This is a genomic window from Pseudomonas linyingensis (genome assembly GCF_900109175.1).
Classification (GTDB): domain Bacteria; phylum Pseudomonadota; class Gammaproteobacteria; order Pseudomonadales; family Pseudomonadaceae; genus Geopseudomonas; species Geopseudomonas linyingensis.
In genome coordinates, this window is the sequence record NZ_FNZE01000016.1 from 1 (window position 1) to 54,671 (window position 54,671).

The 54,671-nt window shown below is 67.7% G+C and carries 56 protein-coding genes; 26 read left to right on the plus strand and 30 right to left on the minus strand.

Annotated features, from left to right (window positions below; genetic code table 11):
- Positions 1-1,400, plus strand: a 1,400-nt coding sequence (locus BMZ19_RS22475; RefSeq protein WP_090312835.1) for a hypothetical protein, incomplete at its 5' end; no start/stop codon positions are given.
- A 171-nt stretch (positions 1,401-1,571) separates the two neighbouring features.
- Here the strand turns inward: BMZ19_RS22475 and BMZ19_RS17325 are convergent.
- Positions 1,572-2,489, minus strand: coding sequence for a DUF2780 domain-containing protein (locus BMZ19_RS17325; RefSeq protein ID WP_244517270.1), 918 nt, complete (start codon positions 2,487-2,489; stop codon positions 1,572-1,574).
- Between the two features lie 195 nt (positions 2,490-2,684).
- Between BMZ19_RS17325 and BMZ19_RS17330 the strand changes: the two genes are divergently transcribed.
- A complete protein-coding gene (locus BMZ19_RS17330) occupies positions 2,685-3,257 on the plus strand; it encodes a xanthine phosphoribosyltransferase (protein WP_090312836.1) in 573 nt (190 codons plus the stop codon).
- 64 nt (positions 3,258-3,321) lie between these two features.
- Here BMZ19_RS17330 and BMZ19_RS17335 read toward each other — a convergent pair whose 3' ends face one another.
- The 5 genes from BMZ19_RS17335 to dadA form a co-directional block, all read right to left on the minus strand.
- Positions 3,322-3,744 carry a c-type cytochrome gene (locus BMZ19_RS17335; protein WP_090312837.1) on the minus strand — a complete coding sequence of 141 codons (423 nt, stop codon included), beginning with the start codon at positions 3,742-3,744 and terminating at the stop codon, positions 3,322-3,324.
- 141 nt (positions 3,745-3,885) lie between these two features.
- Positions 3,886-4,434 carry a cupin domain-containing protein gene (locus BMZ19_RS17340; RefSeq protein ID WP_090312838.1) on the minus strand — a complete coding sequence of 183 codons (549 nt, stop codon included), beginning with the start codon at positions 4,432-4,434 and terminating at the stop codon, positions 3,886-3,888.
- Positions 4,435-4,549: 115 nt separating this feature from the next.
- Positions 4,550-5,638, minus strand: a complete 1,089-nt coding sequence (alr, locus tag BMZ19_RS17345) for an alanine racemase (RefSeq protein ID WP_090312839.1) — start codon at positions 5,636-5,638, stop codon at positions 4,550-4,552.
- A 61-nt stretch (positions 5,639-5,699) separates the two neighbouring features.
- Positions 5,700-6,050: a RidA family protein gene (locus BMZ19_RS17350; RefSeq protein ID WP_090312840.1), complete on the minus strand. Its 351-nt coding sequence runs from the start codon at positions 6,048-6,050 to the stop codon at positions 5,700-5,702.
- Positions 6,025-7,323 (minus strand): D-amino acid dehydrogenase, encoded by a 1,299-nt coding sequence (dadA, locus tag BMZ19_RS17355; RefSeq protein WP_090312841.1) that lies wholly within the window; start codon positions 7,321-7,323, stop codon positions 6,025-6,027. Before dadA ends, BMZ19_RS17350 begins: the two co-directional genes overlap by 26 nt.
- Before the next feature lie 154 nt (positions 7,324-7,477).
- Between dadA and BMZ19_RS17360 the strand changes: the two genes are divergently transcribed.
- Positions 7,478-7,966: an Lrp/AsnC ligand binding domain-containing protein gene (locus tag BMZ19_RS17360; RefSeq protein WP_090312842.1), complete on the plus strand. Its 489-nt coding sequence runs from the start codon at positions 7,478-7,480 to the stop codon at positions 7,964-7,966.
- A gap of 93 nt (positions 7,967-8,059) precedes the next feature.
- Here BMZ19_RS17360 and BMZ19_RS17365 read toward each other — a convergent pair whose 3' ends face one another.
- Positions 8,060-9,424, minus strand: coding sequence for an alanine/glycine:cation symporter family protein (locus BMZ19_RS17365; protein WP_090312843.1), 1,365 nt, complete (start codon positions 9,422-9,424; stop codon positions 8,060-8,062).
- Positions 9,425-9,756: 332 nt separating this feature from the next.
- Between BMZ19_RS17365 and BMZ19_RS17370 the strand changes: the two genes are divergently transcribed.
- Positions 9,757-11,052, plus strand: coding sequence for an NAD(P)/FAD-dependent oxidoreductase (locus tag BMZ19_RS17370; RefSeq protein ID WP_244517271.1), 1,296 nt, complete (start codon positions 9,757-9,759; stop codon positions 11,050-11,052).
- An 89-nt stretch (positions 11,053-11,141) separates the two neighbouring features.
- Here BMZ19_RS17370 and BMZ19_RS17375 read toward each other — a convergent pair whose 3' ends face one another.
- Positions 11,142-12,287 (minus strand): MFS transporter, encoded by a 1,146-nt coding sequence (locus BMZ19_RS17375; RefSeq protein WP_090312844.1) that lies wholly within the window; start codon positions 12,285-12,287, stop codon positions 11,142-11,144.
- Between the two features lie 75 nt (positions 12,288-12,362).
- The gene (locus BMZ19_RS17380) at positions 12,363-13,856 is read right to left on the minus strand and encodes an aldehyde dehydrogenase (RefSeq protein ID WP_090312845.1); all 1,494 of its coding nucleotides are present in this window, start codon (positions 13,854-13,856) and stop codon (positions 12,363-12,365) included.
- Between the two features lie 207 nt (positions 13,857-14,063).
- Here BMZ19_RS17380 and aptA point away from each other — a divergent pair, with 207 nt between their 5' ends.
- Entirely contained in the window at positions 14,064-15,407 is a 1,344-nt protein-coding gene (gene aptA / locus BMZ19_RS17385; RefSeq protein WP_090312846.1) for an omega-aminotransferase AptA, read from the plus strand.
- 155 nt (positions 15,408-15,562) lie between these two features.
- Here aptA and rpmG read toward each other — a convergent pair whose 3' ends face one another.
- The 3 genes from rpmG to radC form a co-directional block, all read right to left on the minus strand.
- Positions 15,563-15,718, minus strand: a complete 156-nt coding sequence (gene rpmG / locus BMZ19_RS17390; RefSeq protein WP_090312847.1) for a 50S ribosomal protein L33 — start codon at positions 15,716-15,718, stop codon at positions 15,563-15,565.
- An 11-nt stretch (positions 15,719-15,729) separates the two neighbouring features.
- Entirely contained in the window at positions 15,730-15,966 is a 237-nt protein-coding gene (rpmB, locus tag BMZ19_RS17395) for a 50S ribosomal protein L28 (protein ID WP_090312848.1), read from the minus strand.
- A gap of 219 nt (positions 15,967-16,185) precedes the next feature.
- Positions 16,186-16,860 (minus strand): RadC family protein, encoded by a 675-nt coding sequence (gene radC / locus BMZ19_RS17400; RefSeq protein WP_090312849.1) that lies wholly within the window; start codon positions 16,858-16,860, stop codon positions 16,186-16,188.
- 200 nt (positions 16,861-17,060) lie between these two features.
- Between radC and coaBC the strand changes: the two genes are divergently transcribed.
- From coaBC to argB, 4 genes are all read left to right on the plus strand, one after another.
- Entirely contained in the window at positions 17,061-18,269 is a 1,209-nt protein-coding gene (gene coaBC / locus BMZ19_RS17405) for a bifunctional phosphopantothenoylcysteine decarboxylase/phosphopantothenate--cysteine ligase CoaBC (RefSeq protein ID WP_090312850.1), read from the plus strand.
- 6 nt (positions 18,270-18,275) lie between these two features.
- Positions 18,276-18,731 (plus strand): dUTP diphosphatase, encoded by a 456-nt coding sequence (gene dut, locus BMZ19_RS17410; protein WP_090312851.1) that lies wholly within the window; start codon positions 18,276-18,278, stop codon positions 18,729-18,731.
- A 1,084-nt stretch (positions 18,732-19,815) separates the two neighbouring features.
- On the plus strand, positions 19,816-21,207 hold the full coding sequence (locus tag BMZ19_RS22540) for a phosphomannomutase/phosphoglucomutase (RefSeq protein ID WP_212633247.1): 1,392 nt from the start codon (positions 19,816-19,818) through the stop codon (positions 21,205-21,207).
- Positions 21,208-21,224: 17 nt separating this feature from the next.
- Positions 21,225-22,130, plus strand: coding sequence for an acetylglutamate kinase (gene argB / locus BMZ19_RS17420; protein WP_090312853.1), 906 nt, complete (start codon positions 21,225-21,227; stop codon positions 22,128-22,130).
- A gap of 34 nt (positions 22,131-22,164) precedes the next feature.
- On the opposite strand, the gene BMZ19_RS17425 is transcribed toward argB, so the two are convergent.
- The 3 genes from BMZ19_RS17425 to pyrE all read right to left on the minus strand — a co-directional run bounded on the left by BMZ19_RS17425 (position 22,165) and on the right by pyrE (position 25,389).
- Positions 22,165-22,749 (minus strand): DUF4124 domain-containing protein, encoded by a 585-nt coding sequence (locus BMZ19_RS17425; RefSeq protein ID WP_090312854.1) that lies wholly within the window; start codon positions 22,747-22,749, stop codon positions 22,165-22,167.
- Positions 22,750-23,074: 325 nt separating this feature from the next.
- The gene (locus tag BMZ19_RS17430; RefSeq protein ID WP_090312855.1) at positions 23,075-24,550 is read right to left on the minus strand and encodes a DUF3360 family protein; all 1,476 of its coding nucleotides are present in this window, start codon (positions 24,548-24,550) and stop codon (positions 23,075-23,077) included.
- Between the two features lie 197 nt (positions 24,551-24,747).
- Complete coding sequence (gene pyrE / locus BMZ19_RS17435; protein WP_090312856.1) at positions 24,748-25,389, minus strand: orotate phosphoribosyltransferase; 642 nt, start codon at positions 25,387-25,389, stop codon at positions 24,748-24,750.
- 70 nt (positions 25,390-25,459) lie between these two features.
- On the opposite strand from pyrE, the gene BMZ19_RS17440 reads away from it, so the two are divergent.
- Positions 25,460-26,239 carry an exodeoxyribonuclease III gene (locus tag BMZ19_RS17440; protein ID WP_090312857.1) on the plus strand — a complete coding sequence of 260 codons (780 nt, stop codon included), beginning with the start codon at positions 25,460-25,462 and terminating at the stop codon, positions 26,237-26,239.
- Between the two features lie 64 nt (positions 26,240-26,303).
- Here the strand turns inward: BMZ19_RS17440 and BMZ19_RS17445 are convergent, their stop codons facing one another.
- On the minus strand, positions 26,304-26,705 hold the full coding sequence (locus BMZ19_RS17445; RefSeq protein ID WP_090312858.1) for a DUF4870 domain-containing protein: 402 nt from the start codon (positions 26,703-26,705) through the stop codon (positions 26,304-26,306).
- A gap of 54 nt (positions 26,706-26,759) precedes the next feature.
- A complete protein-coding gene (rph, locus tag BMZ19_RS17450; protein ID WP_090312859.1) occupies positions 26,760-27,482 on the minus strand; it encodes a ribonuclease PH in 723 nt (240 codons plus the stop codon).
- Positions 27,483-27,646: 164 nt separating this feature from the next.
- Here rph and BMZ19_RS17455 point away from each other — a divergent pair, with 164 nt between their 5' ends.
- From BMZ19_RS17455 to BMZ19_RS17480, 6 genes are all read left to right on the plus strand, one after another.
- Positions 27,647-28,510 (plus strand): YicC/YloC family endoribonuclease, encoded by an 864-nt coding sequence (locus BMZ19_RS17455; protein ID WP_090312860.1) that lies wholly within the window; start codon positions 27,647-27,649, stop codon positions 28,508-28,510.
- A gap of 7 nt (positions 28,511-28,517) precedes the next feature.
- Positions 28,518-29,153 (plus strand): guanylate kinase, encoded by a 636-nt coding sequence (gene gmk / locus BMZ19_RS17460; protein WP_090312861.1) that lies wholly within the window; start codon positions 28,518-28,520, stop codon positions 29,151-29,153.
- Between the two features lie 103 nt (positions 29,154-29,256).
- Positions 29,257-29,520: a DNA-directed RNA polymerase subunit omega gene (gene rpoZ / locus BMZ19_RS17465; RefSeq protein ID WP_090312862.1), complete on the plus strand. Its 264-nt coding sequence runs from the start codon at positions 29,257-29,259 to the stop codon at positions 29,518-29,520.
- A 60-nt stretch (positions 29,521-29,580) separates the two neighbouring features.
- A complete protein-coding gene (spoT, locus tag BMZ19_RS17470) occupies positions 29,581-31,701 on the plus strand; it encodes a bifunctional GTP diphosphokinase/guanosine-3',5'-bis pyrophosphate 3'-pyrophosphohydrolase (protein WP_090312863.1) in 2,121 nt (706 codons plus the stop codon).
- A gap of 80 nt (positions 31,702-31,781) precedes the next feature.
- Complete coding sequence (locus BMZ19_RS17475) at positions 31,782-32,162, plus strand: RidA family protein (protein WP_090312864.1); 381 nt, start codon at positions 31,782-31,784, stop codon at positions 32,160-32,162.
- Positions 32,163-32,230: 68 nt separating this feature from the next.
- Positions 32,231-32,962, plus strand: coding sequence for a hypothetical protein (locus tag BMZ19_RS17480; protein WP_090312865.1), 732 nt, complete (start codon positions 32,231-32,233; stop codon positions 32,960-32,962).
- Between the two features lie 28 nt (positions 32,963-32,990).
- Here BMZ19_RS17480 and BMZ19_RS17485 read toward each other — a convergent pair whose 3' ends face one another.
- The gene (locus BMZ19_RS17485) at positions 32,991-33,854 is read right to left on the minus strand and encodes an SDR family oxidoreductase (RefSeq protein ID WP_170847800.1); all 864 of its coding nucleotides are present in this window, start codon (positions 33,852-33,854) and stop codon (positions 32,991-32,993) included.
- 192 nt (positions 33,855-34,046) lie between these two features.
- On the opposite strand from BMZ19_RS17485, the gene exbB reads away from it, so the two are divergent.
- The 5 genes from exbB (at position 34,047) to recG (ending at position 39,310) form a co-directional block, all read left to right on the plus strand.
- The gene (exbB, locus tag BMZ19_RS17490; protein ID WP_090312867.1) at positions 34,047-35,024 is read left to right on the plus strand and encodes a tonB-system energizer ExbB; all 978 of its coding nucleotides are present in this window, start codon (positions 34,047-34,049) and stop codon (positions 35,022-35,024) included.
- 3 nt (positions 35,025-35,027) lie between these two features.
- Entirely contained in the window at positions 35,028-35,453 is a 426-nt protein-coding gene (gene exbD, locus BMZ19_RS17495) for a TonB system transport protein ExbD (RefSeq protein WP_090312868.1), read from the plus strand.
- Positions 35,450-36,199, plus strand: a complete 750-nt coding sequence (locus BMZ19_RS17500) for an energy transducer TonB (RefSeq protein ID WP_090312869.1) — start codon at positions 35,450-35,452, stop codon at positions 36,197-36,199. The genes exbD and BMZ19_RS17500 overlap by 4 nt, the downstream gene beginning before the upstream one ends.
- Positions 36,200-36,287: 88 nt before the next feature.
- On the plus strand, positions 36,288-37,235 hold the full coding sequence (locus tag BMZ19_RS17505) for a hydrogen peroxide-inducible genes activator (protein WP_090312870.1): 948 nt from the start codon (positions 36,288-36,290) through the stop codon (positions 37,233-37,235).
- A complete protein-coding gene (gene recG / locus BMZ19_RS17510; RefSeq protein ID WP_090312871.1) occupies positions 37,232-39,310 on the plus strand; it encodes an ATP-dependent DNA helicase RecG in 2,079 nt (692 codons plus the stop codon). The genes BMZ19_RS17505 and recG overlap by 4 nt, the downstream gene beginning before the upstream one ends.
- A gap of 71 nt (positions 39,311-39,381) precedes the next feature.
- Here the strand turns inward: recG and BMZ19_RS17515 are convergent, their stop codons facing one another.
- From BMZ19_RS17515 to BMZ19_RS17530, 4 genes are all read right to left on the minus strand, one after another.
- A complete protein-coding gene (locus BMZ19_RS17515; protein ID WP_090312872.1) occupies positions 39,382-41,511 on the minus strand; it encodes a NosR/NirI family protein in 2,130 nt (709 codons plus the stop codon).
- A gap of 733 nt (positions 41,512-42,244) precedes the next feature.
- The gene (locus BMZ19_RS17520) at positions 42,245-43,306 is read right to left on the minus strand and encodes a flavin monoamine oxidase family protein (RefSeq protein WP_090312873.1); all 1,062 of its coding nucleotides are present in this window, start codon (positions 43,304-43,306) and stop codon (positions 42,245-42,247) included.
- A gap of 54 nt (positions 43,307-43,360) precedes the next feature.
- Positions 43,361-43,696: a carboxymuconolactone decarboxylase family protein gene (locus BMZ19_RS17525; RefSeq protein WP_090312874.1), complete on the minus strand. Its 336-nt coding sequence runs from the start codon at positions 43,694-43,696 to the stop codon at positions 43,361-43,363.
- A gap of 14 nt (positions 43,697-43,710) precedes the next feature.
- Positions 43,711-44,484: an SDR family NAD(P)-dependent oxidoreductase gene (locus BMZ19_RS17530; protein WP_090312875.1), complete on the minus strand. Its 774-nt coding sequence runs from the start codon at positions 44,482-44,484 to the stop codon at positions 43,711-43,713.
- A 177-nt stretch (positions 44,485-44,661) separates the two neighbouring features.
- Here BMZ19_RS17530 and gcvA point away from each other — a divergent pair, with 177 nt between their 5' ends.
- Positions 44,662-45,594 carry a transcriptional regulator GcvA gene (gcvA, locus tag BMZ19_RS17535; RefSeq protein ID WP_090312876.1) on the plus strand — a complete coding sequence of 311 codons (933 nt, stop codon included), beginning with the start codon at positions 44,662-44,664 and terminating at the stop codon, positions 45,592-45,594.
- Here the strand turns inward: gcvA and BMZ19_RS17540 are convergent.
- Together BMZ19_RS17540 and BMZ19_RS17545 are read right to left on the minus strand one after the other, a co-directional pair.
- Positions 45,583-46,191 (minus strand): cupin domain-containing protein, encoded by a 609-nt coding sequence (locus BMZ19_RS17540; protein ID WP_170847801.1) that lies wholly within the window; start codon positions 46,189-46,191, stop codon positions 45,583-45,585. The genes gcvA and BMZ19_RS17540 overlap by 12 nt on opposite strands.
- A 29-nt stretch (positions 46,192-46,220) precedes the next feature.
- A complete protein-coding gene (locus BMZ19_RS17545; protein WP_090312878.1) occupies positions 46,221-46,964 on the minus strand; it encodes an SDR family oxidoreductase in 744 nt (247 codons plus the stop codon).
- 323 nt (positions 46,965-47,287) lie between these two features.
- On the opposite strand from BMZ19_RS17545, the gene BMZ19_RS17550 reads away from it, so the two are divergent.
- Positions 47,288-48,268 (plus strand): DMT family transporter, encoded by a 981-nt coding sequence (locus BMZ19_RS17550; protein WP_090312935.1) that lies wholly within the window; start codon positions 47,288-47,290, stop codon positions 48,266-48,268.
- Between the two features lie 216 nt (positions 48,269-48,484).
- Here the strand turns inward: BMZ19_RS17550 and BMZ19_RS17555 are convergent, their stop codons facing one another.
- Both BMZ19_RS17555 and BMZ19_RS17560 read right to left on the minus strand, forming a co-directional pair.
- Entirely contained in the window at positions 48,485-48,865 is a 381-nt protein-coding gene (locus BMZ19_RS17555; protein WP_090312879.1) for a helicase, read from the minus strand.
- Positions 48,866-49,015: 150 nt separating this feature from the next.
- Positions 49,016-49,288 carry an HU family DNA-binding protein gene (locus BMZ19_RS17560; RefSeq protein WP_090312880.1) on the minus strand — a complete coding sequence of 91 codons (273 nt, stop codon included), beginning with the start codon at positions 49,286-49,288 and terminating at the stop codon, positions 49,016-49,018.
- A 276-nt stretch (positions 49,289-49,564) separates the two neighbouring features.
- Between BMZ19_RS17560 and BMZ19_RS17565 the strand changes: the two genes are divergently transcribed.
- Positions 49,565-50,134, plus strand: coding sequence for a chorismate--pyruvate lyase family protein (locus BMZ19_RS17565; RefSeq protein WP_090312881.1), 570 nt, complete (start codon positions 49,565-49,567; stop codon positions 50,132-50,134).
- Between the two features lie 13 nt (positions 50,135-50,147).
- On the opposite strand, the gene BMZ19_RS17570 is transcribed toward BMZ19_RS17565, so the two are convergent.
- Genes BMZ19_RS17570 through BMZ19_RS17585 form a run of 4 tightly spaced genes read right to left on the minus strand, consistent with a single transcriptional unit; the run spans position 50,148 to position 53,622 of the window.
- The gene (locus tag BMZ19_RS17570; protein WP_090312882.1) at positions 50,148-50,384 is read right to left on the minus strand and encodes a thioredoxin family protein; all 237 of its coding nucleotides are present in this window, start codon (positions 50,382-50,384) and stop codon (positions 50,148-50,150) included.
- Positions 50,385-50,401: 17 nt separating this feature from the next.
- Entirely contained in the window at positions 50,402-51,406 is a 1,005-nt protein-coding gene (locus BMZ19_RS17575; RefSeq protein WP_090312883.1) for a permease, read from the minus strand.
- 12 nt (positions 51,407-51,418) lie between these two features.
- Positions 51,419-52,498 (minus strand): ACR3 family arsenite efflux transporter, encoded by a 1,080-nt coding sequence (arsB, locus tag BMZ19_RS17580; protein WP_090312884.1) that lies wholly within the window; start codon positions 52,496-52,498, stop codon positions 51,419-51,421.
- A 56-nt stretch (positions 52,499-52,554) separates the two neighbouring features.
- A complete protein-coding gene (locus BMZ19_RS17585; protein WP_090312885.1) occupies positions 52,555-53,622 on the minus strand; it encodes an ArsO family NAD(P)H-dependent flavin-containing monooxygenase in 1,068 nt (355 codons plus the stop codon).
- A 250-nt stretch (positions 53,623-53,872) separates the two neighbouring features.
- Here BMZ19_RS17585 and BMZ19_RS17590 point away from each other — a divergent pair, with 250 nt between their 5' ends.
- Positions 53,873-54,286, plus strand: coding sequence for an arsenate reductase ArsC (locus tag BMZ19_RS17590; RefSeq protein ID WP_090312936.1), 414 nt, complete (start codon positions 53,873-53,875; stop codon positions 54,284-54,286).
- Positions 54,287-54,294: 8 nt separating this feature from the next.
- Positions 54,295-54,651 carry a metalloregulator ArsR/SmtB family transcription factor gene (locus BMZ19_RS17595; RefSeq protein WP_090312886.1) on the plus strand — a complete coding sequence of 119 codons (357 nt, stop codon included), beginning with the start codon at positions 54,295-54,297 and terminating at the stop codon, positions 54,649-54,651.
- Positions 54,652-54,671 lie beyond the last annotated feature (20 nt).

Here is a 54,671-nt window from a genome sequence, read left to right on the forward strand (position 1 = left end):
CCTTCGAGGACGATGGCCCGTCACTCGCCTTTGGCAACCTGGTCGGCACCGGTACGGACCTTGCGCAATACGGATTCTGGATGATGGATGCCGGCGCTGACGGGCCTGATGCCGACAATCTGCAGATCGCGCTGACCGGGTTCATGCTCGGCGGCGTCGCCCAGGCCGCCGGGAGCTTCTCGCTCACCGAGGGGGCCAACAACACATGGAGCGGCTCGCTGTCGGGCGACTTCAACAACGACGGGATGGTGGACGCCGATCCCCTGACCTTCACGCTGACCGCGCTGTCGGACGGCACCTACGCGCTCGACCTGGCGACGCCGGTGCAGTCGACGACGACGACCGACACCGCAGACGGCGGGCTGGGGGCCGGTGGCCCGGACCCGGTGCAGACGCTGTTCATTCCTGAGCCGCCGGCCACCCCCACGGAGACCGTCGTCTTCTTCTCGGCGAAGATCGATGCTTCGGCGGCCAGCATCGCCGCAGGGATTATCCAGGGGGCAACCGATCCGACGGAGGCAGACCTGGAACTCAACGACCAGGATCCGGACACACTGGCATCGTTCATCGACCCGCGCAGCATGAACGTCAGCACCTCGGGCATCGGGGTGGACAACAACAACCTGAACGGCTACGGCGCGAGCGGCAACCTCGCGGTGATCGATGATCCCGATGGTCCGGACAACACCGATGGTGGCCAGAACACACCGTCGGACGACAGCTTTGTCGTCAACCCGGGCACGTTGGTCGACAAGGTGCGCGTGTTCATCGACAACTCGGTGACCGGCTACGACTACACCGGAGGCGAGCGGCTGCAGTACCGGGTCTTCTATGAAAACGGTACCTGGTCGGACTATACGACGGTGGTCGGCGACCTCGGCAAGGGGGCGTTGCCGCAATTCTTCGAGATCGACGGCGCGGGTCAGAAGATCGACGCGGTGCAGCTCACGATGCTGTACGGCGAGATCAAGATTCCCAACATCCAGTTCGTCACCGTGACGGAGAGCCTCGCGAAGGACATCAGCCTGGACTTCACCGCGTCCTTGACCGATGCGGACGGCGATACGGTGTCGAGCAACTTCTCTGCCGATCTGTTCGCTAACGAGGAGGCCAGCGCGACCTACGACTACGAGCTGATCGGCACGACGCTCGTGTCAGAGGCCTTCGATGTCGATCTGGCGTCGATGCGGAACGACTACCTGATCAACGGCTTCGATGCGAGCCTAAACCTGCGCGACACGCTGGTGCTGATTGGCGACCCGAGCGTCCAAGCGAGCGACATCAACATCGACATCAGCGGCGCTAATAGCATCGTGACGGTTGCCGAGTCTGGTGGGCAAACAACCACCATTACCGTGGTCGGCGTCGACCTTCTGGCCAGCGACATTGTCATTGCCTGAGACAGCGCACGGGTGAACGGATGCGAGGGTGGCCTAGGAACCACCCTCGCATCGCTTCTGGTAGCTCCAGTATGAGATCCGCCCGATCGCATCCGCGGGAAGCGATCGGGCAGCACAAAGCCGGCAGAGGCCCGAGGACTCTGCCGGCTTTCTTGTGTCCGCGCGGCGGACTCAGCCGCCGACAGCCACCGGGGTGCCCGCAGGGGTAGCAGGGGCAACCGGTGCCAGCCCACCCGGCACACCCCAGATGCCACCCAGGCTCTGCAGCAGCGCGCCGGCCAGGCCCTGGCCGGCGAGGAACTGCAGGAGGATCGGCGCGAACTGGCCGACCAGGCTGGTATCCATGCCCAGTACCGAGAAGGCCTGGCCGACGCCCGCCAGGCTGTCGACTGGCGCGGTTCCCGGCTGCGGCGCCGGACTGGCGGTGCCGCCGAGCAGACCACTCAGCGCGCCCAGCCGACCGAGGACACCGCTGACGCCATTGCCCGCGCTGGCGGCGCTGCCAGCGTTGCCAGCCAGCAGCTCCAGCCCCGGGACGCTGCCAGCCAACTGGGCATACTGATCCGCCGCCAGCTGGCTCTGCGCCAGACCGAGCAGGGCGCCGACCCCGCCCATCGCCTGCTGCGGGGTCACCTGCAAGGCGCGCAGCTGGTCGATCAGGGCCAGGGTCTGCGGATTGACCAGGCCGCCAAGCGCTGCGGCGCCCGCCGGCAGCGCCGGGGCGAGCGGTGCTTGTGCCGCCGCGGCAGGCGCGACCGGAACGGTCTGGGCGGCGGCAGCGCCCTGGCTGGCCGGAGCCATCGGCGCGACCGGTGCGATCGGCTCCTGCGCGGTCGCCGCCGTGGCAGGCGCGGCCGGAGTCACTGGGAGAGCCGGAGCTGCCGGAACGCTCGGTGCTGGCGCAGCGGCCTCGCTGGCAGCAGGTACAGCCGGAGCCAGCGGAGCGGCCTGGGCGGCAGGCACGACCTGAATGGCCGGCGCCGCCGGGGCCGGGGTCGCCTCGACGGCATCCCCCGCGGTGACGGCGAAGGCCGGCAGGCTCGCCGCGAGCAGCAGGGCGGACAGGCTGATGGAGTGCAACGCTTGCATGGTCGAACCTCGAAGAAAGGGATGCGGCTAGCCTAAGACCACGCTGCGCGGATAAGTGCTGAATACGCGGGCGAGAATCCGGCGAACGGCAGCCGGGACGACGCTGCGCCACAGTGTCAGGACGATGCACGGCGCCGGGTCGCGCCCTACACTGAGCGGCGAACAACGCCCGAGCACAGCGGCCAGGGGAGCGCCATGGAACAACTGAAACAGCAGATCCGCGAGCACGGCGTCGTGCTCTCCGAGCAGGTGCTGAAGGTCGACGCCTTCCTCAACCACCAGATCGATCCCGTGCTGATGCAGCGGATCGGCGCCGAATTCGCTCGCCGCTTCCGCGACCAGGGCATCGACAAGGTGGTGACCATCGAGGTCTCGGGCATCGCCCCGGCGCTGATGACCGCGCTGGCGCTGGGCGTGCCGCTGGTGTTCGCGCGCAAGCAGCAGTCGCTGACGCTCACCGGCCCGCTGCTGAGCGCACAGGTGTACTCCTTCACCAAGCAGGTGCAGAGCACCATCGCCGTCGCCGCCAGCCACCTGAAGGCGGGCGAGCGGGTGCTGATCGTCGACGACTTCCTCGCCCACGGTCAGGCGGCGCGGGGGCTGGCGGATATCGTCGAGCAGGCCGGCGCGCGGGTCGTCGGCATCGGCATCGTCATCGAGAAGTCGTTCCAGCCCGGCCGCGGCGAGCTGGAGCGGCTCGGCTACCGGGTCGAATCGCTGGCGCGGGTCGCCTCGCTGGAGGGCGGCGAGGTGCGCTTCATCGACTGAGGCCGCGTCAGGCGGGCACAAAAAAGCCGCCTCGCAGGCGGCTTCTTCGCAAGACCGACGGAACTTACAGGCCGGACATCTTCTGGATCGCGCCTTTCAGCTCGTCGTCGGAGCAGTCGGCGCAGGTGCCTTTCGGCGGCATGGCGTTACGACCGGCGATGGCGCTCTTCAGCAGCGCATCCAGACCGCCACGCTCGCCAGCACGAGCTTTCCAGTCGGCGGCATCGCCAACCTTCGGCGCGCCCAGCACGCCGGAGCCGTGGCAGGCGTTGCAGTGCTTGGCAACGATGTCGTCGGCGCTGCGGGCACCGCCGCCGGCAGCGGCAGCTACGGCACCAACGCCCTTGCATTCCTGCCCGGCGATGCAGACCTGGCCCACCGGCTTCAGGCGTTCGGCGATGGCTTCATCGCTCGCGGCCTGGGCGCCAACCGCCCACAGGGCCAGTACGGCAGCCTGGGCTGCCAAGACTTTCTTGATCAGGTTCACCCTTACACCCTCTATGGCTAGTCACGCCCGGGCGATGGGCCGCGCGGGCGGCGGCAGTATAACGGCAAAGCCGAGCCGGCCGAAACAACCCCGATGGTCGCAGGGACTTGACACCTTGGGCGCAGAGCCGACAGCGATGGCTCAGAAGTTGGCCGGGGTGGTCGCACTGATCAGCCGGGCCGGCTGGTCGAAGGGATTGCGGAAGCGGTGCGGCTGGTCGCTGCGGAAGTAGTAGCTGTCGCCGCTGTCGAGGATGTACACATCGTCGCCAACGGTCAGCTCGAGGCGGCCCTCGACCACCACGCCGGCTTCCTCGCCCTCGTGGTTGAGCATGTCCATGCCGGTGTCGGAGCCGGGCGGATAGGTTTCGTCGAGGAACGACATGACCCGGTTGGGATGCATGCGGCCGACCAGCTTCATGGTCACCGCACCACTGCCGATGTCGATCAGTTCGTCCGACTTGTAGACCACCTGGGCCTGATTGCCCTCCTCCAGGTCCATGGAGAAGAACTCCACCAGCGAGATCGGAATGCCGCCCAGAACCTTCTTCAGCGAGCTGATCGAGGGGCTGACGCTGTTCTTCTCGATCATGGAAATGGTGCTGTTGGTCACTCCGGCGCGCTTGGCGAGCTCGCGCTGGGACAGGCCCTTGAGTTTGCGGATGGTATGCAGACGGGCTCCGACGTCCAAGGCTGGCGTCCTCCTCGATCATTCAGGCTAATGGCAAGATTGTTGCCCATAGCATGGCAATACCGTGCAGTATTTTCAACAAACCGGCCGAAATGAGCGAAGTTCGCCGCCGCTGTCAGCGCGTCTGGGTGTAGCTGCGCGGCACCCGCTTGAGGTTGCAGAACAGCTGGTAGGGGATGGTGTCGGCCGCGCTAGCCACCGCGCTGGCCGGGACCTGGGCGCCCCACAGCTCGACCCTGCTGCCGAGACCTGCCTGCGGCAGGTCGGTGAGATCGACGGTGAGCATGTCCATCGACACCCGGCCGATCAGGCGGGTCAGGCGGCCATCCACCGCTACCGGCGTGCCGCTCGTGGCGTGGCGCGGGTAGCCGTCGGCATAGCCCATGGCCACCACGCCGACGCGGGTGGGCCACTCGCTGACGAAGCGCGCCCCGTAGCCCACCGGCTCGCCGGCCGGCAGTTCGCGCACGCTGATGATCTTCGACTCCAGGGTCATCACCGGCCGCAGGCGCTCGGCCAGCGCCTGCGGCTGCGCGAACGGGCTCGCGCCGTAGAGCATGATGCCCGGGCGCACCCAGTCGGTGGAGTGCGGCGGTAGCAGCTGCGACCAGCCGAGCACGGCCGGCGAGTTGCACAGGCTGATCTCGGCCGCCAGGCCCTCGCGGGCGGCCATGAACAGCGCGAGCTGCTCAGCCGTGCGCGGGCAGTCCGGCTCGTCGGCGCGGGCGAAGTGGCTCATCAGCACCACCTTGGCGACCTGGGTGCAGGCCAGCAGGCGCTGGTGCGCCGCGCGGTAGTCGGCCGGGTGGAAGCCGACCCGGTGCATGCCGGAGTCGAGCTTGAGCCACACCTGCAGCGGTCGGGCCAGGCGCGCGTGCTCGATGGCCTCCAGCTGCCAGGCCGAGTGCACCACGCACCACAGCTCGTGCTCGGCGATCAGCGCCAGCTCGTCGGCCTCGAAGAAGCCTTCGAGCAGCAGGATCGGCGCACGGATGCCCGCGGCGCGCAGCTCCAGCGCTTCCTCGATGCAGGCTACCGCGAAGCCGTCGGCGAGTTCCGCCAGCGCCTGGGCGCAGCGCACCGCGCCGTGACCGTAGGCGTCGGCCTTGACCACGGCGAGGGCGCGGGCGCCGCTGACTTCGCGGGCCAGCCGGTAGTTGTGACGCAGGGCATCGAGGTCGATCAGGGCACGGGCGGGACGCATGGCAAGGGTTCTTCTGGCGGGTGGAAATCAGCCCGGCGCAACCAGCCGGGCAACACAGGTTTCAGGGCAGCGCAGCCACCACGGTCATCTCGACCCGGGCGCGCGGGTCGTACAGCCGGGCCTCCACGCAGGTGCGCGCTGGCGCGCAGCCGGCGGGCAGCCAGGCATCCCACACCGCGTTCATCGCCGCGTAGTCGGCCAGATCCTGCAGGTGGATGGTCACCGCGAGCAGGCGCGACTTGTCGCTGCCGGCCTCGGCGAGCAGGCGCTCGACGCTGGCCAGGGTCTCGCCGGTCTGCTGCGTGATGTCGCCGGCGTAGTCGTCGGCCAGCTGCCCCGCCAGGTAGACGGTGCCGTGGTGGATGACGATCTCGCTGTAGCGCGACTCAGTGTGCAGGCGCTGGATGGACATGCTGGGGGTTCTCCTTGGTGGTGGTGTAGCGGGAAATATCCAGGCCGCGCGGGCTGATCTGCGGGCGCCGCTGCGCCATCAGGTCGGCGAGCAGGCGACCGGAGCCGCAGGCCATGGTCCAGCCAAGGGTACCGTGTCCGGTGTTGAGGAACAGGTTGCGGTAGCGGGTGGCTCCGACGATCGGCGTGCCATCCGGGGTCGCCGGGCGCAGGCCGGTCCAGAACTCGGCGCGTGCCAGATCGCCACCGCGCGGGTACAGATCGGCGGTGATCATCTCCAGGGTCTCGCGCCGGCGCGGGTTGAGCGACAGGTCGAAGCCGGCGATCTCGGCCATGCCGCCGACACGGATGCGGTCGTCGAAGCGGGTGATGGCCACCTTGTAGGTCTCGTCGAGGATGGTCGAGGTCGGCGCCATGGCCGCGTCGACGATCGGTACGGTCAGCGAGTAGCCCTTCAGCGGGTAGACCGGCGCCTTGATGCCCAGCGGCTTGAGCAGCTGCGGCGAGTAGCTGCCGAGGGCCAGCACGAAGTGGTCGGCGCGCTCCAGCTGGCCGTCGACCCATACGCCGCTGACGCTCTCGCCGTCGCTCTCCAGACGCTCGATGGTGCGGCCGAAGCGGAACTCGACGCCCAGCTCGCGGGCCATCTCGGCCAGGCGGCTGGTGAACAGGAAACAGTCGCCGGTCTGGTCGTTGGGCAGGCGCAGGGCTCCGGCCAGCTTGTCGGCCACCGCCGCCAGCGCCGGTTCGACACGGGCAATGCCGGCGCGGTCGAGCACCTCGTAGGGCACCCCGGCCTGCTCGAGGACGGCGATGTCCTTGGCCGCGGCATCGACCTGGGCCTGGGTACGAAACAGCTGGGTGGTGCCGAGGCGGCGGCCTTCGTAGGCGATGCCGGTCTCGGCGCGCAGTTCGTCGAGGCAGTCGCGGCTGTACTCGGCCAGGCGCACCATGCGCTCCTTGTTCACCGCGTAGCGCGCGGCGGTGCAATTGCGCAGCATCTGCGCCATCCACAGGTACTGGTCGGGGCTGGCGGTGGGCTTGATTGCCAGCGGCGCATGGCGCTGCAACAGCCACTTCATCGCCTTCAGCGGGATGCCCGGGGCGGCCCACGGCGAGGCATAGCCGGGGGAGACCTGGCCGGCGTTGGCGTAGCTGGTTTCCAGGGCGACGCCGTCCTGGCGGTCGATCACCACCACCTCGAACCCGGCGCGGGCCAGATAGTACGCGCTGGCGGTGCCGACCACACCGCTGCCAAGGACCAGAACTCGCATGCTTGCCTCCCGCACCCGCCACCGCGAATGAGCTGTTGTTAAGGGCTTCGATGGGCGAAGTATAGGAACGCCACCGCAGAAATATTCCCTATTCTTCAGCTCATTTATGGCGATAATTCTCGGCGAAATCCCATTTCACGGAGTGGCATCCACCATGAACGAAGGCAAGAAGACCCGGCGCGACCTGGATCGCACCGACCGCGGCATCCTGCGCATCCTCCAGCAGGAGGGACGGATTTCCTTCACCGAACTGGGCGAGCGGGTCAACCTGTCGACCACCCCGTGCACCGAGCGGGTGCGCCGCCTGGAGCGCGACGGGGTGATCCTCGGCTACCACGCGCGGCTCAACCCGCAGATGCTGCGCGCCGGCCTCTTGGTGTTCGTCGAGCTGAGCCTGGACTACAAGTCCGGCGACACCTTCGAGGAGTTCCGCCGCGCGGTGCTCAAGCTGCCGCAGGTGCTGGAGTGCCACCTGGTGTCCGGCGAGTTCGACTACCTGATCAAGGCGCGCATCTCGGAGATGGCCTCCTACCGCAAGCTGCTCGGCGACATCCTGCTCAAGCTGCCGCACGTGCGCGAGTCGAAGAGCTACATCGTCATGGAGGAGGTCAAGGAGACCCTGGCGCTGCCGATTCCCGACTGAACGGCCGCGCCCGAAAACGACAATGCCCGCATCCGAAGATGCGGGCATTGCGTTGCGCCGGCGCCGAATGTGCCGCGGCGGGCCTTCAGGAGGTCAGGACTTGGCCACCGCGGCCGCCGGCTTGGCGAAGTACTCGCGGGTCAGGCGCACCACCACCGGGCTGAGCAGCACCAGGGCGATCAGGTTGGGGATCGCCATCAGGCCGTTGAGGGTATCGGACAGCAACCAAGCGAAGTCCAGCTGGGCCACCGCACCGAAGGGGATGGCCAGCACCCAGAGCACGCGGAACGGCAGGATCGCCCGCGTGCCGACCAGGTATTCCCAGCAGCGCTCGCCGTAGTAGCTCCAGCCGAGGATGGTGGTGTAGCAGAACACCACCAGGGCCAGCGCCAGTACGTACTGGCCGACGCCGGGCAGGGCGCTCTCGAAGGCGGCGCTGGACAGCGCCGCGCCGCTGGCGCCGCTGGTCCACGCGCCGGTGGTGAGAATCACCAGGGCGGTCATGCTGCACACCACGATGGTGTCGATGAAGGTGCCAAGCATGCCGATCAGCCCGGAGCGCACCGAACTGTGGGTGGTGCCGGCGGCCTGGGCGATGCCGGCGGTGCCGAGGCCCGCCTCGTTGGAGAAGATGCCGCGGGCCACGCCGAAGCGGATCGCCGCCATCACCGCCGCACCGGCGAAGCCGCCGGTGGCCGCCGCCGGATTGAAGGCGTGGTCGAAGATCAGCGCGAAGGCGCCGGGGATGGCCTCGAAGTTGAGCGCCAACACGGTCAGCGCGGCAACGATGTAGCCCACGCACATGGTCGGCACCAGGGCCTCGGCGACCTTGCCGATGCGCTTGACGCCGCCGAGGATCACCAGGCCGGTGACCACCATGGTGACCACGCCGGTGACCCAGTCCGGCACGCCGAAGGAGCCGTGCAGGGCGTCGGCCATGCTGTTGACCTGGACCATGTTGCCGATGCCGAAGCCGGCCAGGCCGCCGAACAGAGCGAAGGCGCCGCCCATCCACGCCCACTTCTTGCCCAGGCCGTTCTTGATCGCGTACATCGGCCCGCCGACGTGTTCGCCGCGCTCGTCCTTCTCGCGGTAGTGCACGGCGAGCACCACCTCGCTGTACTTGGTGGCCATGCCGACCAGCGCGGTGCACCACATCCAGAAGATTGCCCCGGGGCCGCCGAGGAAGATCGCGGTGGCGACGCCGGCGATATTGCCGGTGCCGACGGTGGCGGCCAGACAGGTCATCAGCGCCTGGAACGGGCTGATCTCGCCGGAGCCGTCGTCATCCTTCTTGCGTCCCTGCCAGAGCAGGCCGAAGGCAGTGACGATCCTGGCCAGCGGCATGAATTTCAGCCCCAGCATGAGGAACAGGCCGGTGCCGAGGATGAGGACCAGCATGGGCGGCCCCCAGACCAGGCCATTGAGACTATTCACCACGGTATTGAGGAATTCCATCAGGGGGTTCTCTTTGCTCTTGTCGATGGGGCAGGCAATGCCTGGCGTGCGCGGGCTCTGAAGCACGGGGCGTGCCAGCAGCCCCGCACACATTGTGCAGCGCAACAGCCACAGTGATTACTCAGGTCAGAGCGACGATCACCCTGAATTGGCATCACCACGAAGCCAGCCAGCAGACTTTTCCCCTGCAATCCTGAAGAATCGCGGCATAAAACTCCACGAAAAAACCTGCATTCCGCCCTGCAGCCCGCACCCAGCGCGGTGCCCGCCACTGCTTGGTCGCTGCCCTCCGCCGGCCTATGCTGATGGTTCAGCCACAGCCTGTTACCCAAATGCCCAGCCATAGCCCCGAGCACGCCCCATCCTGGTACGCCGCCAGCGTCAACCGCTACCTGGAGTTCCCCGCACTGGCGGGGGAGATCGTCGCCGACGTGTGCATCGTCGGCGGCGGCTACACCGGACTGAACTGCGCCATCGAGCTGGCCCGCCGCGGTTACGCGGTGGCGCTGCTGGAGGCGCGGCAGATCGGCTGGGGCGCCAGCGGACGCAACGGCGGCCAGCTGATCCGCGGCGTCGGCCACGAGGTCGAGCGCTTCCGCGGCGTGCTCGGCGACGACGGCGTGCGCCGGCTGAAACTGTACGGCCTGGAGGCGGTGGAGCTGGTGCGCCGGCGCGTCGAGGAGTTCGCCATCGACTGCGACCTGCGCTGGGGCTACTGCGACCTGGCCAACCGCCCCGAGCACCTGGACGGCTTTCGCCAGGCCCGCGACGAACTGCTGGAGCTGGGCTATCCGCACGGGCTGCGCCTGCTGCAGGCCGGCGAGATGCACCAGGTGGTCGGCTCCGAACGCTACTGCGGCGGGCTGATCGACATGGGCTCCGGCCACCTGCACCCGCTCAACCTCGCCCTGGGCGAGGCGGCGGCCGCGGCGAGCCTGGGCGTGCAGCTGTTCGAGCGTTCGGCGGCGACGCGCATCGACTACGGTGCACAGATCCGCGTGCATAGCGCGCGCGGACAGGTGCGCGCCGACCGGCTGATCCTCGCCTGCAACGCCTACCTCGACGGCCTGCAGCCGGCGCTGGCCGGCAAGGTACTGCCGGCCGGCAGCTACATCGTCGCCAGCGAACCGCTGGGCGAGGAGCGTGCGCGCCAGCTGATCCCGCAGGACATGGCGCTGTGCGACCAACGCGTGGCGCTCGACTACTACCGGCTGTCGCGTGATCGCCGCCTGCTGTTCGGCGGCGCCTGCCACTATTCCGGGCGCGATCCGGCGGACATCGCCGCCTACATGCGGCCGAAGATGCTGAAAGTCTTCCCGCAGCTGGCCGACGTGCGCATCGACTACGCCTGGGGCGGGATGATCGGCATCGGCGCCAACCGCCTGCCGCAGCTCGGCCGCCTGCCCGACCAGGCCAATGTCTGGTACGCCCAGGCCTATTCCGGCCACGGCCTCAACGCCAGCCACCTTGCCGCACAGCTGCTGGCCCAGGCCATCCACGGCGAGGACAGCAGCGGCTTCGAGCTGTTCGCCCGCGTGCCGCACCCGACCTTCCCCGGTGGCCCGCTGCTGCGCGCGCCGCTGCTGGCGCTGGGCATGCTCTGGGAGCGCATCCAGGAGCGCCTGTAGCTGGCTGCTGAAAACCGGTCTGCGTTGCCGGTACCTCGCAACAACGGCCTCGGCTGCCGCGCCGAGGTTCTGCAACAGACGGCCAGCGCCTACCCCGGATCGCCCGGCAGCTCGAACGCGCCGCGGCGCACGGCGAGGGCGAGGAACAGCGCCGCGCCGCCGGCCAGCAGCAGGGGCAGGCTATGGCCGCTCAGCCACTGGCTGGCGGCGCCGCTGGACAGCGGCCCGAGCAGACAGCCGAGCCCCCAGAGCATGGCGATATGGGCATTGACGCGTACCAGGGCGTCGTCGCGATAGCGGGTGCCGACCAGCACCAGAGCCAGGGTATACAGACCGCCGGCGCTGGCGCCGAGCAGCGGCAACAGCAGCCAGACCAGCGGCGAATGCAGCAGCAGCGGCACCAGCAGGCTGCTGGCCAGCAGCAGCAGGCCGCAGGCACGCAGCAGCGCGGCGCGTGGCAGGCGGTCGGCGAGCAGGCCGAGCGGCAGCTGCAGCAGGGCGTTGCCCAGCACCAGCGCGCCGAGCATGTGCAGCACGCGACCCTGCTCGATGCCCTCGCGCAGCAGGTAGACCGGCAGCAGGGTCAGCGCCAAGGCATCGAAGGCGGCGAACAGCACCACTGCCCAGGCGATCGCCGGCTGGCCACGGCAGAAGGCCAGCAGACCGCCGCCGAGCAGCGCCTGGCGCCCGACCGCCGGCGCGCCGTCACGGCCGAGCAGCAGCAGACTGCCGACCACCAGCAGCGCCGCGGCCAGCCACAGCGCCTGGTCGCCGGCGGTACCGATCACGCCGAGCAGCAGCGGCCCGCACAGCTGGCTGAGGGCGAAGGCGGTGCCGTACAGCGCCACCAGGCGGCCGCGCCAGGCATCGCTGGCCAGTTGGTTGATCCAGCTCTCGCCGAGCACGAACACCACGGTCAGGGAAATCCCCAGCACCAGGCGCAGCAACAGCCACAGGCCGTAGTCCGGCCACAGCGCCAGGCCGGCCAGCGAGGCGGCACTGAACAGCAGGCTCAGCTGCAGGCTGCGCGAGGTGCCGCAGCCGGCGGCGAAGGCATGGGTGAGACGCGCGCCGAGCAGCACGCCGAGCGCCGGCATGGCCGCCATCACACCGATGGCGAAGGTGCCGTAGCCCCAGCCATCCAGGCGCAGCGACACCAGCGGCAGGCTGAGCCCCAGGGCCAGGCCGACCAGCACGACCGCTCCGGTCACCGCACAGTAGTTTGCCCAGCGCACGTCCCCTCCCCGCTCACGACAAAACGGCCGGGCCTTCCCTTGGGAAAGCCCGGCCGTCAGGTGATCCGCCGCGGATTACAGCTTGATCCAGGTCGCCTTGAGTTCGGTGTACTTGTCGAAGGCGTGCAGCGACTTGTCGCGGCCGTTGCCCGACTGCTTGAAGCCGCCGAACGGCGCGGTCATGTCGCCGCCGTCGTACTGGTTGATCCACACGCTGCCGGCGCGCAGGGCCTTGGCGGTGAGGTGCGCCCTGGACAGGTTGGCGGTCCAGATCGCCGCCGCCAGGCCGTAGGGGGTGTCGTTGGCAATGCGCACCGCCTCTTCCGCCGAATCGAAGCTGATCACCGACAGCACCGGGCCGAAGATCTCCTCGCGGGCGATCTTCATCGCGTTGCTCACCCCGTCGAACACCGTCGGCGCGACGAACACTCCACCGGTTTCCGCCAGCACCCGGCCGCCGCCGCAGCGCAGCTGGGCGCCCTCGGCGTGACCGGCGGCGATGTAGCCGAGCACGGTGTTGAGCTGCTGCTCGTCGACCAGCGCGCCGACGTTGGTCGCCGGGTCCAGCGGATGGCCGGGCTGCCAGGCCTGCATCTCCTCGAGCAGCAGCTCGACGAACTGCTCCTTGATCGAGGCCTCGACCAGCAGGCGCGAGCCGGCGGTGCACACCTCTCCCTGGTTGAAGCAGATCGCCCCGGCCGCGGCGCGCGCCGCCGCGCGCAGGTCCGGCGCGTCGGCGAAGACGATGTTCGGGCTCTTGCCGCCAGCCTCCAGCCAGACGCGCTTCATGTTCGATTCGCCGGCGTAGATCATCAGCTGCTTGGCGGTGCGCGTGGAGCCGGTGAACACCAAGGTGTCGACGTCCATGTGCAGGGCCAGCGCCTTGCCCACCGTATGGCCGTAGCCCGGCAGCACGTTGAGCACGCCCGGCGGGATACCGGCCTCGACCGCCAGCCGGGCGATGCGGATGGCGGTCAGCGGCGACTTCTCCGACGGCTTGAGCACCACCGAGTTGCCGCTGGCCAGTGCCGGGCCGAGCTTCCAGCAGGCCATCAGCAGCGGGAAGTTCCACGGCACGATGGCGGCGACCACGCCGATCGGCTCGCGGGTCACCAGGCCCAGCTCGTTGTGCGGGGTCGGCGCCACCTCGTCGTACAGCTTGTCGATCGCCTCGCCGCACCAGCGCAGGCAGCGCGCCGCCGCCGGCACGTCCACCGCCAGGGCGTCGCCGATCGGCTTGCCCATGTCGAGGGTTTCCAGCAGGGCCAGCTCCTCGCGATGGGCATCGAGCAGACCGGCGAAGCGCAGCATCGTCGCCTTGCGCTTGGTCGGCGCCAGGCGCGACCACACCCCGGAGTCGAAGGTCGCCCGCGCATCGGCCACGGCGCGCTCGGCATCGGCGGCCCCACAGCTGGCGACCTGGGCCAGCACGCGGCCATCGATCGGACTCAGGCAGTCGAAGGTCGCTCCGTCGGCCGCCGGGGCGTAATCGCCATGCACGAAGGCGCGGCCTTCGATGGCCAGGATGCTGGCGCGGTGTTCCCATTCGACGCGGCTGGGGGTGCTCATGTCCTGTGCTCCGGATGCGGTGGTTTGATCCATGATGGCCGCAGCGGGAAAACTTGCGCAAGTCCGGGCGCAGCGGAGCCTGGGCAGGAAACCAAGCAGTGTCTTGCAGAATTTTTGACAGAACGGCCAATACGGCGCTATACCGTGCACTATATCGAACACGTCGCCCGCCGCGACATCCGCCAGCCCCGCCGCACAGGTCGCCCCATGAACCGCGAGAACACCCCACCGTCGCCCGTCGCCAGCGCCCGCAACCTGGACGACTACTGGATGCCCTTCACCGCCAACCGCCAGTTCAAGGCGCGCCCGCGCCTGGTGGAGAGCGCCGAGGGCCTGTACTACCGCAGCGTCGACGGTCGCCAGATCCTAGACGGCTGCTCCGGGCTGTGGTGCTGCAACGCCGGCCACGGCCGCCGCGAGATCAGCGAGGCGGTGGCGCGACAGATCCGCGAGCTGGACTACGCGCCGAGCTTCCAGATGGGCCATCCGCTGCCGTTCGAACTGGCCGAGCGCCTCGCCGCCATCGCGCCGCCGGGACTGAACAAGCTGTTCTTCACCAACTCCGGCTCGGAGTCGGCCGACACCGCGTTGAAGATCGCCCTCGCCTACCAGCGCGCCATCGGCCAGGGCACCCGTACCCGCCTGATCGGCCGCGAGCTAGGCTACCACGGCGTCGGCTTCGGCGGCCTCTCGGTGGGCGGCATGGGCGGCAACCGCAAGGCCTTCTCCGCCAACCTGCTGCCGGGCGTCGATCACCTGCCGCACACCCTGGATATCGCGCGCAACGCCTTCAGCCGCGGCCTGCCGGAGTTCGGCGTGGAGAAGGCCGACGAGCTGGAGCGTCTGGTCGCCCTGCACGGCGCGGAGAACATCGCCGCGGTGATCGTCGAGCCGATGAGCGGCTCGGCCGGGGTGGTGCTGCCGCCGCTCGGCTACCTGCAGCGCCTGCGCGAGATCACCCGCAAGCACGGCATCCTGCTGATCTTCGACGAGGTGATCACCGGCTTCGGGCGCATCGGCGAAGCCTTCGCCGCGCAGCGCTGGGGCGTCACCCCGGACATCCTGACCAGCGCCAAGGGCCTGACCAACGGCGCTGTGCCGATGGGCGCGGTGTTCGTCCACCAGGACATCTTCGAGGCGTTCATGCAGGGCCCGGACGGCATCGAGTTGTTCCACGGCTACACCTACTCCGGCCATCCGCTGGCCTGCGCCGCCGCCCTCGCCGCGCTGGACATCTACCAGGGCGAGGGCCTGTTCCAACGCGCCATCGAGCTGGAGGACTACTGGTGCGACGCGCTGCTCGGCCTGCGCGATCTGCCCCACGTGGTCGACATCCGCTGCGTCGGCCTGGTCGGCGCCGTGCAGCTCGCCCCCGACCCGGCCGGCGCCGGTCTGCGCGGCTACCGGGTGTTCGAGCAGTGCTTCCACGACGGCGCCATGCTGCGTTGCACCGGCGACACCCTGGCGCTGGCGCCGCCGCTGATCATCGACCGGCAGGAGATCGACCGTCTGCTGGAGATCTTCGCCGGGGCGGTGCGCAAGGTGGCCTGAGCCGCCGCCGCCCGTTCTATCGTCGTGCTGCGTGACCCTGCCTGTGCCCGTCCCCGGACGGGCTTTTTTTCGTCCGCGCACTGTGCCCGCCAGACATCGCGGGCAAGAAAAAACCCGCCACGAGGGGCGGGTTTTTTCTTCAAGGGCCGGATCAATTACTTGATCTTGGCTTCCTTGTAGATCACGTGCTTGCGAACGACCGGATCGTACTTCTTGATCTCGATCTTCTCAGGCTTGGTGCGCTTGTTCTTGTCGGTGGTGTAGAAGTGGCCGGTACCGGCGCTGGACACCAGACGGATCAGATCACGCATGATTGTGCTCCTTAGAATTTTTCGCCGCGGGTGCGCAGCTCAGCCAGCACGGCGTCGATGCCGCGCTTGTCGATGATACGCATGCCCTTGGCCGATACGCGCAGACGCACGAAACGCTTCTCGGACTCGACCCAGAAACGATGGTGCTGCAGGTTCGGCAGGAAGCGACGACGGGTTTTGTTGTTCGCGTGGGAAATTTTGTTCCCGGTAACCGGACCCTTACCGGTCACTTGACAGACTCTCGACATACCTCAGCCCTCTTAACCACATGCCCAACCCGGCATGGGTTGGCCGCTTGAATCGCTATGAATTTCACTTTCTATCGGGGTCTTACCGACCGTGCCATCGGGCTGAAAAGCCGGGCCCCAGAAAAGAGCGCAGTTTTATAGCAGAAAGGCGCCGCAGCCGCAAGACACACGCCACGGAGCCGACCACCGGCAGAGCAAGAACACAGACCGCGTAGTTTGTCAGATCCAGCCGTATTCGGCGAGCGACACCGGCTCGCCATCGCCGACCACGAAGTGATCGAGCACACGCACCTCGACCAGCGCCAGCGCCTCCTTGAGCTTCTGGGTCAGCTGGCGGTCGGCCTGGCTGGGCTCGGCCACCCCCGACGGATGGTTGTGGGTGAGGATCAGCGCCGCGGCATTGTGCGCCAGGGCGCGCTTGACCACCTGGCGCGGATAGACGCTGGCGCCGTCGATCGAGCCGTGGAACAGCACCTCGAAGGCCAGCACGCGGTGGCGGGTGTCGAGGAACAGGCAGGCGAACACCTCGTGGGGCTCGTGGCGCAGGCGCGCCTTGAGGTAGTCGCGCACCGCCTGCGGACTCTCCAGCGCCGAGTCGCGCTGCAGCTGCGCGGCCAGATGACGGCGGCCCATCTCCAGCACCGCCTGCAGCTGGGCGTACTTGGCCGGACCCAGGCCCAGATGGGCGCTGAAGCCCGCCAGTTCGGCTTCCAGCAGCTGGCGCAGGCCGCCGAACTCGGCCAGCAGATGGCGCGCCAGATCCACCGCGCTGCGCCCGGCCACGCCGGTGCGCAGGAAGATCGCCAGCAGCTCGGCGTCGCTCAGCGCCGCCGCCCCCTGGGCCAGCAGTTTTTCCCGCGGCCGCTCCTGCTCCGGCCAGTCGCGAATGCTCATGGTCAACCTCCCTGTCTCGCCATGGCGCGCCCCCATGGCACACCGTCGCCCATCATCCTCGCGGACCACGCGGCGCGCTGCCGCACGCCGGGCGCTGTGCTATCTTAGCCGCCCTGTTTTGCCACCCGGCGCCGTCCGTTGTGACCCTGTTCGCAGTGCCGGGCAATCCCTCCCCGTTCACAGAATAAAAAGGCAGGTTCATGCAACGGCTGCAGCGTAAACGCATCGTCCTCGGTGTCGGTGGCGGCATCGCCGCCTACAAGAGCGCCGAACTGGTCCGCCGCCTGCGCGACCAGGGCGCCGAGGTGCACGTGGTGATGACCCGCGCCGCCCGCGAGTTCATCACCCCGCTGACCCTGCAGGCGCTGTCCGGCAACCCGGTGCACCACGACCTGCTTGATCCGGCCGCCGAAGCGGCCATGGGACACATCGAACTGGCGCGCTGGGCCGATCTGGTGCTGATCGCCCCGGCCACCGCCGACCTGATGGCACGCCTGGCCCAGGGCATCGCCGACGACATGCTGACCACCCTGGTGCTGGCCACCGACGCCCCGGTGGCGCTGGCCCCGGCGATGAACCAGGCGATGTGGCGCGATCCGGCCACCCAGGCCAACGCCGAGCTGCTCGCTGCGCGCGGCCTGCACCTGTTCGGCCCCGGCGCCGGCAGCCAGGCCTGCGGCGACGTCGGCCCCGGACGCATGCTGGAAGCCGAGGAGCTGGCGCAGCGCGCCGCCGACTGCTTCGAGCGCGGCCTGCTCACCGGCTGCCGGGTGCTGATCACCGCCGGCCCCACCCAGGAAGCCATCGACCCGGTGCGCTACATCACCAACCACAGCTCGGGCAAGATGGGCTTCGCCCTCGCCGAGGCCGCCGCCGAGGCCGGCGCCGTGGTGACCCTGGTCAGCGGCCCGGTGCACCTGCCGACCCCGCAGCGGGTCACCCGCGTCGACGTGGTCAGCGCCCGCGACATGCTCGCCGCCTGCGAGGCAGCGATGCCCTGCGACCTGCTGATCGCCGCCGCGGCGGTGGCCGACTACCGCCCGGAAGTGATCGCCACGCAGAAAATGAAGAAGGACCCGACCAGCGACGACGGCCTGCAGTTGCGCATGGTGCGCAACCCGGACATCCTCGCCACCCTCGCCACGCGGGCCGACCGCCCGTTCAGCGTCGGCTTCGCCGCCGAGACCGAGAAACTGCTCGACTACGCCGCGCGCAAGCTGCAGGACAAGAACCTCGACCTGATCGTCGCCAACGACGTGGCCAACCCGCTGATCGGTTTCAACAGCGAAGAGAACGCGCTCACCGTCATCGATCGCCAGCTCACGCAGAATAGTTTCGCCCAGACCAGCAAGGGCAAGATCGCCCGCCAACTCATCGCCTTCATCGCCGAACGCTACCACCGGAACTGACCCTCGATGCACACACTGCAAGCCAGGATTCTCGATCCGCGCCTGGGCCGCGACTTCCCGCTGCCCGACTACGCCACCCCCGGCTCCGCCGGCCTCGACCTGCGCGCCATGCTGCAGGAGGAGCTGGTCCTCGAGCCGGGGCAGACCGTACTGATCCCCACCGGCCTGGCCATCCACGTCGCCGACCCCGGCCTGGCCGCGCTGATCCTGCCGCGCTCGGGCCTGGGCCACAAACACGGCATCGTCCTCGGCAACCTGGTCGGCCTGATCGACTCCGACTACCAGGGCGAGCTGATGGTGTCGTGCTGGAACCGCGGCCAGAACGCCTTCACCCTCGCCGTCGGCGAGCGCCTCGCCCAGCTGGTGCTGGTGCCGGTGGTGCAGGCACGCTTCGAGCTGGTCGAGCAGTTCGACGACAGCCAGCGCGGTGCCGGCGGCTTCGGCCACACCGGCCAGCACTGAACCGGCAACCCCCTCCTTTCGTCTCGAGTTCCGCATGAAGTCGATCTCCTCCCTGCGCACCCGCCTGCTGCCCGTTGCCGTCGGCAGTCTGCTTGGCCTGCTGGCCGGTGGCGGCCTGCTGCTGCACGCCGGGCAGCAGGTCGCGAGCGAGAACCAGCGGCAACTGATCGACGCCTGGGCCTCCGACCAGCTCGCGGCGCTGCAGCTGGGACTGCAGCGCCTGGCCCGCGACACGCAGAACGCAGCCCGCGATCCCGAGCTGCTCGCCGCCCTCGTCGGCGATGCCGAGCAACGCGCCCAGGCCGCCGCAAACCTGCTCCAGCACCGCCGCGAGCTGGTCGACGTGCAGCTGCATGTCCGCGGCGGCGCGCAGCTCGACGAAACCCGTGCCGCGCCGCTGAACTTCGCCGCCCTCGACCTGCTGCGGCGTGCCGAGCAGGGCGCGCCGCCACCGGTCGAGGCCTACCGCATCGGCTCGCGCTGGCTGCTGTACAGCGCCATCGCCATTCCCGCCGCCGACGGCAGCGTGCGAGGCACCCTGCTGCTGGTCGGCGAGCTACACACCCTGCTCGACGAGCTGTCAGCGCTGCCGCTGGCGGCCGGCGAGTGGCAGCTGCTCCAGCAGTTCCCCGGCAGCCCGGCGCAGGTGCTGCTGCAGCGCGGCAGCGGCGACGGCCCCCTGCAGCACTGGCCCAGCGCTCATCCGCACTGGCAGCTCGGCCTGCGCCCCGGCACCGCCGGGCAACCGGCAACCCTCGCCCTCTGGCAGGGCCTGCTGGCCGGCCTGCTGGTGCTCGGCGGCAGCCTCGGCGGCGCCGCCCTGCAGCAGCGTCGGCGCCGTGAAAGCGAAGACGAGGCCACCGCGCAGCAGCGCCGGCCGCGCGCCGGCATGCCGGCACCGGCCGAAAGCGCGCCACGCCAGCGCATCGATCTGGCGGGCGAACCGCCCGCCCCGGCGGAGGTCTCACCCTCTGCCGCCACCGACAACCCCGCCGCCAGCAGCGACCCGCTGATGGCGGACGTATTCGACCTGCTCGACAATAACTTGAGCCTAACGCCCCCCAGCATGGAGCACCCTGCCTCGATGAACAGCACCAACGCCCCGCACCTGCCGGCCGGGATCTTCCGCGCCTACGACATCCGCGGTGTGGTCGGCGACAGCCTGACCGCCGACACCGCCTACTGGATCGGCCGCGCCATCGGCTCGGAAAGCCTCGCCTGCGGCGAGCCCGGGGTGGTGGTCGGCCGCGACGGCCGCCTGTCCGGCCCGGAACTGGCCAGCGCGCTGATCCGCGGCCTGCAGGACTGCGGCTGCAACGTCACCGACGTCGGCATGGTGCCGACCCCGGTGCTGTACTTCGCCACCCACGTGCTCGGCGCACGCAGCGGGGTGATGGTCACCGGCAGTCACAATCCGCCGGACTACAACGGTTTCAAGATCGTCATCGCCGGCGACACCCTGGCCAACGAACGCATCCAGGCCCTCTACCAGCGCCTAGAGAACAACGATCTGGCCAGCGGCAACGGCAGCCTGGTGCAGACCGAGGTGCTCGGCCAGTACCACCAGCGCATCGTCGACGATGTGGTGCTGGCCCGCCCGCTCAAGGTGGTGGTCGACTGCGGCAACGGCGTCGCCGGGGTCAACGCCCCGCAGCTGATCGAAGCGCTCGGCTGCGAGGTGATCCCGCTGTTCTGCGACGTCGACGGCACCTTCCCCAACCATCACCCGGACCCGGGCAAGCCGGAGAACCTCAAGGACCTGATCGCCAAGGTCGCCGAAACCGGCGCCGATCTGGGCCTGGCCTTCGACGGCGACGGCGACCGCGTCGGCGTGGTGACCAACGCCGGCGAGATGATCTATCCCGACCGCCTGCTGATGCTGTTCGCCCGCGACGTGCTGAGCCGCAACCCCGGCGCTGACGTGATCTTCGACGTCAAGTGCACCCGCGGCCTGGCCGGGCTGATCAGCGGCTACGGCGGGCGCCCGCTGATGTGGAAGACCGGCCACTCGCTGATCAAGGCCAAGATGAAGGAAACCGGCGCCCTGCTGGCCGGCGAGATGAGCGGGCACATCTTCTTCAAGGAGCGCTGGTACGGCTTCGACGACGGCATCTACAGCGCCGTGCGCCTGCTGGAGATCCTCAGCCTGGAGAGCCGCAGCGCCGCCGAGGTGTTCGCCGACTTCCCGGTCGCCCTGTCGACCCCGGAAATCAACATCACGGTCGGCGACGAACGCAAGTTCGCCCTGATCGAAGCCCTGCAGCACGATGCGCAGTGGGGCGCCGCCAACCTGTTCACCCTCGACGGCGTTCGCGTCGACTACCCCAACGGCTGGGGCCTGGTGCGCGCCTCCAACACCACGCCGGTGCTGGTGCTGCGCTTCGAGGCCGACTGCGCCGAAGAACTCTCGCGAATCCAGCAGGTCTTCCACGCCCAGATCAAGGCCGTGGCCCCTGACCTGGAACTGCCTTTCTGATCTCACTGGAGCCCAGCATGCCTCTCAATCGTGAAGCTGCCGAACAGGTAGCCAAGGTCCTCTCCGAAGCCCTGCCCTACATCCGCCGCTTCAGCGGCAAGACCCTGGTGGTCAAGTACGGCGGCAACGCCATGGAAAGCGACGAGCTGAAGACCAGCTTCGCCCGCGATATCGTGCTGATGAAGGCGGTCGGCATCAACCCGGTGGTGGTGCACGGCGGCGGCCCGCAGATCGGCGACCTGCTCAAGCGCCTGAGCATCGAGAGCCACTTCGTCGACGGCATGCGCGTCACCGACGCGCAGACCATGGACGTGGTGGAGATGGTCCTCGGCGGCCAGGTCAACAAGGACATCGTCAACCTGATCAACCAGCACGGCGGCAGCGCCATCGGCCTGACCGGCAAGGACGCCGGACTGATCCGCGCCAAGAAGCTCAAGGTGACCCGCCAGACCCCGGAAATGACCCAGCCGGAGATCATCGACATCGGCCACGTCGGCGAAGTGGTCGGCGTCAACGTCGAGCTGATCAACATGCTGGTGGCCGGCGACTTCATCCCGGTGATCGCACCGATCGGCGTCGGCGAGGACGGCGAGTCCTACAACATCAACGCCGACCTGGTGGCCGGCAAGGTGGCCGAGGCGCTCAAGTGCGAGAAGCTGATGCTGCTGACCAACACCGCCGGCCTGCTCGACAAGCAGGGCAACGTGCTGACCGGACTGTCCACCGAGCAGGTCGACGGCCTGATCGCCGACGGCACCATCTACGGCGGCATGCTGCCGAAGATCCGCTGCGCCCTCGAGGCGGTACAGGGCGGGGTCAACAGCGCGCACATCATCGACGGCCGCGTGCCGAATGCCGTGCTGCTGGAAATCTTCACCGACAGCGGTGTCGGCACGCTGATCACCAACGCGCAGGCGCGCTGAGGGGATCAGCGGCGCGGCGGGCCGGGAGGCTGGCTCAGCCCTCCCGGCCGGCCAGCTCGACCAGGCGTGCGCGATCGCGGGCGAACTCCGCCTCGAGCGCCGTGCGCTGCGCCTGCAGACGCTGCAGGTCGGCCTCGAGGCGGCGCTGATCGCCTGCCATGCTCTCCAGTTGCTCCAGCAGCCCGGGCTGCACCGCCTGACCGGCACGCTGGCGCTCCGCCGCCTGGCGCTCCCGCGCGCGCATCTGCCCCTGCACGCCCTGCAGGTTGGCCTGCGCCATCGCCAGCAGAGCATCTAGGTCGCGCAAGCGCTGCCGACGGGTCTGTTCGAGATCGGCGACGCTGGCATAGCGCTGGCGCAACTGCGCATCGGCTTCGGCCTGACGCTGCGCCTCGGCGCGCTGGCGCAACTCCTCGGCCGTCGGCGCCGGCGGCACCACACGCAGCACCCGCCCATCCGCGTCGAGCACCTCGTAGCCGCGACCGACGTATTCCGGGGGCACCCCCTGACTATCCAGCACCACGACACCGTGCTGGCTCACATAGCGATACAACTCGGCCTGCGCCGTCGACGCGCCCAGCAACGCCAACAGCAGCCAGACCTGTTTCCCAATCTGCATTGATCAGCTCCTTGTGCCACGGCCTTGTGCGGACAGCGCCCGGGTTCTGCCGGGCACAGCGCGGGCAAGGCCGCCAGCGGCGAGGCGGTGGAGTTTACGGGGTGTCGATCAGCCTGCCGAGCCACTTGTTAACACCAGTGGCCGAGCGCGGATATTTTCGGACAGGAGTTGGAGCCTGTTCACGCTCACCCGTTCCGCACCACCCTTCCGCGCGCGGCTCCCCACCAACCGGCCGCGGCACGCGCCGACCCGGCCGGCCATGCGGCGCCGGAAAAAGACAGGGGGGAGCCCGAAGCTCCCCCCTGTCTTTCCGCTCAGTCGCTCATCAGTGCAGCGCGCGGAACGACTCCAGCACTGCCGGAATGCCCGGGAACATGCCGATCGCCGCCATCACCCCGCAGAGCAGCAGAAACACCACGCCCGGAATGATCCAGCGATCGCGGTGGCTCAGGCCCTGGCCGCGCTCCTTGTCACCGATCAGGCCGAGGTTGTCCAGCAGCATGGTCAGCGACCAGCCGAACACCGGATTCACCAGCGCCGAGGAGAAGATCACGATGGCGGCCGACTGCGAGGTCTTGCCTTCGCGGGTCATCTGCATGCCGGCTTCGAGCAGCGGCAGGAACACGCCGACCAGCAGGGCCACGCTCAACACCGGTGGCCAGATCGCCAGGTCCATCGGGTAGCCCCACAGTGCGGCGATCACGCAGAGCAGGCCGGTGAGCATGGCGCCGGCCGGAATCGGCCGCTTGGCGATGGCCGCCGGCACCATGTAGGTGCCCCACGACGAGGTCAGGTTGCCGCCGCCCAGCGCGGTGCCGACCACCTGGCGCGCCGCGGCGATGCACATGGTGTCGTCGATGTTCATCAGGACCTTCTTGGCCCTGGACGGATAATTCAGCTCCTGGAAGATCCGGTGACCGAGAAAGTCCGGCGACCACATGGCCACCGCCAATACCGCGAAGGGCGCCACGGCAATGAAATGGTGCAACTCGGGCAGCCCCAGTTGCCAGCCGGTACTCTCGCCCCACCAATAGGCCGGATTCATATTGGGAACACCCGGCTCGGTGCTGAACTCGAACGGCGCGCCGAGGGCAAAGGCAATCAGCGCCGCCATGATCGAGCCCAGCGGAATCGCCAGCCAGCGCATGCGGACATGTTCGAGATAGGCATACATCACGATGGTGGCGAACACGATCACGAAGGCGATATAGCCCATGTCGAAGCCATCGGCCCAGGCAAACAGATTCTTGATCTGCGAAGTGACACCAATGAAGCCGAGATAGAGCAGCAGACCGCCACACACCCCGTCACCGGTCAGCCGCGCCAGCAGACTGCCGCCCTTGGAAATGCCCAGCACGAAGCCCAGCACGCCGACCATGATACCCAGCGCCATCGGATGGCCGCCGGAGGCGACGATCAGCGGAATCAACGGAATCAGCGGACCATGGGTGCCGGCCAGGTTGGCGGTCGGGTTGAGCACGCCGGAAAACAGCACCACGAACAGCAGGGCGGCAATCAGCATCTCGAAGCGGGCGTTTTCGATCACGAACTCGCTGGACAGCCCCAGCGGACCGGCAAAGGCCGCCACCACCGCAGCGACCATGACGATCTTGCCGATGGTCGCCGCCATCGCCGGAACCCAGTCTTCCAGTTCGAAGCGATAGTCGCGCAGCGGCAGGTTCACCGCCCAGCGCCGCGGCGCCATGATGGTCAGTTCGTGTTCGAGGTATTCTTCACGTGATGCGAATTGTTCTTTTGGCTTATGCAGATCACGGTAGCTGTTTTGATTATTGTCACTCATATAGTCAACTATTCAAAAAGTTGGGATTGAAGGCAAAGTCAGTCCATGGCCGACTTTGCCTGCGTAATCACTATTATTCTTATGAGTTGGGTGACCATGCTCCGCATGGCCACCTGGCAGGCCTTGAACTGGTATGCCAATTCAGAAAAATAATTCTTTTTAATAGTTGTTATACGGCCTAAAACTTTTTGCGCCGATCAGATTCCATACTGCGCGCGGTAGGCTTCCACTGCCGGCAGGTGCTGCTTGAGCGCCTGATCCTGCGCGAGATAATCCAGCACTTGGCTCAGCGAGACAATGCTCACCACCGGTATACCAAAGTCGCGCTCGACTTCCTGGATCGCCGAAAGTTCCCCCTGGCCACGCTCCTCGCGATTCAGCGCGATCAGCACGCCGGCGGCCTGCGCACCCTGCGCCTGGATGATCTGCATCACCTCGCGGATCGCCGTGCCGGCGGTGATCACGTCGTCGACGATCAGCGCCCTTCCGACCAACGGCGCGCCCACCAAGGTGCCACCCTCGCCATGTTCCTTGGCTTCCTTGCGGTTGAAGCACCAGGGCAGGTCACGGCCATGCTGCTCGGCCAGGGCGATGGCGGTGGCGCTGGCCAGCGGGATGCCCTTGTAGGCCGGGCCGAACAGCACGTCGAAGTCGATGCCGCTGGCTTGCACCGCCTCGGCGTAGAAACGTCCGAGCTGGGCGAGGGCCAGACCGCTGTTGAACAGCCCGGCATTGAAGAAGTAGGGGCTGGTGCGCCCGGACTTGAGGGTGAACTCGCCGAAGCGCAGTACGCCACGCTCGATGGCGAAACGGATGAATTCGCGTTGATATGCCTGCATGAGATGCCCGATTTAGCAAAAAAAGCCGAGGTTCGGGTATCATACACACAGGTTTTTTCAGGGGCCATTTATGCGGATTGTCAGTGTCAACGTGAACGGTATGCAGACCGCAGTGGAACGCGGCCTGCTCGGCTGGCTGCAGGGTCAGAACGCCGACGTGATCTGCCTGCAGGACACCCGCGCCTCGAGCTACGACATGGAAGACCCGGCCTGGCAACTGGACGGCTACTTCATGTACGCCGCCGACGGCGAAATCCCCAGCCAGGGTGGGGTAGCGATCTATTCGCGGCAGCAACCCAAGGCGGTGATCTTCGGTCTCGGCTTCGAGCAAGCCGACCGCTACGGGCGCTACCTGCAGGCCGATTTCGACAAGGTCAGCATCGCCAGCCTGCTGATGCCCAGCGGGCAGAAGGGCGACGAGGATCTGAACGCCAAGTTCAAGTTCATGGACGACTTCACCAGCTATCTGAACAAGCAGCGCCGCAAGCGTCGCGAGTACATCTATTGCAGCTCGCTGCATGTGGCGCACCAGAAGCTGGACGTGAAGAACTGGCGCGACTGCCAGCAGACCCCGGGCTTCCTCGCCCCGGAACGGGCGTGGATGGACGAGGTGCTCGGCAACCTCGGCTATGTCGACGCGCTGCGCGAAGTCAGCCGCGAGGGCGACCAGTACAGCTGGTGGCCGGACACCGAGCAGGCGCAGATGCTCAACCTCGGCTTCCGCTTCGACTACCAGTTGCTCACTCCCGGCCTGCGCCGCTGCGTGCGCAGCGCCCAGCTGCCGCGCCAGCCGCGCTTCTCCCAGCATGCGCCGCTGGTGGTCGACTACGACTGGACGCTGAGCATCTGAAGCGTTCGCCAGCAACGAAAAAGCCGACTCAGGGAGTCGGCTTTTTCGTATCTGCACCCAACCTCTAGGTCAGAAAGCGGATGCACAACGGGTAGCGCCAGGGCTTGCCCTCGTTGGCCCTGATCCCGCCGATCACGGTGAGCACCAGGCCGACCACGCTGACCAGCAGCATCAGCGGAAAGCCGATCAGGATCCAGGCCAGCACGCCGCAGACCATCAGCGCCAGGCTCAGGGTGAGCTGGAAATTCAGCGCTTCGCGACCCTGCGCATCGATATACGGATCCTCCTCGCGCTTGAGCTGCCAGACCAGCAGCGGGCCGACGACGTTGCCGACCATCGGCGCGAGGAACCAGGCGAAGGCCGCATAGTGGCAGAGCATCGCCCACTTGCGCGCCTCGGCGGAGGGTGGCGGGACCGGCAGCGAGGGCTCGGACGCCGGTCCGCCGCTCTGTGGCTGTTCACTCATGGCGTGCCTCCTGATGGCCGGGCGGGCGGTGCCCGCCCGGCGGATCGGCCAAGTTTACTGGGCGTCGAGGGCGGCGCGCTGCAGCTCGAACAGCTCGCCGATGCCCTTGCGTGCCAGCTCGAGCATGGCGTTCAGCTCCTCGGGCTGGAACGGCGAGCCTTCGGCGGTGCCCTGCACCTCGATGAAGCCGCCGGCGTCGGTCATCACCACGTTGAGGTCGGTGCCGGCGGCGGAGTCTTCCAGATAGTCGAGGTCGAGCACCGGCTGGCCCTGGTACATGCCCACCGAGACTGCGGCTACCAGCTGCTTGAGCGGGTTCTGCTTCAGCGCGCCACGCTTCTTCAGCGCCGCCAAGGCGTCGATGACGGCCACGGTGGCGCCGGTGATCGACGCGGTGCGGGTGCCGCCGTCGGCCTGGATCACGTCGCAGTCGATGTACAGGGTGTTCTCGCCCAGCTTGGACAGGTCCAGTGCGGCGCGCAGCGAGCGACCGATCAGGCGCTGGATCTCCAGGGTGCGTCCGCCCTGCTTGCCGCGCACCGCCTCGCGATGGGTGCGCGAGCCGGTGGCGCGCGGCAGCATGCCGTACTCGGCGGTCAGCCAGCCCTGGCCCTGCCCCTTGAGGAAGCGCGGCACGCCGGCCTCGACGCTCACCGTGCAGATCACCTTGGTGTCGCCGAACTCCACCAGTACCGAACCCTCGGCATGCTTGGTGTAGTGGCGGGTGATGCGGATCGGGCGCATCTGGTCGGCGGTGCGGCCACTGGGACGATTCATCGGCAGGTCCTGTCGAGAGGGGGAAAGTGCGCTCCATTATAGAGGTCCCCGCGCATTGCGAACCACCGCCAGATTGGGGTGCCGCGACGGCTGGGTTACACTGGCGGACCAATTGCCCGGCGTCCGTGGGCGCCATCCGTCCCTTACCACCGCGAGGACCGCCCATGGTACACAGCATGACCGCCTTTGCCCGGGTCGAGAGCACCGGCTCGTACGGCACCCTGAGCTGGGAACTGCGCTCGGTCAACCACCGCTATCTGGAGCCGCACCTGCGCCTGCCGGAAGCCTTCCGCGACCTCGAAGGCAGCGTGCGCGAAGCGCTGCGCCAGGCCCTGGCGCGCGGCAAGGTCGAGTGCACCCTGCGCCTGGCCGAGGAAGGCAGCGGCAAGACCCTGCAGATCGACCGCGAGCGCGCCGCCCAGGTGGTCGCCGCCGCCGAGGCGGTGGCCGCGCTGATCCAGCAGCCCGCCGCGCTCAACCCGCTGGAGGTGCTGGCCTGGCCGGGCGTGCTGGTGGCCGACGCCGCCGACCCGCAAGCGCTCAACGCCGCCGCCCTGGCCCTGTTCGCCCAGGCCCTCGACGAGCTGAAGAACGGCCGCGAGCGCGAAGGCGCGGCGCTGGCCGCGCTGCTCGAGGAGCGCCTGGCGGCGATCACCAAGGAAGTCGACAACCTGCGCGAGCTGATCCCGCAGATGCTCGCCACCCAGCGGCAGAAGATTGTCGACCGCTGCAGCGAGCTGCAGGTCGAACTGGACCCGCAGCGTCTGGAGCAGGAACTGGTGATGCTGGCGCAGAAGAGTGACGTGGCCGAGGAGCTGGATCGTCTGAGTACCCATGTGCGCGAAGTGCGCCGCGTGCTCAAGGCTGGCGGCGCCGCCGGCCGGCGGCTGGACTTCCTGATGCAGGAACTCAACCGCGAAGCCAACACCCTGGGCTCCAAGGCTTTCGATACGCGCAGCACCCAGGCCGCGGTCAACCTCAAGGTACTGATCGAGCAAATGCGCGAACAAGTGCAGAACATCGAGTGATTTCGCAGTGACAGAACTCCACGTCAGCGCCGCACCCGGCACCCTCTACATCGTTTCCGCGCCCTCCGGCGCCGGCAAGACCAGCCTGGTCAAGGCGCTGCTCGACAGCACCGAGCAGATCCGCGTGTCGGTGTCGCACACCACCCGCGCCATGCGTCCGGGCGAGGTCGACGGGGTGAACTACCACTTCGTCGCCCGCGAGGAATTCCTCGCCATGCTCGAGCAGGACGCCTTCCTCGAGCACGCCGAGGTGTTCGGCAACCTCTACGGCACCTCGCAGCGCTGGGTCGAGCAGACCCTCGCCGCCGGCCTCGACCTGATCCTCGAGATCGACTGGCAGGGCGCCCAGCAGGTGCGCCGGCTGATGCCCCACGCGCAGTCGATCTTCATCCTGCCGCCGTCGCAGGAGGCCCTGCGCCACCGCCTGGACAACCGCGGCCAGGACAGCGAGGCGATCATCGAGCAGCGCATGCGCGAAGCGGTCAGCGAAATGAGCCACTACGTCGAGTACGACTATGTGGTAATCAACGACCAGTTCAGCCATGCTCTGGAAGACCTCAAGGCGATCTTCCGCGCCCGCCAACTGCACCAGCACGCCCAGCAGCGTCGCCATGCCGGGTTGCTCGAGTGCCTGCTGCGCTGAGACGCCGCGGCAATCGGTACTTCCCTAACCATTGGCGATTTTTTAGACTATCCAATCCGCCCGGCCCCAACCGGGCCCAGCCGTTGCAATTACGAGGAACACCATGGCTCGCGTCACCGTCGAAGACTGCCTGGACAACGTCGATAACCGTTTTGAGCTGGTCATGCTCGCCAGCAAGCGCGCCCGCCAACTGGCAACCGGCGGCAAGGAGCCGAAAGTGGCCTGGGAAAACGACAAGCCGACCGTGGTCGCCCTGCGCGAAATCGCCGAAGGCCTGGTCGACAACGAAGTGGTGCTGCAGGAGGACATCGTCGAGGAGACTCCCCTGTTTGCCGCCTTCGAGGACAACAACAGCGAGGAGATCTGAATTGCCGGGTCGACGTCGCGCGCCTGAAGTACCGGCCCTGACCGGTCTGGAGTGATTGCCTTGCCCAGCATAGACGCCCTCGCCGACCGGCTCTGCAGCTACCTCACCCCGGACCAGGTCAATCTGGTCCGCCGCGCCTACTACTACGCCGAGCAGGCCCACGACGGCCAGCGCCGGCGCAGCGGCGAACCCTATGTCACCCATCCGCTGGCCGTCGCCAGCATCCTCGCCGACATGCACATGGACCATCAGAGCCTGATGGCCGCCATGCTGCACGACGTCATCGAGGACACCGGCATCCCCAAGGACGCCCTCAGCGCGCAATTCGGTGAGACCGTCGCCGAACTGGTCGACGGGGTCAGCAAGCTGACCCAGATGGACTTCCAGACCAAGGCCGAGGCGCAGGCGGAAAACTTCCAGAAGATGGCCATGGCCATGGCCCGCGACATCCGCGTGATCCTGGTCAAGCTCGCCGACCGCCTGCACAACATGCGCACCCTCGAGGTGCTGGCCGGCGAGAAGCGCCGGCGCATCGCCAAGGAAACCCTGGAGATCTACGCACCGATCGCCAACCGCCTCGGCATGCACAGCGTGTTCGCCGAGTTCGAGGATCTCGGCTTCAAGGCCATGTACCCGATGCGCGCCGAACGCATCCGCCAGGCGGTGAAGAAGGCGCGCGGCAACCGCCGCGAGATCGTCGGCAAGCTCCAGGAGTCGCTGGTCAACTGCCTGGCCCAGGAAGGTCTGGAAGGGGTGGTCACCGGCCGCGAGAAGCACCTCTACAGCATCTACCAGAAGATGCGCGGCAAGCGCCGGGCGTTCAACGAGATCATGGACGTCTACGCCTTCCGCATCACCGTCGACAAGGTCGACACCTGCTACCGCGTGCTCGGCGCCGTGCACAGCCTGTACAAGCCGTTTCCCGGACGCTTCAAGGACTACATCGCGATCCCCAAGGCCAACGGCTACCAGTCGCTGCACACCACCCTGTTCGGCATGCACGGCGTGCCGATCGAGATCCAGATCCGCACCCGCGAGATGGAGGAGCTGGCCAAGAACGGCATCGCCGCGCACTGGCTGTACAAGTCCAGCGACGAGGAGGCCCCGCGCGGCACCCACGCGCGCGCGCGCCAGTGGGTCAAGGGCATCCTCGAACTGCAGCAACGGGCGGGCAACTCCCTCGAATTCATCGAGAGCGTGAAGATCGACCTGTTCCCCGACGAGGTCTACGTGTTCACCCCCAAGGGGCGGATCATGGAGCTGCCCAAGGGCTCCACCGCAGTCGACTTCGCCTACGCGGTGCACACCGACGTCGGCAACAGCTGCATCGCCTGCCGCATCAACCGCCGCCTGGCGCCGCTGTCCGAGGCACTGCAGAGCGGCGCGACGGTGGAGATCGTCACCGCACCGGGTGCGCGGCCGAACCCGGCCTGGCTCAACTTCGTGGTCACCGGCAAGGCGCGCTCGCATATCCGCCATTCGCTCAAGCAGCAGCGCCGCTCGGAGTCGGTCAGCCTCGGCGAACGGCTGCTCAACAAGGCGCTGGCCGGCTTCGACAGCCACCTGGAGAAGGTCGCCGCCGAGCGCGTTGCCCAGGTCCTCGGCGAATACCAGCAGGCCCACCTCGACGACCTGCTCGAGGACATCGGCCTCGGCAACCGCATGGCCTACGTGGTGGCCCGCCGCCTGCTGGCCGAGAGCGGCCGCGACGGCGGCGAGCAGGCCCACGGTCACGACGGCCCGCTGGCCATCCGCGGCACCGAGGGCCTGGTGATCAGCTACGCCAAGTGCTGCACGCCGATCCCCGGCGACCCCATCGTCGGCCACCTGTCGGCCGGCAAGGGCATGGTCATCCACCTCGACAGCTGCCGCAACATCAGCGAATTCCGCCACAACCCGGACAAGTGCATCCCGCTGTCCTGGGCCAAGGACGTCAGCGGCGAGTTCAACGTCGAGCTGCGCGTCGAGCTGGAGCACCAGCGCGGCCTGATCGCCCTGCTGGCCACGGCGGTGGCCAGCGCCGACGGCAACATCGAGAAGATCAGCATGGACGAGCGCGACGGCCGCGTCAGCGTGGTCCAGCTGGTGGTCAGCGTGCATGACCGCGTGCACCTGGCGCGGGTCATCAAGCGCCTGCGCACCATCAAGGGAGTCACCCGGATCACCCGCCTGCGCGCCTGACCCCCCGCGACTCCTCCCGCTACCCATCGCAGTCGCCATCCACCGATGGCCGCTGCCTCCGCACCCTGCAAGGAGCTCCCATGAGCAAGAGCGTCATCACCAGCGACAAGGCCCCGGCGGCCATCGGCACCTACTCCCAGGCCATCAAGGCCGGCAACACCGTCTACCTGTCCGGGCAGATTCCGCTGGACCCGGCCACCATGCAGCTGGTGGAAGGTTTCGAGGCCCAGGCCGTGCAGGTGTTCGAGAATCTCAAGGCGGTCTGCGAAGCCGCCGGCGGCTCGCTGGCCGACATCGCCAAGCTGAACATCTTCCTCACCGACCTCGGCAACTTCGCCACCGTCAACGAGGTGATGGGCCGCTACTTCCAGCAGCCCTACCCGGCGCGCGCCGCCATCGGCGTGGCCGCCCTGCCGCGCGGCGCCCAGGTGGAAATGGACGGCATTCTGGTCCTCGAGTAAGCCCCGGCCGCTGCGCGCCGGCGCAGCGGCTTCTCCCCGCCACTCTGTTTTCCGGAAAGGACGCCTGCATGCGCACTCCCCTCCTGCCCCTCCTGCTGTGTAGCGCCCTGCTCGGCGGCTGCGCCAGCGGCCCGGACGACATCGCCGGCACCTGGGTCAACCAGCCGGCCATCGACGCTGCCGCCGACAGCGGCAAGCTGCGCGAAGCCCTGCTGGCCTATGGCCCCAACCTGGAGTGGCGTTTCGCGCCGCAGCGCCACACCGCCTGGTCGAGCAACGGCGTCGACGTCGGCGAAGGCCACCTTGCGGCCGAGGGCGAGGTCCAGTGGCGGGTGACCTTCCACAGCGACTTTCAGGAGCGCTTCACCCTGGACGGCGACGAACTCGTCCAGCAGCCCAGCGCCAGTGCCCCCGAGCAGCGCTTCGTCGCCGCGAGCAGCGACGCCGACGTCCTCCCCGGGCAGACCTTCGAGCAGGCCCTGTATGCCGCCCTGCTCGGCGGCGACTGGGAAATCCGCGAGGGCGCCGGCCGCGAAGGCCTGGTGCGCTTCCATCCCGACGGCCGCGTCGAGGGTCTGCCCGAGGTCGAGCACTACGCCCTGTGCCTGGCCGGCGACTGCGCCGAGCGCAGCGCCGAACACGAGATCCTCTGGCTGCAGAACGCCCAGCAGGGTCGCGAATGGCTGTTCCTGCTCGACGACGACCAGCTGAGCATCTTCCAGGCGGACAACCAGGCCCTGCACACCGACATCCCGCAGTACCGCCCCGGTCCACGGGTCTGGCTGCTGGAGCGCGACTGAGCGCCGGCACCGCCGGAGCGACCCGCGACTATTCCGCACCGTCGGCCAGCAGCGCCGCGTAGCCCTCGCGGTAACTCGGATACCGCGGCAGCCAGCCCAGCGCGCGGGCGCGGGCGTTGCGGCAGCGCTTGCTGCCGGCGCGGCGCACCGCCGACTCGGCCGCCCAGTGGCTGACCCCCAGTTGCCCGCGCAGCCAGGCGACCACCTCAAACAGCGGCGCCGGCTCGTCGTCGACGCCCAGATACACCTCCTCCAGATCCACGCCACGGGCATCGGCCTGCAGCAGGCAGGCCAGCAGACCGGCGGCATCGTCGGCATGGATGCGATTGCCGTACAGCGGCGGCCTCTCCGCCACCCGGTAGCCGGCGCGCACCTGGCCGAGCAGCCAGCGCCGGCCGGGGCCGTAGATGCCGGCCAGGCGCACCACGCTGGCCGGGATGCCGCTGTGCAGCGCCAGCGCCTCGGCCTCCAGCAGGATGCGTCCCGAGTAGCTCTGCGGCTGGCAGGGCGAGTCCTCGTCGACCCACTCGCCGTCTTGCTGGCCGTAGACCCCGGTACTGGAGACGAACAGCAGGCGCCGCGGCCGCTGGCCGCGCTGCTGCAGCCAGCCCAGCACGTGACGCAGGCCGTCGACATAGGTCGCACGGTAGGCGCTCTCGTCGGAGCCGCCCGGGGTGGCGCAGTAGACCAGATAGTCCGGCGCCGCCGCCAGCCACTGCGCCGGGCAGGCGACCTCGCCCAGATCGGCGGGCAGCGCCAGCAATTCGCTCGGCAGCGCGGCCACGTTGCGGCGCAGGCCATGGACCTGCCAGCCCGCCGCGTGCAATTGCAGACCCAGTCGGCTGCCGACATCGCCGCAACCGGCGATCACCACGCTAGGGGAAACGGCCATCACGCGCCTCCGAAAAGCTCAGCATACCCCGCCGGCTACGGGGCCGCAGCCGCGAGCCGGCAGGGTTTCGATGCAAAAACGTACACGAACGATTTACAAACAAGAAACATTTGCAATAATGTCGCCCATGTTTCTTGCGCGCCCGCCTTGGCGGCGCCCGTTATCCGCTTGCCATTCACAGGTCCGGTCCGCATGAAAGCCATCGCTTCCCTCGCCCAGCCAACCCAGCGTCTCGTCCGCTCAGCGCGTCTGCCGGCCATCGCCGTCCTGCTCGGCAGCCTGCTGCTGGCACCCGCCGTGTTCGCCGCCGAGCCGGTCGCTGCCGCCGCGCCCACCGCAAGCGTGGCGGCTGACGTACCGGCGGCCGCCCCCGGCAGCCCAGACGCCAGCACAGCCCCCGACACTGACGCCACAGCGCAGCCCGTCGGCGACACCAGCGCCGCGTCGGCGCCCCCCGCCCACGACCTGTCGCCCTGGGGCATGTACCAGGGCGCCGACGTGGTGGTGAAGGGGGTGATGATCGGCCTGCTGCTGGCCTCGGTGATCACCTGGACCATCGGCCTGGCCAAGGGCCTCGAACTGCTCGCCGCGCGCCGCCGCCTGCGCGGCGAGCTGGCCGACTTCAAGGGCCTGCGCAGCCTCGACCAGGCCGCCGAGCTGGCCCACGCCAAGCACAGCTTCAGCGCCGTGCTGATCGAGGATGCCCAGGACGAACTGCGCCTGTCGGCCAGCATCGCCGAGAAGGAGGGCATCAAGGAACGCGTCAGCTTCCGCCTCGAACGCCTGGTCGCCGCCAGCGGCCGCAAGATGAGCGTGGGCACCGGCGTGCTGGCCACCATCGGCTCCACCTCGCCCTTCGTCGGCCTGTTCGGCACCGTGTGGGGCATCATGAACAGCTTCATCGGCATCGCCGAGTCGCAGACCACCAACCTCGCGGTAGTCGCCCCCGGCATCGCCGAGGCCCTGCTGGCCACCGCTCTCGGCCTGGTCGCGGCGATCCCCGCGGTGGTGATCTACAACGTGTTCGCCCGCTCGATCGCCGGCTACAAGGCGCAGGTCGCCGACATCTCCGCCCAGGTGCTGCTGCTGGTCAGTCGCGACCTCGACCGCCTGCCGCCGCCAGCCGCCGCGCCGCGCAACGCTGCAGCGCCCATGGCGAAGGTGGGCTGAAGCATGGGCATGCACATGAACGAGGGCAGTGACGACCTGCAGGAGTCGCACGAGATCAACGTCACCCCCTTCATCGACGTGATGCTGGTGCTGCTGATCATCTTCATGGTCGCCGCGCCGCTGGCCACCGTCGACGTCAAGGTCGACCTGCCCGCCTCCAGCGCCACGCCGCAGCCGCGCCCCGAGCAGCCGATCTACCTGAGCATCAAGGAAGACCAGGGCCTGTACCTGGGCAACGACGCCGTGGCTGCCGAACAGCTGGGCGCCGCCCTCGACCGTCAGAGCCAGGGCGACAAGGAGAAGACCGTGTTCATCCGTGGCGATCAGACGGTCGACTACGCCCGGCTGATGGAGGTCATGGACCTGCTGCGCACCGCCGGCTACCTGAAGATCGGCCTGGTCGGCCTGGAAACGGTCGGCCAGCCATGAGTCTCGCCCGCAGCCTGCCGCGCTGGGGGATCAGCCTGCTGCTGGTGCTCGGCCTGCACATCGGCGTCGTGCTGTGGTCGCTGTACTGGCAACCGCAGGCCGCGCCGCTCGAACTGCCGCCGCCGGCCATGCTCATCGAGCTGCCGCCAGCGCCGCCCGCCGCGCCGGCCGCCCCGCCACCGCCGCCCGAACCGGTACGCGCCCCCGAGCCGCCGCCGCAGCCGAAGGTGATCGAGGCGCCCAAGCCGAAACTGGCCCTGCCGCCGCCTCCGCCCAAGCCGCGGCCGAAACCGCCGAAGCCCGAACCCAAGCCCGAGCCCAAGCCGCGCCCGCGACCGCCGGTCGAGCCGCCGCCGAGCAGCGCCCCGGTGAGCGACAGCGTGCCCGTGCCGAACGCCAAGCCGGCCGCCCGGCCGAGCCCGCAGGCCGGCAACCCGGCGCCGTCGCAGGCCAAGGCCAGCTGGCAGAGCCGCCTGCTCGCCCACCTCAACCGCTACAAGCGCTATCCCGAGGACGCACGCCGGCGCGGCCAGCAGGGCGTGGTCAAGCTGCGCTTCGTGGTCGACGCGCGCGGCCAGGTGCAGTCCTTCGAGCTGGCCGCGCGCTCCGGCAACCCCTCGCTGGACCGCGCCACCCTGCAGATGATCCGCCGTGCCCAGCCGCTGCCCGCGCCGCCGCCCGAGCTGCTGCAGAACGGCCGCCTGGAGGTGGTCGCGCCGTTCGTCTACTCCCTCGAGCGTCGTTGAATCACAACCAACCGCCCGCCTTGACGCGGGCGGTTGGTTCCATTGAAGACAGCCGCTATGCTTGGGGGCATCTCAATGGATATTCGCTATGACTCTCACGGAACTGCGCTATATCGTCACCCTTGCCCAGGAACAGCACTTCGGCCGCGCCGCCGAACGTTGCCACGTCAGTCAGCCGACCCTGTCGGTGGGCGTGAAGAAGCTCGAGGATGAGCTGGGTGTACTGATCTTCGAGCGCAGCAAGAGCGCCGTGCGCCTGACCCCGGTCGGCGAGGGCATCGTCGCCCAGGCGCAGAAGGTGCTCGAGCAGGCCCAGGGCATCCGCGAGCTGGCCCAGACCGGCAAGAACCAGCTGGCCGCGCCGCTCAAGGTCGGCGCCATCTACACCGTCGGCCCCTACCTATTCCCCCACCTGATCCCGCAGCTGCACCGGGCCGCCCCGGACATGCCGCTGTACATCGAGGAAAACTTCACCCACGTGCTGCGCGACAAGCTGCGCACCGGCGAGCTGGACGCGATCATCATCGCCCTGCCGTTCCACGAGGCCGACGTGCTGACCAAGCCGCTGTACGACGAGCCGTTCTTCGTGCTGATGCCAGCCGGCCACCCGTGGACCGCGCTGGCCAGCATCGACAGCAGCATGCTCAACGACAAGAGCCTGCTGCTGCTCGGCGAGGGCCACTGCTTCCGCGACCAGGTGCTCGAAGCCTGCCCGTCCGGCCGCAAGGGCAGCGAGGCGCACCAGCACACCACCGTGGAGTCCAGCTCGCTGGAAACCATCCGCCACATGGTCGCCTCCGGCCTCGGCGTGTCGGTGCTGCCGTTCACCGCGGTGAACAGCCACCACTACGCTCCCGGCGTGCTCGAGGTGCGCCCGATGAACCCGCCGGTGCCCCATCGCAGTGTAGCCATCGCCTGGCGCGCCAGCTTCCCGCGGCCCAAGGCCATCGACGTGCTGGTCGACGCCGTGCGCCTGTGCTCGGCGACCCACCCGCCGCATGCCGCAGACAGCGCGGAGGCGGCGCAGCCGGCATGACCGAACTGGCGCGCATCGCCGTCACCACGCTGAAGGGCGTCGGCCCGGCGCTGGCCGAGAAACTGGCCAAGGTCGGCCTGGAAACCCTGCAGGACGTGCTGTTCCACTTGCCGCTGCGCTACCAGGACCGCACCCACGTGACGCCGATCGGCGCCCTGCGCCCGGGCGGCGATGCGGTGGTGGAAGGCGTGGTGAGTGGCGCCGACATCGTCCTCGGCCGCCGGCGCAGCCTGCTGGTGCGCCTGCAGGACGCCAGCGGCACCCTCAGCCTGCGCTTCTTCCACTTCAGCCAGGCGCAGAAGGATGCGCTCAAGCGCGGCACCTGCCTGCGCTGCTACGGCGAGGTGCGCCCCGGCGCCACCGGCCTGGAGATCTACCATCCCGAGTACCGCGCCCTGGCCGCCGACGAGCCGTCGGCGGCGGTCGAGCAGACCCTCACGCCGATCTACCCGAGCACCGAGGGCCTCACCCAGCAGCGCCTGCGCGCCCTCAGCCAGCAGGCGCTGGGCAGCCTCGACGGGCGCAGCCTGCCCGACTGGCTGCCCGCCGAGCTGGCCCGCCAGTACGACCTGGCGCCGCTCGACCAGGCGATCCGCTTCCTGCACCGGCCGCCGCCGGACGCCGACCTCGAGGAGCTGGCCGAGGGCCGCCACTGGGCCCAGCACCGCCTGGCCTTCGAGGAACTGCTGACCCACCAGCTGTCGCTGGCGCGCCTGCGCGAGAGCGTGCGCGCCCAGCAGGCGCCGCAACTGCCCAAGGCCACGCGCCTGCCGGCGCAGTACCTGGCCAACCTCGGCTTCGCCCCCACCGGCGCGCAGCAGCGCGTGGCGGCGGAAATCGCCTGGGACCTGGCCCAGCCCGAGCCGATGCTGCGCCTGGTGCAGGGCGACGTCGGCGCCGGCAAGACCGTGGTCGCCGCGCTGGCCGCGCTGCAGGCGCTGGAGGCCGGCTACCAGGTGGCGCTGATGGCGCCCACCGAGATCCTCGCCGAGCAGCACTTCCTCACCTTCAGCAAGTGGCTGGAGCCGCTGGGCATCGAGGTCGCCTGGCTGGCCGGCAAGCTCAAGGGCAAGGCCCGCGCCGGTGCACTGGAACGCATCGCCGCCGGCGCGCCCATGGTGGTCGGCACCCACGCGCTGTTCCAGGACGAGGTGCAGTTCCGCAGGCTGGCGCTGGTGATCATCGACGAGCAGCACCGTTTCGGCGTGCAGCAGCGCCTGGCGCTGCGCCAGAAAGGCATCGACGGCCGCCTCTGCCCGCACCAGCTGATCATGACCGCCACGCCCATCCCGCGCACCCTGGCGATGAGTGCCTACGCCGACCTCGACACCTCGATCCTCGACGAGCTGCCGCCCGGGCGCACCCCGGTGACCACCCTGGTGATCGCCGACAGCCGCCGCCCGGAAGTGATCGAACGGGTGCGCGCCGCCTGCGCCGAGGGGCGCCAGGCCTACTGGGTGTGCACGCTGATCGAGGAGTCCGAGGAGCTCACCTGCCAGGCCGCGCAGACCACCTTCGAGGAGCTCTCGGCGGCGCTCGGCGAGCTGCGCGTCGGCCTGATCCACGGGCGCATGAAGCCGGCGGAGAAGGCCGCGGTGATGGAGGAGTTCAAGGCCGCCCGCCTGCAGCTGCTGGTCGCCACCACGGTGATCGAGGTCGGCGTCGACGTGCCCAACGCCAGTCTGATGATCATCGAGAACCCCGAACGCCTCGGCCTCTCACAGCTGCACCAGCTGCGCGGTCGGGTCGGCCGCGGCAGCGCGGTCAGCCACTGCGTGCTGCTCTACCACGCCCCGCTGTCGCACATGGGCCGCGAGCGCCTGGCGATCATGCGCGAGACTTCGGACGGCTTCGTGATCGCCGAGAAGGACCTCGAGCTGCGCGGTCCCGGCGAGATGCTCGGCACCCGCCAGACGGGTCTCTTGCAGTTCAAGGTCGCCGACCTGATGCGCGACGCCGACCTGCTGCCGGCGGTACGCGACGCCGCACAGACCCTGCTGGCGCGCTGGCCCCAGCACGTCAGCCCGCTGCTGGAGCGCTGGCTGAGGCATGGGCAGCAGTATGGGCAGGTGTGAAGAAATAGCGGGAGAAAAGCAGCGATAACGGATTTTATCGTTGGTCTTTTGGCTGCTGGTCCGTTGTGACTTCAACCACGAGCAATCACGACGGCTGGCCGCCTCTTGCCCTTGCGCGCGTTGACCAGCGGTACGCATTGGTGGTCATCCCGGTAGATCACCTCGCATTCATAGCACTGTATGCACTCGCGGTAGTTGATCCGCCCGTCCGGTTCGATCGCCCCGATACCGCAGCGGCGCGCGCAGAGCTGGCAGGGGCTGCCGCACTCGGCGCGACGCGGCAGCCAGCGCAGCAGGTGAACGCGGCCCAGCACCGCGAAGCAGGCGCCCAGCGGGCAGAGGTAGCGGCAGAAGAACTTGTGCACGAAGAGTCCGCCGAACAGCAGCGCCAACGCATAGAGCACGAACGGCCACTCACGAACGAAACCGAGGGTGATCGCGGTCTTGAACGGCTCCACCTCGGCAGCACGCTCGGCGCCACTGATCGACCAGAAGCTGAGCACGATCAGCCCGGTCAGGATCAGGTATTTGAGGAGCCAGAGCCGGCGGTGCAGGCGGAACGGGATGCGCCGTTGGCGAATCTTCACCAGGCTGGCCAGCTCCGCCGCCATCTCCTGCAGCACTCCGAACGGGCAAAGCCAGCCACAGAAGTAGCCGCGTCCCCAGAGCACCAGCGTCAGCAGCACATAGCTCCAGAGGATGCAGATCACCGGGTCGAGTAGCAGCACCGAGGCGCTGGCATCGCCGCCGATCACCTGCAAGATGGCGAAGACGTTGGTGATCGATAGCTGCCCCTGGGTGATGTAGCCAATGAATATCAGCGTGTAGAGCAGGTATCCCCAGCGGATCAGCCGGAAGCGGCGGGCGTCCTGCGTGACCCAGCGGTGCCCGAAGATGATGGCCGTCAGAATCCCGAGGCCAAGTAGCAAAACCGCGATGCGGCTGAGGTGCTGATGCCAAATCTTCAACCAGAGCGGGTCCGCCGGCTCGGAGTGGTCCGCCTCGATGCTGAAGAGGCGCTCGGGCAACCGGTAATCCTGCCCGAAGCGACGAATCTCGTCGGGCTGCAAATACCCTTGCGGACGGTTGACGACCAGCGACAGCTTCCAGCTCGACGCCGGATCGAAGCCGGCACCGGCCTTGACACGGAACAGCACGAACTCATCGAAACGCGGCATGCCGGCACGGTGCAGCGACTCGAGCTGCTGCGGCTCCAGCGCATTGAAGAAGTCCATGTCGCGCAACTCGATCTGCACCCCGTTCTGATCCAGCGCGAGCCGGTCGGAAGGCGTCCCGCGGGTGAAGTCCTCGCCGAGGACGGAGTAAGGGCCCTGGTTCATCACGGCGATCACATGATCGCCCGGCTCCAGGCTCTCCTCCATCAGGCGCTTGTAGAGGGTCTCGCCCAGCAGATAGCGGCCGATGGTCGGTACGTTCAGATAGGCGAACTGCAGATTGGCGAACAGCGGGCCGGCTTCGTAGCGATAGGGCACGGGCGTCTCGATGTTGGCGCTGCCGAAAGCCGTTTCCACCGTCGCTTCCGGCACCTGCAAGGACCCTGTCCAGCGCTGCCCGAGCAGCTGCTGCCAGTCGGTCGTCTCGAGCAGATCCTCGCGCACGCGTGCCGCGGGTTTGCGTTTCGCAATGATCCCGGTCTCCTGCGCCACCTGCAGGGCGGACTGGATCACCGTCTCGTTCAGCACCACCGCCGATACCGTGGCCTTGCTGATGCCATCGATGTAGACATTGCTGCCGCTATGCTTGTCGCGCACGGTGGCGCTGGTGAGCTTGATCGGATGGCGCAGGTCCAGTCCCATGTACTGGCGCGTGAACTCATGCATCGGCCCGGTACCCAGGCCATGCAGGAAGATCGGCTCATGCTGTTCGAGCACCTGCACACCGCGGTACCTACCGTCACGGTCGATGCCGATCAGCAGTTGGAACGGGACACCGGAGAAGCCGGGGAGCTGCACATAATCGCCTGACAGGAAGGCATAACCGATTAGCTCCGTAACCTGATACACCGGCCACACGCGTGGGCTTTCGAGTTGCGGCATGATCTCGGTCGCTTCCGGGAAGATCGTCTGAATCAGTTCCGGGAGATCCTGTTCGCCACCCTCGACCTCGCTGGCCCCGGCGTGGGTGATGGCCAGTACCATCAACAACAATGCCAGCAATGGTGTCTTGAGTGACTTTAGCATTCCGTGCTCCTCATTTATTGTTCTATATCGATTAATCCTGACACCAAGTTGGAATTGTGACCAAGGGTCGATAGAACTGACCGGATTGCTACTTTCGAACCATTTCTTGATGAGCGGGATTTTTCTTTCTTCTGTTGAAGAGTTAATCAGAACGCTCGGCAAGGGAGCAGCGCTAATGATTGTATCGGTTAATCTCAGGCTGATGCTTGTGGCTGGCAAGGCATGCCTTTTCCTTCGGAAGGGGGCGACTTGGAGACTGCAAATTACGTGGTCGACTTGACCACTCAGGTTGCTGCCTGAAAGCGGGTTGATTATTGATGTTGGGGATAGCTCAAGATGGCTGATCAGATGGTGCAGTCAGAGCCTCGTAAATACAGTGATCTATAGCCAGCGACGAGGCGTAGCATAAAGCTCCTCAGATACTGTTGTGATTTATTTTTCAGGGCCGTGGATGTTGGTCTGCCAGTACAGCGCGAGAATGACCAGACCAGCAATGACAGGCAAGAAATATTTCCTTTCGCGACGAAAAAGGAAAACTTGCTCGCCTACTAAATGCTATCAGTAGATAGTCATCGTTCATGTTCTGGGGTGAGAATGAATTAGCATTCTGGCAGGGGGAGTCGTATGTTTGCCCTCCAGCCTGTCAGTAAGGGGCATTCGACGCGAAACGGATGTTTGGATGGGTGTACCACAGTTGCCCCTTGCAACAGGGCTGCGGAACGGAGTGACTCCGTCATGCCAGCCGCTTCAGCACTTTTTCCACGGCCAGTATTGCGCCTTCCATATAGCCCGCCTGATCGCCTCCCGCTTCACTGCCAATCAGCCGGATGCGATCTTTCCACACCGACTCGAAGACGTTGCCGAGATCGTGCATGCCGTGCCATCCCGGTGGTGCCTGGTCAGCCTCGGTCGCGGTGAAGGGCTCCGCCGCCCAGTCCTGGATGAAGTCCTCGATGGGGGTGGTGGCCTGTTCGCCGAACAGGTGCGTCAGCTGCGCGCGGCACCGCGCCTTCAGCTCTGCATCGGCCAGCGTGCGCCGGTGCATCGCTCCGATAGCGAAGAAGCCGAACAGCGCTGCGCCCTCGGTGTTGCAGGCGTCATGTATTTCGCCCAGGGGACCGATGCTGCTGAAGGCATTCCCCGCGAGTCCTTGATCGCGCCAGAACGGGCGAGCGTAGCGGGCCACGTACTTGGCGTGCGCAGCCATCCAGGTCGGCACCGCGGCGAGTCGCTGTCGCTCGGACTCCCGCAGATCGGGATTGAAAACGATCCGGCTGAGCACGCGTGGAGGTACAGCCAGCCACAGCTGGCTGTAGTTCGCTTCCAGCGTATGGCGCCTTGGCTGCAGCAGGGCCAGCTGGACGCGTTCGCCGTCCAGGCGCGCGGCGGTCAGTTCGCTGTCCAGATGCAGCTGCCCTGGGGGCAGCAGGGCGGCCAACGCGTCTGTCAATCGTGCGCTGCCGCCTTCGATGCGCATGGCCAGGTTGCCTGACCGATAGCCGACGCGACGCATCACCCCGATCGGCCAGCGCTCCACCAGCGTCTCCCCGGTTTCGTACTGCTCGAAGGTGGCGATGTCCAGCCCGGCGAGCAGCGCCTGGATCCGCGGCTGGAAATCGGGCCAGAACCAGGTGGGGCCCAGGTCGAAACTACCGCTCGCGGTCGACAGGATGCGCCCTCCCAGGCGGCTTCGTGCCTCGAACAGATCGAAGGCAATGCCGGCCTGGTGCAGACGGAAGGCGGCATAGAGCCCCGCCAATCCGCCGCCGACGATGGCGATCTTTTGGGTAGACATGGATGGGACCCGCTAGACGATGAGCCGGGCGCCCCATGGGGCGCCCGGTCTGTTTCAGGCCTGGTCGAATGCCGAGACGGCGTCGAAGACCCGGGCGCTATAGGTCAGCGCGGCGCCGGCGTTCAGCGCAATGGCCACGCCGAGCGCTTCGGCGATTTCCTCGCGGGTGGCACCGTGCTTCAACGCGGCCTGGCTATGGACGGAGATGCAGCCGTCACAACGGGTGGTGACCGCCACCGCGAGCGCAATCAGCTCATGGATTTTCGGCTCCAGGTGCCTGGCCGGTGCGCTGCCGATCGTGTTCAGGCCGCGCATGGTTTCCGGGGCGAGCTCGGCGAACTCGCCGACGCGGCCCATCAGGCTGGTGAAGTATTGGTTCCAGTTCTTCATCTTGCGGTCTCCTCTCAGCTGCGGCCGGCGGTGACGCCGCCATCGACCGGCAGCACCGTGCCGGTGATCCACGAGGCCTCGTCCGAGGCGAAGAACAGAATCGCTTCGGCCACATCGGCCGGCTGGCCGTTGCGCCCCAGCGGGTGGAAGGCGTTGAAGGTGGGCAGCACCTCCTTGACCTGATCGGCGTCCATGAAGGTGCCGTAGACCGGGGTTTCGACCACCGCCGGGGCAACGGTATTGATGCGGATGTTCGAGCTCGCCAGTTCGATGGCCAGGTTGCGGGTCAGGGCGTGCACGCCCGCGTTGGCCGCGGAATAGGCAGCCGAGGGCGTGGCGCCGATGGCCTGGATCGCCCACAGAGAACCGGTCTGCACGATGACGCCGCCACCCCGTTGCAGCATGGCCTTGGCCGCGGCCTGGGCCATGAAGAACTTGCCCTTGAGGATGGTGTCGAGGAACCAGTCGTACTCCTCCGGGTTCACTTCCAGGAAGGGCTTCGGACTGAACACGCCGGCGTTATTGACCAGGATGTCCACGCCGCCGAACTCGCGGATCGCGAGAGCCACCAGCGCCTGGGCGGTGGCTGGCAGCGCGATGTCGCCGGCCAGGGTGCGCACATGCGTGCCGCTGGGGTCGATTTCGCGCGCGGCCCGGGCCAGCTTGTCGGCATCACGCCCGCCGATGACCACGGACGCTCCGGCGGCCACCAGTCGCAGGGCAACCTCTTTGCCAATCCCCGAACCACCGCCGGTGATGATGGCGACCTTGTTAGAAAAACTTTTCATTAGGCGACTCCTCAGTCAAGCTGGTCGGAACGTGGTGTCAGTTTGGCAAGACTTCCTGATAGTCCGGATACGCTGTATCTTCGCTGTGTCGTAGCGCTTGCCTGGGATGCATTGTCGGTTTGTTGGCGCCTCCTCACAACGCACGAGTTCTTGTCATTCAGCAAAGAAAATCTTTATATGACGACGCCCGCCTATCTCAATGCACTACGCGCTTTCGAAGCCGCCGCCAGGCACCGGAGCTTTTCTGCCGCCGCCGCCGAACTGAACGTCACGCCGGCTGCGGTGGGGCAGCAGGTACGCAACCTGGAGTCTTGGCTGGGCATCGCGCTGTTCGCGCGGGCGGGCAGCGGCTCGGCACGCCTGGTACTCACGGAGGCGGCGCGTGCGGCGCTGCCGGACATCCGCGAGGGGTTCGAGCGGCTGTCGGTGGGGCTGAGCCGACTGAAGGACGCCAGCGTGCATGCCGGGCTGACCATTACGGTGAGCCCGGCCTTCGCCGCGAAGTGGCTGCTGCCGCGCATCGAGCGCTTCCAGCAGGCCTACCCCGACTTGGACGTGCTGCTGGATACCAACGCGCGCTCGGTGGACTTCCTGGCCGAGCGCATCGACGTGGGGGTTCGCTACGGTGCCGGCAAATGGCCGGGACTCACCGCCATGCCTCTGATGGACGAGGTCATCTTCCCGGTGTGCTCACCGCACTTCCCGCTGCTGGTCGACGGCCGGCTGCCGGCCGATGCGTTGGAGCGCTGTCCCCTGATCCATGACCTGTCCATGGGCAGCGACCCGGACTACCCGACCTGGCGGATGTGGCTGGATGCGGCGGGGCACCCGCAGATCAAGGCCGACCACGGTTTGCGTATCAACAACTCGGCGGCGGTATTGCAGGCGGCGATCGACGGCCAGGGCCTGGCCCTGGCGCGCAGCGTGATGGTGAAGGACGACCTCGAGGCCGGGCGCCTGATCCGGCCTTTTGCCGACAAGGGGCTGGATTGTCCGCTGACCCAGGCCTACTACGTTGTCTATCGCCCCGAGTGTGGCGAGCTGGCCAAGGTGCAGGCCTTCCGCGACTGGTTGCTCGGCGAGGCCGGCAAGCCCGGGTCAGAAGCCTAGATCCGGTGCGGCGTCCTTGATCCACAGGCGGGCGCCCTGCGTGCCGGCCTGAATCTCCAGGGCAGTGCCCGCCGGCACGCGCATCCAGCTCAGAGGCCCCAGGACGGCATCGTTGCCCGTGAGCTCGCCTTGCAGGAGCAGCAGCTCCAGCCCACGCGAGTTGGCCAGCCGGATACCGGCGCCGGGCGGCAGATCTTCCAGCCAGACGCGTTCATGCTCGCTTGCGAACAGCAGCTGGTTGCCCTGGGCGTTCAGGGGCACGACGCAGCGCTGCTGGTCCTGGCGGTGAAACTGGCGCAGGCGCACGAAGATCATGCAGCCCTCGCCGGAGCCTGGAGCGTGCCGGCTGCCCGGTGGATTGCGCACATAGCTGCCGGCGGGGTAGCGGCCATGCTCGTCCTCGAACACGCCCTCCAGCACCAGAAACTCCTCGCCACCCGCATGAGAGTGCGCACTGAAGTGGCTCCCCGGTGCATAGCGCACCAGGGTGGTGGCGCGCGCCTGTTCGCCGCCGACGCGGTACAGGGGACGCCTGTCGACCCCGGCCTGAGGGCTGGGAATCCAGGGCAGGCGGGCGCCGTGTATCACGGCAGGCATTGCTGGATCGGCATTCAGGCGTTCCGGAATCACAGCTCTGCCCGCCCGCCGTCCACCACGATTTCTGCCCCGAGCATGTAGCTGGACGCATCGCTGGCGAGGAACAGCACGGCGGCGGCGATCTCCTCCGCGCGTCCCATGCGCCCGATGGGCGCCTGTGCGCCGACCCGGGCTGCATAGGCGCGGTAGTCCTCGTCGCTCTGCCCCGGCTGATGGTGGATCGGTGTTTCGATCGTCCCGGGACTGACCGCATTCACCCGGATGCCGCGCTCCAGCAGTTCGGCAGACAGGGTGCGCGCGAAGGAGCGCACGGCCGCCTTCGAGGCGGACAGCAGCGCCCGGCCGGGGGCGCCGACTTGGTTCAGCCAGGAGGTGTTGAGAATGATCGAACTACCGGAGCGCATGATCGGCTCCACGGCCTGCAGCGAGAAGAACAGTCCCTTCACGTTGATATCCATCAGGCCGTCGTACTGGGCTTCAGTGGTGCTGGCCAGCGGTGTGCCATAGGCCACGCCGGCGTTGGCGAAGAAGATATCCAGGCCGCCGAACGCCTGCTGCACGGTGTGGGCCATGTGCTGCAGATCGTCCCGGGAGCGCACATCGGCGACCAGCGTCAGCACGTCGGGGCCGAGCGCCTTGCGCGCCTCTTCGAGTTTCGCGACGTCGCGCCCGCTGATGGCGACACGCGCTCCGTTGTCGCGCAACAGTTTTGCCGTGGCTAGGCCGATACCGGAGTTGCCGCCGGTGATCAGCGCTGCCTTGCCCTTGAGCATGTGAATTTCTCCTGCGGCGGAGGAGGGTCGGATCTCCAGCCCTACGCCCAATTCATGAAGTCGAGCCATGCGCTCACGACCTGCGCGAGACGCACAGGAGACGTATCGGCCCCGACTGCCTGTTACACCTGGAATCGGCGTAATGATCAGGAACAGAGAGACATTCGGCGACAGAATTAATCTTTCGAATCTGGATAGAAAATCTTTGTTGTTTGGCCGTTGCTGCGATTGAAGAATCGACCTTGCTCCTCGAGAAATCTGGCTATTGCTATGCGCTGGATTCTAGAGGCGAAAAGATTTTCTACTGGAGGCGCAGGGCGTGGATGAGTGACGAAACGACGCATGCGGTGGCTGGAGCGGGGCGGGCGGGCTGGCTCCTGCCCGCAATCTTGAGCCTGCTGGCCTTTGCCGCGAACTCGATCTTCTGCCGTCTGGCGCTGATGCATGGCGACATCGATCCGGAGTCCTTCACTGCGCTGCGATTGTTCAGTGGAGGGGTGTTCCTGCTCTGCCTGGCCAGACTGCGTACCCCGTCCCAGGCCATCGGCGGTAGCTGGAAGGGCAGCCTGTCACTCTTCATCTACGCGTACCTGTTTTCCATCGCCTACGTGGAGCTTGGCGCGGGTGTCGGGGCACTCATACTGTTCGGTGCTGTGCAGGTCACCATGTTCCTGTGCGGCTGGCTCAGGGGCGAGCGCTTTCAGCCGAGGGTCATGTTCGGGATGCTGGCCGCCTTCGCTGGACTGCTCGCTCTCCTCCTGCCGGGGGCCGATGCCCCTCCGCTGGACAGTGCGCTGATCATGGTCGCTTCGGGAGCCGCCTGGGGCGTGTACTCGCTGATCGGCAAGGGCTCTGCCAATCCCCTGGCGGACACTGCTGGCAACTTCCTGCGTAGCCTCCCGCTGCCGCTCCTGCCGCTCCTGATCGTCATCGTGCACGGAGGCCTGCATATCAGCCCGGCGGGCGTGCTGTATGCGTTGGGCTCAGGGGTGCTCGCCTCGGGGGTCGGTTACGCCATCTGGTACCAGGTGGTCAGACAGATCAGCTCGCATCAGGCGGCCACGCTCCAGCTCAGCGTACCGGTCATCGCCTCTCTCGTCGGCGTTCTCCTGCTCGGCGAGCCCATCTCCCTGCGGCTCACGCTCATCTCGATCATCGTGCTGGCTGGCGTCGGTGTGGCTCTCATGCCGGCTCGATCGCGCTTGCCAAGCAGCGACAAGGGGGATGCTATAGCAGGCGGCGGAAAAATCTTGCGTTCACCCCTGGGTAATCGTGGCAAAGACTGCTCGGCGCACCGACGCTGAGCGACGCATACGTGGTGTATACCCTATCCAGACAGGCCGGAACCCGACCCCGAGCGTCTGGATAGGGTCCACCTTCTGCATTGTTCGACACCTTTCTGACAATGCCATAGAGGCCAGCCATACAGATGCGCGGCGGTATCCGCGCATCGGCCAGCCCGGTGCAGGCGACTGAAAAGCCGCTGGATGACACGCTACTTCAAGCAACAACGGGAAGGTTCAGGCCACCTGTTTCTGCCGCGAGCCAATCAGCTGGGTCAGCCCCTGGAACCAGATCACCAGCGCCGGGTTGCCGCTGATCTGGATGTCCTTGTTCTGGATGCCCTGCATGAAGGCCAGTTGCTTGTTCGCCGCGGCGAGGGTGGCGAAGCCGTAGGAGGCGTTGCGGAAGGTGATGCTGAACGCCGGTTGCGCCACCGTGCCGGCGGCGCTGCGGATGCGCTGGTCCTTGACGATGAAGTGGCGGGCGATCTTGCCGTCGCGGGTCTGCAGCTGGAACACCAGGTCGCGGTCGACCAGTTGTTCGCGGAATTCGGGGTTGCTGCGGCTGGCGCCCGCCAGCAGGCGGCCCAGCAACCAGAGCAGGAGACGGAATTTCACGGCGACACCTCGCGAGTCTGGCAGGAGAGCCCGAAGTCTAGCGCGTCGCACGTCCGGTGGAAGCTGCCTGCGCCACGAATCGGCAAGCGCCCGGGCGGCTGTCTGGCGGTGACGCGAGCCCCGGAGCCGTGCGGCTCCGGGGTCGCCGGCTCAGTTGACGGCGTCCTTCAGCGCCTTGCCCGGCTTGAAGGACACGGTGTTGCTGGCGCGGATCTTGACCGGCTCGCCGGTCTGCGGGTTCTTGCCCATGCGCGCACCGCGATGGCGCTGCAGGAAGGTGCCGAACCCGACCAGGGTGACGCTGTCCTGCTGGTTCAGAGCGGTGGTGATCTGTTCGAGCATCGCGTTGAGCACGCGGTTGGCCTGCTCCTTGCTGAGGTCGGCTTTTTCCGCGACGACGGCGGCGAGTTCCGGTTTACGCATACATGCCTCTTGAGTTTGTTCTTGTTGTCGAGATGCAGCCTGGCCGACGAGCTTCCCGCTCGCCGGAGCCGAACCAGCGCCGTACGGCAACGGGGGAAACCCGCCGGACAGGCTCTGGCATGCGGCTGACCGCTGAAGAATGGCACGCCCTCCCCGACCACGCCAGCCCTTGTGGCCGCCACGGCCTCAGCCAATGGTCGCAGGCGGCCGGCGCGCCCAGGCGGGTCCGCGCGGCATGCTAGACTCGCCGCTGGTTTTCCGCTGCCGTGTTCCGCCGTGTCCCAGACTACTCCCGCCAGCCCCGCATGGCTTGCCACCGACCGCCTCAGCCCTGCCCCCAGCCGCCGCGAACTCGACTGGCTGAACGAGCAGGGCTCGCTGACCCTGCGCCTGACCGCCCTTGGCGCCGACACCTTCGCTGTCGTGCCGCTGCTCGAAGGCTGGCACGGCCTGCGCGACGACGAGTGCGCCGCCCTCGGCGTGCCCGCCGGCAGCGAGGGTTGGGTGCGCGAGGTCTACCTGCTCGGCCATGACCAGCCCTGGGTGTTCGCCCGCAGCGTGGCGGCGCGCAGCGCGCTGCAGCGCCACTCCTTCGCCCTCGACCGCCTCGGCAGCACCTCGCTCGGTCACCTGCTGTTCCGCGACCCGGCCTTCAGCCGCCAGCCGATTGAGGCCTGCCGCTATCCCGCCGCCCTGCTGCCGGCGGCGGTGCGCAGCGACGGCCTGTGGGGGCGCCGCTCGCTGTTCTGCCAGGGTCCGCTCGGCGTGCTGGTCGCCGAGGTGTTCCTGCCGGCGCTGTGGCAGGCCGACGCCGACGCAGTCCCGCCGAGCCCCCGGCGCGGCTGAGCGCTGCGCGAGCTCAGCGCGCCTTGAGCAGCGCTGCGACCTCGTCGGCGCTGAGCACCTTGCCCACCGACACCACCTTGTCGTCGATGGCCAGCGCCGGGGTGGACATCACCCCATGGGCGGCGATCTCGGCGAAGTCGGTGACCTTGAGCACGTCCGCCTCGAGGCCGAGGCTGGCCAGCGCCGCCTGGGTGTTTTCGCCGAGGGTGACGCACTTCTTGCAGCCGGAGCCGAGGATCTTGATCTGCATGGAACTCTCCCGAGGGGTCAGATGAACAGGTAGGCGAAGCTGTTGAACAGATAGCCGATCAGCACGATGCCGACCAGCACGATGGCGAAGAACAGCGCCAGCAGCGGCGGCGCCACCACCTTCCTGAGCATGATCAGCGACGGCAGCGACAGCGCGGTCACCGCCATCATGAACGCCAGCGCGGTGCCCAGACCGACGCCCTTGGCCACCAGTGCCTCGGCGATCGGCAGGGTGCCGAAGATGTCGGCGTACATCGGCACGCCGACCAGCGCCGCCAGCGGCACCGACCACCAGCGATCCTCGCCGAGCAACGCGCCGATCAGCTCGGCGGGAATCCAGTTGTGGATCGCCGCGCCGATGCCCACGCCGATCAGGATGTACAGCCACACCCGCTGGATGATCTCGCCCACCTGCTCGGCGCAGAAGGCCAGCCGCTCGCGGCGGGTCGGTTGTGCCTGCTCGATGTCCAGCTGCGGGGCGTTGCGCACGAATTCGGCGACATGCCGCTCCATGCGCGCGCGGCCGATCAGCGTGCCGCCGAGCACCGCCAGGACGATGCCGATCAGCACATAGGCAATCGCGATCGACCAGTTGAAGATGCTCGCCAGCAGGATCACCGAGGCCAGGTCGACCAGCGGCGAGGAGATCAGGAAGGAGAAGGTCACCGCCAGCGGCAGACCCGAGCCGGTGAAGCCGATGAACAGCGGGATCGACGAGCAGGAGCAGAACGGCGTGACCGTGCCGAGCAGCGCGCCCATCACATTGGCGCGAAACCCCTGCAGGCCGCCGAGGATGCGCCGGGTACGCTCGGGCGGAAAGTAGCTCTGCACCCAGGAGATGGCGAAGATCAGCACCGACAGCAGGATGAAGATCTTGATCACGTCGTAGATGAAGAAGTGCACGCTGGCGCCGACCCGGCTGGCCATGTCCAGACCGAGGCCGTCCTCGACCAGCATGCGCACCAGCGCGGCCAACCAGTCCATGCGCAGCAGCTGGTCATTCAGCCACTGAAAGATTTCCATGCGATGACTCTCTCAGCGGCGCGGAAGGGCGCGCTCGTACCAGGCGCGGCTGTTGTTGACCATGCGTACCAGCCACAGCATCACCGGCACCTCGATCAGCACGCCGACCACGGTGGCCAGCGCCGCGCCGGAGTCGAAGCCATAGAGCACGATGGCCACCGCCACCGCCAGCTCGAAGAAGTTGGAGGCGCCGATCATGGTCGCCGGGCCGGCCACGTCGTGGCGCACCTGGAAGCGGCGGCACAGCCAGTAGCCGAGCGCGGCGATGAACAGGGTCTGCAGCAGGATCGGCACCGCCAGCAGGCCGATCACCAGCGGCTGCGCGACGATCGCCTCGCCCTGGAAGGAGAACAGCAGCACCAGGGTGGCGAGCAGGGCGAGGATGGAGAACGGCGAGACCTTCGCCAGCGCCGCCTGGAAGGTCGCCTCGCCGCGCCTCATCAATTGGGCGCGGATGAACTGGGCGATGGCCAGCGGAATGACGATGTACATCAGCACCGACAGCAGCAGGGTGTCCCACGGCACCGGAATCGACGACACGCCGAGCAGCAGAGCGACGATCGGCGCGAAGGCGAACACCATGACCAGGTCGTTGAGCGCCACCTGGGTCAGGGTGAAGTTGGCGTTGCCGTTGCACAGGTTGCTCCACACGAACACCATCGCCGTGCAGGGCGCGGCGCCGAGCAGGATCAGCCCGGCCATGTAGCTGTCCAGCTCGCCGGCCGGGAGCCAGTCGGCGAACAGCACCTTGACGAACAGCCAGCCGATCAGCGCCATGGAAAACGGCTTGACCGCCCAGTTGACGAACAGGGTGATGCCCATGCCGGCCTTCTGCTCGCGCACCTCGTGCAGGGCGGCGAAGTCGATCTTCATCAGCATGGGGATGATCATCACCCAGATCAGCACGCCGACCGGGATGTTGACCTGGGCCACCTCCAGCGCGCCGACCCCGTGGGCCACGGCCGGGGCATGGAGGCCGAGCAGGGTGCCGCCGACGATGCACAGGAACACCCAGAGGGTCAGGTAGCGCTCGAAGAAGCCGAGCGGGGCGCCGGCGGCCTGCCGGGCCGCCACTTCACAGGGACTGGACATCGATATTTCCTTCCTTTCTTGCAGATGCCGGGCTGCCCAGAGGCAGTGCCGGATAGTCAGTGCCCACCGAGGGCTGCGTCAATCTCGCTCACCGCGCTGCGCGCCGTGCGGGTCACGCCGATCAGGGTGGCCGAGGCCGCGCCGGTCCACTCGCCGTAGCCGACCAGCCACAGGTTGGGCTGTTTCAGCGCACGGGTGCCCTCGACCGCCACCTTGCCGTCGGCTTCGATCACCCCCAGCTCGCTCAGGTGATCCAGCGCCGGACGGAAGCCGGTGCACCAGATCACCGCATCGACCTCGGCCTGGCGGCCGTCGGCCCACTCCACGCCGTGTTCGGTGAAGCGCGCAAACGGCCGCTCGCTGACCAGCACGCCGCGGCCACGCGCCTCGCGCACCGGCTCGACCATCACCACATCGCCCAGCCCGCCAATCGGCTGATCGACGCTGCGGCCTTCCTGCTGCGCCTTCCAGCGTTCGGTGGCGCGCTCGAACAGCACGCGGCCGTCCACCTCGTCGGCCAGGAACAGCGGCGGCTCGGGGGTGATCCACAGGGTTTCGGCGACCTTCGACACCTCGGCGAGAATCTGCGCACCGGAGTTGCCGCCACCGACGATCATCACCCGCTGGCCGGCGAAGGGCGTCGGGTCGACGTATTGGGCCGAGTGCAGCTGCACGCCGGCGAAGTCCTCGCGGCCGGGGTAGTCGGGAATGTACGGGTGGCTCCAGGTGCCGGTGGCACTGACCACCGCGCGCGCGCGCCAGCTGCGTTCGCCGGCACGCACCCGCAGGTGGTCGCCGTCGCGCTCCACGGCGTCGACATGCACCGGGCGCAGCACCGGCAGCTGGTAGCGCTGCTCGTAGCGCGAGAGGTAGTCGATGACCTCGCCACGGCTCGGGTAGGTGGTGGCGCTGGCGGGCATCGGCCAGCCGGGGATCGAACTCCAGGTCGCCGGCGAGAACAGCCGCAACGAGTCCCAGCCGTGCAGCCAGGCTGCGCCGGGAGTGGCCTGCTCGTCGAGCAGCAGGAAGGACAGCGACGTGCGGCGCAGGAAATAGGCCGTGGCCAGCGCGGCCTGACCACCGCCGATGACGAGTACATCCACTGTAGTCGGGGTGTTCAGCATGCCTGGGCCTCGCGTATCCATGATGGCGGCTGGTCGGTGAACTGCCGGGGAGGCGCACCAGAATTCAAAAACCTTAACATTCGAATAGTTGAATATGTAGATTTTTTTCTGCTGGAGCGGCAGACGGTCGCACAGGGTGCGGCAGCCTTGGGCCTTGGTGAGGCCGTCATCCGTTTCAGTGCTCGCCTGCTTTACTTCACATATGGCAGATAATATATTCGCCAAAACGCATTCTCAAGCGAGCCTCATGATGAGCTACAAGATCCGCGTGCTGTTCATCTGCACCGCCAACTCGGCGCGTTCGCAGATGGCCGAAGCCCTGCTGCGTCACACCGACGACGAGCATTTCGCCGCCTTCAGCGCCGGCACTGCGCCGGCGGCGGTCGATCCACGCGCCCTGAGCGCCCTGGAGCACCTGGGAGTGGCCACCAATTCGCTGCACAGCAAGTCGCTGGACGAGTTTGCCGGCGAGCGTTTCGACTACGTCATCACCCTGTGCGATAAAGCGGCTCTCGAATGTCAGGCGCTCCCCGGAGCCGGCGAATACCTCGCCTGGGACTTCGAGGATCCGGTCACCAGCCGCAAGCCTGATACCTATCGCCACACCCTTCACGAGATCCACGAGCGCATCAAGATGTTCGTGCTGGTGAAGAACAAACGCTGAGGATTGCCATGGTCGAGCACCTGACCCCCACCACGGTTTTCAAATGCCTGGCCGACGAAACCCGCGCGCGCATGACCCTGCTGATCGCCCGCGAAGGTGAGCTGTGCGTCTGCGAGCTGACCGCGGCGCTGGAAGAAAGCCAGCCGAAGATTTCCCGCCACCTGGCGCTGCTGCGCAGCTGCGGCGTGCTGGAGGATCGTCGCCAGGGCCAGTGGGTGTACTACCGCCTGCATCCCCACCTGCCGGACTGGGTGCACGAGATGCTCGCCACCATCCTGGCGGCCAACAAGCACTGGCTGCGGCCGGATACCGAGCGCCTGGAGGGCATGCGCAACCGCCCCGAGCGCACCAGCGCCTGCGCCTGAGGGCGCCGAACTACGAGTGC

Coding starts and splice junctions, on each gene's coding strand:
- gcvA (WP_090312876.1), top strand. CDS start 44,662: ATGACGACGCCCGCCTATCTCAATGCACTACGCGCTTTCGAAGCCGCC.
- BMZ19_RS17525 (WP_090312874.1), bottom strand. CDS start 43,696: ATGAAGAACTGGAACCAATACTTCACCAGCCTGATGGGCCGCGTCGGC.
- rpoZ (WP_090312862.1), top strand. CDS start 29,257: ATGGCTCGCGTCACCGTCGAAGACTGCCTGGACAACGTCGATAACCGT.
- BMZ19_RS17485 (WP_170847800.1), bottom strand. CDS start 33,854: ATGGCCGTTTCCCCTAGCGTGGTGATCGCCGGTTGCGGCGATGTCGGC.
- BMZ19_RS17380 (WP_090312845.1), bottom strand. CDS start 13,856: ATGAGCACCCCCAGCCGCGTCGAATGGGAACACCGCGCCAGCATCCTG.
- BMZ19_RS22540 (WP_212633247.1), top strand. CDS start 19,816: ATGAACAGCACCAACGCCCCGCACCTGCCGGCCGGGATCTTCCGCGCC.
- BMZ19_RS17360 (WP_090312842.1), top strand. CDS start 7,478: ATGAACGAAGGCAAGAAGACCCGGCGCGACCTGGATCGCACCGACCGC.
- BMZ19_RS17595 (WP_090312886.1), top strand. CDS start 54,295: ATGGTCGAGCACCTGACCCCCACCACGGTTTTCAAATGCCTGGCCGAC.
- BMZ19_RS17520 (WP_090312873.1), bottom strand. CDS start 43,306: ATGTCTACCCAAAAGATCGCCATCGTCGGCGGCGGATTGGCGGGGCTC.
- BMZ19_RS17545 (WP_090312878.1), bottom strand. CDS start 46,964: ATGCTCAAGGGCAAGGCAGCGCTGATCACCGGCGGCAACTCCGGTATC.
- BMZ19_RS17330 (WP_090312836.1), top strand. CDS start 2,685: ATGGAACAACTGAAACAGCAGATCCGCGAGCACGGCGTCGTGCTCTCC.
- BMZ19_RS17430 (WP_090312855.1), bottom strand. CDS start 24,550: ATGAGTGACAATAATCAAAACAGCTACCGTGATCTGCATAAGCCAAAA.
- BMZ19_RS17350 (WP_090312840.1), bottom strand. CDS start 6,050: ATGTCCATCCAGCGCCTGCACACTGAGTCGCGCTACAGCGAGATCGTC.
- alr (WP_090312839.1), bottom strand. CDS start 5,638: ATGCGTCCCGCCCGTGCCCTGATCGACCTCGATGCCCTGCGTCACAAC.
- BMZ19_RS17560 (WP_090312880.1), bottom strand. CDS start 49,288: ATGCGTAAACCGGAACTCGCCGCCGTCGTCGCGGAAAAAGCCGACCTC.
- radC (WP_090312849.1), bottom strand. CDS start 16,860: ATGAGCATTCGCGACTGGCCGGAGCAGGAGCGGCCGCGGGAAAAACTG.
- BMZ19_RS17540 (WP_170847801.1), bottom strand. CDS start 46,191: ATGCCTGCCGTGATACACGGCGCCCGCCTGCCCTGGATTCCCAGCCCT.
- BMZ19_RS17575 (WP_090312883.1), bottom strand. CDS start 51,406: ATGGAAATCTTTCAGTGGCTGAATGACCAGCTGCTGCGCATGGACTGG.
- aptA (WP_090312846.1), top strand. CDS start 14,064: ATGAACCGCGAGAACACCCCACCGTCGCCCGTCGCCAGCGCCCGCAAC.
- BMZ19_RS17570 (WP_090312882.1), bottom strand. CDS start 50,384: ATGCAGATCAAGATCCTCGGCTCCGGCTGCAAGAAGTGCGTCACCCTC.
- arsB (WP_090312884.1), bottom strand. CDS start 52,498: ATGTCCAGTCCCTGTGAAGTGGCGGCCCGGCAGGCCGCCGGCGCCCCG.
- BMZ19_RS17590 (WP_090312936.1), top strand. CDS start 53,873: ATGAGCTACAAGATCCGCGTGCTGTTCATCTGCACCGCCAACTCGGCG.
- coaBC (WP_090312850.1), top strand. CDS start 17,061: ATGCAACGGCTGCAGCGTAAACGCATCGTCCTCGGTGTCGGTGGCGGC.
- BMZ19_RS17370 (WP_244517271.1), top strand. CDS start 9,757: ATGCCCAGCCATAGCCCCGAGCACGCCCCATCCTGGTACGCCGCCAGC.
- BMZ19_RS17585 (WP_090312885.1), bottom strand. CDS start 53,622: ATGCTGAACACCCCGACTACAGTGGATGTACTCGTCATCGGCGGTGGT.
- BMZ19_RS17425 (WP_090312854.1), bottom strand. CDS start 22,749: ATGCAGATTGGGAAACAGGTCTGGCTGCTGTTGGCGTTGCTGGGCGCG.
- rpmG (WP_090312847.1), bottom strand. CDS start 15,718: ATGCGTGATCTGATCCGTCTGGTGTCCAGCGCCGGTACCGGCCACTTC.
- rpmB (WP_090312848.1), bottom strand. CDS start 15,966: ATGTCGAGAGTCTGTCAAGTGACCGGTAAGGGTCCGGTTACCGGGAAC.
- BMZ19_RS17500 (WP_090312869.1), top strand. CDS start 35,450: ATGAGTCTCGCCCGCAGCCTGCCGCGCTGGGGGATCAGCCTGCTGCTG.
- BMZ19_RS17505 (WP_090312870.1), top strand. CDS start 36,288: ATGACTCTCACGGAACTGCGCTATATCGTCACCCTTGCCCAGGAACAG.
- BMZ19_RS17480 (WP_090312865.1), top strand. CDS start 32,231: ATGCGCACTCCCCTCCTGCCCCTCCTGCTGTGTAGCGCCCTGCTCGGC.
- BMZ19_RS17550 (WP_090312935.1), top strand. CDS start 47,288: ATGAGTGACGAAACGACGCATGCGGTGGCTGGAGCGGGGCGGGCGGGC.
- exbB (WP_090312867.1), top strand. CDS start 34,047: ATGAAAGCCATCGCTTCCCTCGCCCAGCCAACCCAGCGTCTCGTCCGC.
- BMZ19_RS17475 (WP_090312864.1), top strand. CDS start 31,782: ATGAGCAAGAGCGTCATCACCAGCGACAAGGCCCCGGCGGCCATCGGC.
- exbD (WP_090312868.1), top strand. CDS start 35,028: ATGGGCATGCACATGAACGAGGGCAGTGACGACCTGCAGGAGTCGCAC.
- recG (WP_090312871.1), top strand. CDS start 37,232: ATGACCGAACTGGCGCGCATCGCCGTCACCACGCTGAAGGGCGTCGGC.
- pyrE (WP_090312856.1), bottom strand. CDS start 25,389: ATGCAGGCATATCAACGCGAATTCATCCGTTTCGCCATCGAGCGTGGC.
- rph (WP_090312859.1), bottom strand. CDS start 27,482: ATGAATCGTCCCAGTGGCCGCACCGCCGACCAGATGCGCCCGATCCGC.
- BMZ19_RS17365 (WP_090312843.1), bottom strand. CDS start 9,424: ATGGAATTCCTCAATACCGTGGTGAATAGTCTCAATGGCCTGGTCTGG.
- BMZ19_RS17530 (WP_090312875.1), bottom strand. CDS start 44,484: ATGAAAAGTTTTTCTAACAAGGTCGCCATCATCACCGGCGGTGGTTCG.
- dut (WP_090312851.1), top strand. CDS start 18,276: ATGCACACACTGCAAGCCAGGATTCTCGATCCGCGCCTGGGCCGCGAC.
- BMZ19_RS17440 (WP_090312857.1), top strand. CDS start 25,460: ATGCGGATTGTCAGTGTCAACGTGAACGGTATGCAGACCGCAGTGGAA.
- BMZ19_RS17515 (WP_090312872.1), bottom strand. CDS start 41,511: ATGCTAAAGTCACTCAAGACACCATTGCTGGCATTGTTGTTGATGGTA.
- dadA (WP_090312841.1), bottom strand. CDS start 7,323: ATGCGAGTTCTGGTCCTTGGCAGCGGTGTGGTCGGCACCGCCAGCGCG.
- BMZ19_RS17325 (WP_244517270.1), bottom strand. CDS start 2,489: ATGCAAGCGTTGCACTCCATCAGCCTGTCCGCCCTGCTGCTCGCGGCG.
- argB (WP_090312853.1), top strand. CDS start 21,225: ATGCCTCTCAATCGTGAAGCTGCCGAACAGGTAGCCAAGGTCCTCTCC.
- BMZ19_RS17455 (WP_090312860.1), top strand. CDS start 27,647: ATGGTACACAGCATGACCGCCTTTGCCCGGGTCGAGAGCACCGGCTCG.
- BMZ19_RS17445 (WP_090312858.1), bottom strand. CDS start 26,705: ATGAGTGAACAGCCACAGAGCGGCGGACCGGCGTCCGAGCCCTCGCTG.